The organism is Ensifer sp. Root31, from assembly GCF_001424825.1.
In the GTDB taxonomy this organism is placed as follows: domain Bacteria; phylum Pseudomonadota; class Alphaproteobacteria; order Rhizobiales; family Rhizobiaceae; genus Ensifer; species Ensifer canadensis.
Window position 1 is genome coordinate 1 of the sequence record NZ_LMCO01000010.1, and the last position, 55252, is coordinate 55252.

Sequence of the window (55252 nt, forward strand, 5' to 3'; positions counted from 1 at the left end):
AGTCGCTCCTCGCTCAGGCCATGCTCCGGTTCCTGCAGCGTCGCCGTCGTCGCCTCGATCGAAACGTCCGTGTTCAGCGCCGCCGCGATGGTGTTGTGCATCCCGTTCGGATAGATGCTCCTGACCACCTCATTGGTCTGCTCATGGATATTCTCGCCCCATACGACTGTTCTGATTGACATCGGCAAATTCCCGTTTATGCGCAGCTGTTAAAATTGAAAGCGGTTTCAATTTGTAAGGCTAGTGACACGCCGGCGCCTTTGCAAGAGCTTTTTGCCCTCTAGGCGTCAGTGGCCAGACATCAATGGAACGTGGATTTCGAGAAGACGTTGAGGACCACGACGCCGGCGATGATGAGCCCGAGCCCGAGCATGGCGGCAAGATCCAGCTTCTGGCCGAAGGCAAAGTATCCGACGAGCGAAATCCATACGATGCCGAGACCGCTCCAGACCGCATAGGCGATGCCGACCGGGATGTAGCGCAGCGTATAGGACAGAAAGAAGAAGGCGACAGCGTAGCAAACGACCATCGTCACGGTCGGCAACAGCCGGGTGAAATGCTGTGCCGCCTGCATCGCCGAGGTGCCAAGCACCTCGAAGACGATGGCAACGACCAGGACGGAATAGAGCATAGCGGGGTTCATCTGGGTCTCCATCCGGTCTATCGCGTCGAAAGCGCTTTGAGATTTTCAGCCAGGGCAACACGCGCCGCGGCATCGAGTTCATGGCTCTGCATCAGGTCGGCGAGCCAGAGACCGTCGGCGGCAAAACGGGCGAGCACGCAGTTGGGTGAAGAGTCGGTTTCCGCAAACTCCTGAGCCCGGCGGTTGACCCATTCGCGCCAGCGGATCTTCAGGTTCGGCTCGGCAATCAGCGCGATCGTCAGCATTCGCCAGCCCGGAACGTCGGTGTCGGGATCGAGCTTCGAGCAGACATCGACATAGGCGCGGGTAAAGCGTCCCTGCGCCTCCGGATCGCCAGCCATCGCCGCCTCGATCGCCGCATCGAAACGCGCGACGAGATCGTCGAACAAGCCATCGAGCAGCGCCGACTTGTTGGGGAAATGGTGCAGCAGCCCGCCCTTGCTGACGCCGGCCGCTTGCGACACCGCATCGAGCGTGATGCCCGCCACCCCCTGCTCGTGCGACAGGCGTGCGGCGACCTCCAGCAATTGTTGGCGGACCTGCTCGGGCTGCTTCTTGCGGCGATGGGCTTCTGTCATGCTTCCATAAAGATACCGTCTGGACGGTTTGTCAAGATCGATGTGTCGAACCGCGCGGAAACGCCGCAAAGGCGAGACTGGAAAGCCGTTGTCCACAAGACCTTGGCGGGCTAGGACTTCGGGGACGAAGGAAGCGGCAATGGCAGAACCGGAAACGACGACACTTTACGAAGCGATCGGCGGCGACCCGACGGTGCGCGCGCTGACCCGTCGTTTCTATGAACTGATGGATACGCTGCCCGAAGCGGCACGCTGCCGCGCGGTTCATCCACCTGACCTTTCCGGCAGCGAGGAAAAATTCTACGAATATCTGACCGGTTGGCTTGGCGGTCCGCCGATCTATGTGGAAAAGCGTGGCCATCCGATGCTGCGGCGCCGGCATTTCGTTGCCGAGATTGGGCCGGAGGAGCGCGACGAATGGCTGCTCTGCTTTACCCGCGCACTGGAAGAAACGGTGGCTCACCCAAAACTGCGGCAGATCATTCTCGATCCGATCACCCGCCTCGCCTTGCACATGCAGAACAAGGAATGACCTGACAATGCCGACCAGTGGATTGCGCGCAACGACGCTCTTCGTCGCGGGATTGATGGGGATTGCCGGGGTGGTCAGTGCTGCAGCCGCCTCGCATGGCACCGACCCCAGGCTGCTCGCCGAGATCTCGGCCATGTGCCTGGCGCACGCGCCGGCGCTCGTCGCGCTTTATGCGGCCTGGCCGAGCTTCCGCACGGCTCCGGTCGCAGCCTTGCTGATCGCTTTCGGCACGGCGCTGTTTTCCGCTGACCTTGCCATGCGTCACGTGACCGGACAGGGCCTGTTTCCGATGTCGGCACCGCTCGGCGGCACGACGATCATGGCCGGCTGGCTTGCCGTTTCAATCGGCGCCTTCCTTCCACGAAAGGCGCCGTGACGCTCAACGCGCCAGTTTGAAGCTCTTGAGATCAGGCGCCTTCGACGACGGAAAAACCTTCGAACTTCGGCGGGCCGAGATACATCGAGCGGTTTTCGCCGGCATTCTTGTGCGCGGCCCGGAAGTTCTCCGACTTCGTCCAGGCGGAAAAGGCATCCTTGTCCTTCCAGGTCGAGTTCGAGACGAAGAGCGTATAGCCCTCGTCCGGCACGTTTTCGCCCCTCAGAAGATGAAACGAGACAAAACCCGGCATGTCCGCAAGGCTTGAATCGCGGCTCTTCCAGACGGCTTCGAAAGCCTCTTCCTGGCCAATGGCGATACGAAAACGGTTCATTGCGAAGAACATGGCCTGCCTCCTATGCGCTGTCTTTCTTGCGAGCCGCGTCGTTCGCGGCTCTCGGGAAGGCCAGAATAGTGCCCTCCTGCGGCTCCGCAAGCCCGAAAGGGTCGCGGCCGGGCCGGCGCGTTTCCCAAGACGGGAACTCGGTGACATTGGGGTTTTCCTCGATCATGCGCGAACGCCGCGTCAGCAATTCGTAGAGTTCGGGCACCAGCCCGTCGCCATTCTGCGCTGCCAATTTGTGCAGGCCGATCATCATGCACTTGTCCGGGCGGTTTTCATTCATCTCGAAAAAAATCTCCATGCGCGCGGAAGGTCAATCACCTCCATCGCGCGTCATATGTTTGGCTATGCCAAGTCGTTGCGGCTGTTGGTCAGGTCCTGCAGCGCCCGCTCAAGGCTCGACTTCGAGCCGTTGCGCAACGGCACGAAAGCCTTGCCCCACTTCTTGCAGCCGGTCTTCACGCGAAGACACGCATCGTGGCTGATGCAATCGATCGGGCAGAAAACACAGTCGACGGAAGGAAGGACACGGTCGATGCGCGATACCGCCTCGCGCAGGCCGCCATCGTGGTGAAGCAGCTCGGCACCGAAGGAGCTGACAATCTCGCGCAGATGCGCAACCTGGCAATCGCGTCCGCCGACATAGAGGAAACTGCGGCCTTCGAGTGTCGCCTTGGCGGCCTCTTCGCAGACCTCGACCCGTTCGGAACCGGAACGAACCTTGCCGTTCTTGGCCGCATTATGGTGACGCTTGCCGCGCATGCAATCTTCTCCGCCTCTTTGCTGCGTCGACGGCCCTCATGGCAACCGATCGCACCGGGATCGACACACACCGTTCGGTTGCGTCACGGCGGCAACTTATTAAACTTGATTATCAGAGTAAAGTATAAACATGAGTTTTATAATCATATTTTTCCCATCAGTTTTGAAGGGCTTCGGCTTCTGCCGCGGATCACACCGTGGCCGGCGGCAGAAGCCTAGCGAACACTTGCCTGAATAGGCAAAGTGAACGGTATTGCACTTTTTCCGGCCCCCTCTGGAATGGCCGGAAATGGAGCCGCACGGCGCACGGCATCAAGAGCAGCCGTGTCCAGAACGGGTGAGCCTGAACTCCCGGCAACGCTGACGCGGGAAACACCGCCGTCCGCCAACACCGTAAAACTCACCGTCGTCGTGCCCGACAGCCCCTGTCGGCGCGCTTCGGATGGAAGCTTGTATCGCCGGTTTATCTTCGCGCGAACTTTGCCATTGTAGTTCGACATATCGGCGTTGCCGACCGCGGTAGAGCGGTTCTTGCCGGTTGCCGCCGCAGAATTGCCGTTTACGTCCCCATCCAGCTTACCCTTGACCTGGCTCTGTGCCTGTTCCCCCTTGTCGCCCGTTTTCTTGCGGGTGACTTTCTTTTTCCTGACGGGATCCTTCTTGGGTTCAGGCTTTTCAACCTTCTCCTTCTTCGGCTCCTGGATCTCCGGCTTTTCCTCGGGCACGACCGTCTCGATCGGCGCGACGCTGGCAGTAACCACAGCCTCGGCGACCTGCAGGGTGGGAACCTGCTCGGCAGGCAGGATGACATCGGCTTCCGTGGCGATCAAATCATGCGGTTGCTCCGCCGTGATCTCCTGCGTGGTCGACGTGACGTCTTCGACCGGGGTAATCTCCTCGGGCTTGACTTCGTCGGGAACGTCTTCGGTCGGCTCGACGACTTCCGTCGGATCGCCGGACTGCAAGGTTTCTTCGAAGGCATCACCGAGGATCGCAACTTCGACCTCGGCACCGCCGGCGATCAGGTCTTGCGGCTGTTCCGGCGTAGAGGAGGCAAGGTACATGGCAACGCTGGTATGCGCCACGAGCGAGAAGGCAATTGCGCCGATCCGTTTCACGGTATGCTTCATCTTGGCCTAACCTTCGCCGCGAGCCGCGACGCAAACGCAGTACTCAATGCGAAAAATCAACCTCAGCCCTTGAGTTCGACCGGCGACTTCGAACCGGTCTTGAGGCCCTTCATGCAGGCATCGCCCTCTACACCATCGCCGACGCAGGCGGGCGCGTCATTGATCAGCAGGCTCTTCACCGCTTCGCAATTCGTGCCGGGAAGATCGAACTGCCGAACCTTGGTCTTGCCAGCAGGCAGATCGCGGAAGTCGAGCACCGCCATGCGCTCGACCAGACCCTTCTGGTCGAAGATCACGAACTCAAAGGAAACCTTGCTCAAATTCTGCACGAAGGCGTTGCCGGCGACGAAGGTGAGCTTGCAGCCCTTCTGCGACGGCGTGACCTCGTTGAGTTCGATGTTGAGCGCGCCAGCGGACGACGCCTCCTGGGCGACTGCACCGCCTGCCGCAAGAACAAACGCGAATGCCACGGGAACAACCATACGGGAAAGGTGCATCATTCTAATACCACTCACGATCGGCGCTCCGAACCCTGGGAGCGTTGAAGTCGTCGCCATCTATCCACAAGCGCGGACATCTTAACTTGAGTGTGGCGATCCGGTATTGCGTCCATAAAGAAATATGAGTAATGAAGTCAAGATAGTAAACGAATTGCACGGCAGGAAATGCGGGAAAAACACCGCCTCCCGCCATCTAGAGACGACCGAACCGTGGCAGCCGACGACACCGATTATGCGCGATTTTCACAACCTGTAGCCTCCGCGCAGCGGGCCCAGCGGATCGTCGAGAGCCGCGACCTCTTTCGCGGCGAAAGCGAGATCCTCATTTCCCACGACGGGGCGATCTACCGCATGAAGATCACCCGCCAAGGCAAACTGATCCTGAACAAATAGGCAAATAACAATGACCGAGAGCCTCCGTCCCACCCCGTCCGAAATCCGTGCCTACCGCGCTGAGAACCCGAAAATGCGCGAGCGCGACATCGCGGCCCAGCTCGGAGTTTCGGAAGCAGCCCTCGTGGCGGCCGAATGTGGCTTGACCGCCGTGCGCATCGACGCGGATGCCAACCGCTTCCTGCTGCGCGCCGAGGAACTGGGTGAGGTCATGGCTTTGACCCGCAACGAAAGCGCAGTTCACGAAAAGATCGGCGTCTACGAAAAGATCACAACCGGCGAGATGGCCAGCATCGTGCTTGGCGAGCAGATCGACCTGCGCGTCTTCCCGAGCGCCTGGGCGCATGCCTTTGCCGTAACCAAGACCGATGACAGCGGCGAAGCCCGCAAGAGCCTGCAGTTCTTCGACAAATGGGGCAATGCGGTGCACAAGCTGCACCTGCGCCCGGCGTCAAATGTCGCCGCCTACGACAAGATCGTTGAAGACTTCCGTCTCGACGACCAGTCGCAGACCTTCGTTGCGGACGCCAGCGCACCGGCTGCCGATGACAAGCAGGAGAACGTCGTCGACGTCACCGAGCTGCGCGACCGCTGGTCCAAGATGACCGACACGCATCAATTCCACGGCCTGCTGCGCAAGCTGAAGATCGGCCGCCGCCAGGCGCTGCAGCATATCGGCGACGACTTCGCCTGGCGTCTCGACCCGTCGAGCATCGAAACGATGATGCGTGCCAGCGCCGAGATCGAACTGCCGATCATGTGCTTCGTCGGCAATCGCGGCGTGATCCAGATCCATTCCGGCCCGATCGCCAAGATCGCCCCGATGGGTCCGTGGCTGAACGTCATGGACCCGACCTTCCATCTTCACCTGCGCACCGATCACATCGCCGAGCTTTGGGCCGTGCGCAAGCCGACTGCCGATGGTCACGTCACCTCGATCGAGGCGCTCGACGCCAAGGGCGAGATGATCATCCAGTTCTTCGGCAAGCGTAAGGAAGGTTTTGCCGAGCGTCCCGAGTGGCGCGATATCGCCGAGGGCCTCGCACGCCTTGACACCACCGTCGCAGCTTAAGGACAGCGTGATGATCAACGGTCTCGACTTCCGCCGCCTTCGCCTCTGGGAGCTGGCTCTGGCCGCGTTTGCGGTTTCGGCTCCCTTCCTGTTGCCCGCCGTGGCGCCAGGGGCGCCGTCGTTCATCCGCCCGGCGATGGCACAGAGCATTGAGCAGCCGGACGTCTCGCGCGTCGTTTCGGTTGGCGGTGCGGTTACCGAGATCATCTACGCACTCGGCGAGGAAGGCCGGCTGGTCGGCCGCGATTCGACCAGCACCTATCCGGAAGCTGCAACCAAGCTGCCTGATGTCGGCTACATGCGCGCGCTCGCCCCGGAAGGCATCATCGCGGTCAATCCGACCGCGATCGTCGCCGTCGAAGGCAGCGGCCCGCCGGAGGCGCTCGCCATCCTGAAGGATGCCAACATCGCCTTCACCAGCGTGCCGGAAACCTTCGACAAGGACAGCATCCCGGCAAAGATCCGCTCGGTCGGCACCTTCCTCAATGTGCCCGACAAGGCCGATGCGCTCGCAAAGTCGGTGGAAGCCGACCTTGCTGCAGCGGTTGCCGGTGGTGCCAAGCGCCCGGAAGGCGAGCGCAAGCGCGTTCTTTTCGTGCTCAGCACCCAGGGCGGCAAGATCATGGCGTCGGGCACCGGCACGGCTGCCAACGGCATCATCGAGCTTTCCGGCGCGATCAACGCCGCCGGAAAATTCCCGGGCTACAAGGCCCTGACCGACGAGGCGATCATTGAAGCCAAGCCCGACGTCATCCTGATGATGGACCGCGGCGGTGAACACAGCGCCAAGGCGGACGAACTCTTCGCCCTGCCTTCGCTGAGCCTGACGCCTGCCGCCAAGACCAAGACGCTGATCCGCATGGACGGCCTGCACCTGCTCGGATTCGGCCCGCGCACCGCAAGCGCCATTCGCGAACTCAACGCCGCAATCTACGGAAAGAAGGCCAATGCCTCGCAGTGAGGCTTTGGACCTCGGCAGGCGCGTGACCGCCCTCGCCGCCGATATCCGGGCCGAATGGCGGTCGGGCAATCGTGCGCGGCTGGCCCGCGTCGTCATTGTTCTACTCGTCATCTTCGCGGCAGCCACCTTCATCGGCTCGATCATGACCGGTGCCGCCGACGCTTCGCTGTCCAACGTCGTGCGCTGGCTGCTCGGCGCGAGCGATGCGGATCAGGTCCTGAGCGTTCGCGACCGCATCATCATTCTCGACATCAGGTTGCCACGAGCGGTGCTCGGAATGCTCGTCGGCGCATCGCTTGCTGTCTCCGGCGTTGTCATGCAGGGGCTATTCCGCAACCCGCTGGCCGATCCCGGCCTTGTCGGCGTCTCCTCCGGTGCAAGCCTCGGCGCCGTTCTGCTGATCGTGCTCGGCTCGGCCGTGTTCGGCCCGCTGTTTGCGCTGTTCGGTTTTTATGCGCTCCCGGTCGCAGCCTTCATCGGCGGCCTTGTCACCACGCTTCTGCTCTACCGGATCGCCACCCGCGGCGGCCAAACCTCGATTGCCACCCTGCTTCTCGCCGGCATTGCGCTTGGCGCGCTCACCGGCGCCTTCACCGGCGTGCTGATCTTCATCGCCGACGACAAGCAACTGCGCGACGTCACTTTCTGGGGTCTCGGCTCGCTTGCCGGCGCCAGCTGGACGAAGATCGCCGCGGCCGCGCCGATCATCCTGTTGTCGCTCGCGGTCACGCCCTTTCTGGCGCGCGGCCTCAACGCCATCACGCTCGGCGAAGCAGCCGCGTTCCACATGGGCATTCCGGTGCAGCGCATGAAGAACATTGCCATCGTCAGCGTCGCCGCAGCAACCGGTGCGTCCGTTGCCGTCAGCGGTGGCATCGGCTTCGTCGGCATCGTCGTACCGCATCTGCTGCGCCTCGTCATCGGCCCGGATCACCGCTATCTCGTGCCGGCATCGGCGCTTCTCGGCGGAACATTGCTGATCCTGGCCGACATGATCGCCCGCACCATTGCCTCGCCTGCAGAGTTGCCGATCGGTATCGTCACCGCCTTCATAGGCGCGCCGTTCTTCCTCTGGATCCTGCTGCGCGGTCGCACGACCATGGGACTGTGAGCCGAAACCATGATCAAGGTATCCAACCTCTCCGTCCGGCTTGGCGGCCGCCAGGTCATCCACGGCATCTCGCTTGAGGCAGAGCCGGGCGCGCTGACCGCGATCGTCGGGCCGAACGGCTGCGGCAAGACAACGACGTTGAAGGCGATCTCCGGCGAGTTGCCGCCGGAAAGCGGATCAGTCAGCATCAATGGCCGCAATCTCAAGGGCCTGAAACCCTGGGAGCTCGCGCTGAAACGCGGGGTGCTTCCACAATCGACGGTGATCTCGTTTCCCTTCACGGTCCGCGAAGTGGTGCGGCTCGGCCTGACCGCAGGCGCGACATCAGATGCCAGGGCCAATGACCGCATTGCCGCCGAAGCGCTCGAGGCCGTCGATCTCGGCGGCTTTGCCGGGCGCTTCTATCAGGAGCTTTCGGGCGGCGAACAGCAGCGCGTGCAGCTGGCGCGCGTCCTCTGCCAGATTTCCAACCCGGTCGGCGATGGCGAACCGCGCTATCTGCTGCTCGACGAACCGGTCTCGAGCCTCGATATCCGCCACCAGTTGACCATCATGCAACTGGCGCGCCGGTTCTGCGAGCGCGGCGGTGGCGTCATCGCCGTCATGCACGATCTCAACCTGACGGCGATGTTCGCCGACCGGATGATCATGATGAAGGCCGGGAAGATCCGCGCAGGCGGCGCGCCGCGAGAGGTGTTGACCGACGAGACGATGGAGGTGGTGTTCGGCTGCCGCATGCAGGTCAGCGCCATGCCGGCAGCCGACGTGCCCTTCGTGTTGCCGCAGACGGCGACGCTCTAGCCGGCAAATCGCGCCAACTTCAAGATTTATCGAAACAATTTGCGCACTCGTGCGTTGTTCTCCCCGAAGTACCGGTCGTGGCAATGCGCTTGCCATGTCGGTGCCAACGGATCACGCCGGTCGTCCTTGGCCGGCGTTGCAGCGAAAGGGAGACCAATCATGGCTTCAGGCCTCTTCTCAGGTTCAAGTTCACGGTCGAGCAAGCGCAACGGCGCGCTCGCTGACATTTCCATCGAAGACCAGCTCAGCGAACTGCGTAGCGACATGGCGGCGCTCGTTGCCCTGCTTGCCGATCGCGGTGCCGACGCTTCGAAACAGGCGCGTAGCAAGGCGCACGATGCCCGCGAGCACGCGGAAGCCGGCCTTCAGGATTTGCTCGCAAGCGGCGAGGAACTGCTCGGCGATCTGCGCGACCGCTATGCCGGCACGGAAAAGCAGCTTCGCCATGCGGTACGCGAGCACCCGTTCGCAACGCTTGGCACGGCAGCCCTCATCGGTCTGATCGCCGCCGCACTGCTGCGGCGCTAGGTTCGATGCAGATCTTGGAACGGGGTGGGATCGCCAGACGCATCCCACCCGTTTTGACGTGTTACCAGGAGTAAATGCGCATGGGACCACTCGGGGCCGCTCTGTCCGCCTTGCTGGCTGCCGACATCGGCGCCACCGCATCACGTTTCAAGCGCAACGCCGCCTTGTGCGCCGTCGTCGCCGTGCTGCTTGTCACCGCCTACATCTTCGCACTGATCGCCATCGCGCTTTATCTCAGCGCCGCCTATTCGCCTGTGGTCGCCGCCGCGTCGATAGCCGCAGCCCTCATCCTGACGGCCTTGATCCTGATCATCGTGATGATTGCCCTGCAAGGACGGGATAGGCGGCTCGCCGAAGAGCGCCGCCGTCGGTCGATGATGCAAACCAATCTGACGATGCTGGCCGCAGCAAGCATCCTGCGCAAACAGCCGCTGCTCGCCGTGGGCACGGCCCTTGCCATCGGCGCCTTGCTCGGCACCGGCAGGAAGCGCAGGCCGCGACGGGAAACCTAAAGCGGCAAGCGGATCAGCGCGGTCACGCCGGCCGCCATATATTCGACCTTCACCGAACTGCCGAGAACCTTGTCGAGGCTGCGCTCTATCAGGATGGAGCCAAAGCCTCGACGTTTCGGTTCGCGCACGGGCGGTCCGCCGACCTCCGTCCAGGTCAGGTGCAATACCGCTTCGCCTTCTTCGACGACGTTGCGCGCCGTCAGCACCACCTTGCCGGTCGGCACCGAAAGGGAGCCGTATTTCACCGCATTGGTCGCAAGTTCATGCAGCACGAGCCCCAGGCCGACGGCCTGGTCGGGGCCGAGCAGCACCTCGTCCTTGTGCAGTTCGATCTGGTCCGCATAGACGCTGACATGCGGCATCAATTGCTTGGAGATCAGGTCCGCAAGCCGGATCGTGCCCCACTCATGGTCCGAGAGAAGTCCATGCGCCTCGGAGATCGCTTGCAGTCGTCCGGCAAAGGCGGTCATGAATTCGGCCGGGTCGCTGGTCTGGCGCAGGGTCTGGCGGGCGAGCGACTGCAGCATCGCCAGGGTATTCTTGACCCGGTGGTTGAGTTCCTTGAGCAACAGCCGCGTTCGCTGCACCGATGCCTGCTGGTCGGTGACATCGATGGTGACACCGATGAAGGTCAGCGGATTTCCCTTGGCATCCCGATCGTGCACCCGCCCGCGGCCGAGCAGCCAACGGCCGGTGTTTCCGACCCGGAACATCCCGTCATATTCCTCGTCCGCCTTCATCGCCTGGCGAAGCTTGGCGAAGGTTGCGCCGCGGTCATCGGCATGGATGGCGCCGAACACTTCCCTGGCGCCGAACGACCGATCGGCCGGCAAGCCGAACATGCGCATAAAGGCGCTGTTGCCGACGATCACGCCGGAGCGAACGTTCCAGAGCCAGCTGCCGATATTGGCCGCCTCAAGCGCCATCGCGTGGCGCTGTTCCTCGCGGGAGAGCGCTGCCTCCTTGATGGCGCGCCGTCGCGCCTCGTCCTTGAGCTTGAGAAGCGAGGCGGCAAGATCGGCAAGCCGGCGCAGCTGCTCCATCAGATGCGGTGCGACCTCGCTGCGCGCGGCAACGTCGAGCACGCAGACCGTGCCGACCGGCTGGCCATCGAGAACGATCGGCGCGCCGGCGTAAAAGCGCAGGAATGGCGCGCCGGCGACCAGCGGCCGATTGCGAAAACGCAGATCGACTGAGGCGTCGAGTACAACTAGGCCGTTGCCTCCCGCATCGGCTGCCGCGTGCACGCAGAACGAATCCTCCGATGACGCCCGCGTCTCCGTGGTACCGACCGCCGCCTTGAACCATTGCCACTCGCGGTCAAGCAGGCTGACGAGCGCGATCGGCGCATCGAAGAGGCGGACAGCGATCTCGGCAATGCCGTCGAAATCCGCATCGGGTACCGCCATGTCCGGCACCGTCGCATGCAGCACGCTCAACCGCTCGGGCGCGTCGAGCAGCGATGTCTCCGGCGGGGCGGTCTTTTCTTCTCTTTTTTCGCGCATCCGGCCTCAACTCCAAACTGCCGCACCCGTCAGCCGGCGCCGATTGCCATTGACACACGGCGCTCTTCTGCGGAGGCGTTCAGGCCGCCAGTGAAAGCAGGGCTGCTCTCGATTTGCAACGCTCTGGCGGCCAAAAAGAGCTGTCGGATCAGGAAACGAATGCCCGTGAGGTAATGGGAGCGGACGTTTCGTCCGGACCGTAGTCGTTTTCGCCCTGCACCTTGAGGATATCCTGAAGGCGCTGGCGGGCGCGGTTCACCCGGCTCTTGATCGTGCCCAGGGCGCAGCCGCAGATCGTCGCCGCTTCCTCATAGGAAAAACCCGACGCGCCGACGAGGATGATCGCCTCGCGCTGGTCCGGGGGCAGCGTCTCGAGGGCCCGGCGGAAATCCTGCAGGTCGAGCGAACCATATTGTTCCGGATGATGGGCAAGCGATTCGGTGAAATGGCCGTCGCTGTCCTGCACCTCGCGTCCGCGCTTGCGCATCTGGCTGTAGAGCTCGTTGCGCAGGATCGTGAACAGCCAGGCCTTCATGTTCGTGCCCATCTGGAAGTGGTCCTGCTTGGCCCAGGCTTTCATGATCGTGTCCTGAACAAGATCGTCGGCCCGGTCATGACGACCTATGAGAGACATGGCAAAGGCGCGAAGGCTCGGCAGGGCGGCGAGCATCTCTCGCTTGAACTCATTCTTTTCAGACGACATTCTGGCGCTCACTCCCTTCCCTGCAGAACCGACTGCCGCTCGGCTGCGTCGAGTTTTTCCAGAAGATCGAGAAAGCGCGAAGGTATCGCTTCTTCCTGAACGGACTGATAGAGCGCCTTTAACTTGGCCGCGATCTGCGTGTTTGGGTCTTCGGACCATGAGGTCGTACCGGAAGTGCGCCCCGCCCCTGTTTTATACTTCATTGTCAATCTGTCGCCTTGTGGTGTTCATTACCGCCTTAACGCGTCTGAAAAATGAAATGTTCCCTCCCGGAACTTTTTTTTGCGTGAAACGTTTTGGAGCATCACTGCAAGATTATATTCTCGAGGGAGTACTCCATGACATTGTCCACACGGATCGCGCCGCTGCTGCCCTATCTGCGCCGCTACTCGCGCGCATTGACCGGGTCGCAGACATCAGGCGACGCCTATGTGGCCGCGGTACTCGAAGCCCTGATTGCCGATACCTCCATTTTCCCGGAGGCCAGCAATGACCGGGTCGCGCTGTTCCGCCTCTACACGTCGCTCTTCGGCTCCTCGTCGGTGCTGGTTCCCGAGCCGGTTTCGCCCTTTGCCTGGGAGCAGCGCGCCTCGGTCAATCTGGCAAACGTTTCGCCGCTTGCCCGCCAGGCTTTCCTTCTCGTCTCGGTCGAAGGTTTCCGGCCCGAGGAAGCAAGCGAAATCCTTGCCGTCACCGACGACAAGATCGGTTCCCTTCTCGACCGCGCTTCGCAGGAAATCTCGCGACAGGTCGCAACCGATATCATGATCATCGAGGACGAGCCTCTGATCGCCATCGATATCGAAAACATGGTCGAGAGCCTTGGCCACCGAGTGACCGGCATTGCCCGCACCCGCGACGAAGCAATCGCGCTCTATAAGAAGACCCGTCCGAGCATGGTGCTTGCCGATATCCAGCTCGCCGACGGCAGCTCCGGTATCGATGCGGTCAACGATATCCTGAAGGCCAGCGCCATCCCGGTGATCTTCATCACCGCCTTCCCTGAGAGGCTGCTGACCGGCGAACGCCCTGAGCCGACCTTCCTGGTCACGAAGCCTTTCAATCCTGACATGGTGAAGGCGCTGATCAGCCAGGCGCTGTTCTTCAACGAATCGACGAAGGCCGCAGCCTGATCATCGACACAGCATCTATCGCCGGCGGCCTCGGTCGCCGGCTTTTGTTTGTCCACTTGTTGCTGTCGCCCGCCCTTGCCTTTCGTCGCTGGTGTCCTGATTGGCATGCCCGTTGATGGCAAGCGCTGGAAACAAAACAGCCAGTGCCGAGGGAAGGCACTGGCTGACATTGTTCAACTCACCGGGGGAGTGTGAGTTGTAAACCGGCGGATTACCTCCGGCGCCACATTGGGGGCGATGCGCGCCACCGTCCGGTCTGAAAATAAAATGCGTGACGCAAACAAAGGTTCCCGGAGTTGCGCGTTTGCCGATCATTTTTTTATTGCAGCGCGTCCAGTTCGTCGCGATGGCGGTAGAGCGCAAGGAAGCGGCGGTAGTCGCGATCGTAGATGTCACGCATGGCGTCGTTCGGCCGCCGCTCGCGCCCGCCGGACGCCATCGCCGCACCGGCCACGGCGAGATCGACGTGAACCTGACCGGCAACGGCTGCCGCCATCGCCGTTCCGAGAAGAACGGCGTCAGGCGCATCGGGTGCTACGACCCGGCAACCCGTGACGTCGCAATAAAGCTCCATCAGAAGCGCATTGCGCACGTGGCCGCCGGTGACGTGAAGTGTGTCGAGTTCGTAGCCGACCTCACGCATCATCTCGAGGATATGGCGGATGCCGAGCGCGATCGCCACGCAGGTGCGCCAATAGAGCCGGCACAGCGCATCGAACGACGAATCGAACGGCAGGCCGCTGATGACGCCGAGCCCGTGTGGATCGGCAAGCGGTGAGCGGTTGCCGTGGAAATCCGGCAGTACATGCAGCCGTTCGGCAAACTGCGTTCCGTGCAGGACGCGCAGTTCCTGGACGCGCGCGATGATCCGGCCGTGGGTCTCGGTCGTTGGCTCCAGGCCGCCGCCATGAATGCGCACGATGTGATCGAGCAGGGCGCCGGTCGCCGACTGGCCGCCTTCGATCAGCCAGGCGCCGGGCAGCACCGCTTCGAAATAGGGTCCCCACATGCCGAAGCCGGGCTTCATATCCTTGGAGAAGGCAACGATGCAGCTCGAGGTGCCCGCGATCAGCGCCAGTTGCCGCTCGAGCTTTTCCGGCTCGCCGGCAAAACCGCCGAGCACGCCGAGCGCCCCGGCATAGGCGTCGATCAGACCCGGTGCCACCTGGCAGCCGATATCAAGACCGAGCTCGGCGGCAGCCTCCACCGACAAGCCCCCGACCGAGCTTCCGACCGGCTGCGTTTCCTCCGGCAATCCGCCCCGCGCAAGCAGATCCTCGAGGCCGATCCGCGCGAGATAGTCCGCCTGCCAACCGCGCTGTTCATGGGCGAGATAGTTCCATTTCGCCGTCAAGGTGCAGCGCGAGCGCGCCGCACTGCCGGTCGCCCGCCAGGAGAGATAGTCGGCGAGATCGAAGAAAAAGCCTGCCTTCTCCCATTGGCTAGGCAGATTCCGCTTCAGCCACATCAGCTTCGGCATTTCCATCTCCGGCGACATGACGCGGCCGGAGAAATCGAGGACCGGGTGTCCGGTGGCGGTACAGAAATCGGCCTCCGTCAGCGCCCGATGATCGAGCCAGACGATTGTGTCCCAGCGCGCCTCGCCCTTTCGGTTGACGGAAAGCGGCGCGCCGCTCCGGTCGCGCACCACGAGCGAACACGTTGCATCGAAACCGATGGCGGCAATGCTCTCCGGCGCGATGCCGGCCTTGTCTCTGGCAGCTTTCACCGAGCCGCAGACAGCTCTCCAGATATCTTCCGAATCGTGTTCGGCATGATTTTCTTCCGGCCGGTTCATGGCGATCGGCAGGTCGGCACGCGCCAGAAGCCTGCCATTCCGGTCGAAAATTCCGGCACGGGCACTGCCGGTACCGACATCGACCGCAACGACGAATTCACGCATCAATGGAGATCCCCGTCCCCGTTACAGCACGCTGCAACATCTTGAAACTGCCGCATAATTTTCCCATCAAATCGATTTCGACTTGAGGAATTATGCACTATTGGCGGACAAACTGTAACAATTCGCCCATGTCGTCAAACAGCACGTCGGGGTCGAGCTTGGCGAGTGTCTGTCGATGACGGTCGCTGCGCGCATGTCCGCCACCGGCGAAGGCAAAGGCCCGCATGCCAGCGGCGTGCGCGGCTTCGATGCCGGCCGGACTGTCTTCGACGACGATACAATCCTTGGGTGCATAGCCCATCTCCCGGCTCGCCAGCAGAAACAGGTCGGGCGCCGGTTTGCCATGTTTGACCATCGTTGCAGAGAAGATGTTCGGCTCGAAAAGATCGATCAGACCGGTGACGGTCAGCGACAGCCGGATGCGTTCCGGCTGGCTGGACGAGGCGACGCAACAGGCGACGCCAAGGTCTTCGACCGCCCGGCGAATACCGGCGATCGGCTGCAACTCCGTACGGAAACGCTGATAGAGCCGCGTGCGCATTTCTTCGAGAAAGGCGTCGTCTGTCGCCAGGCCATATTCGTCGTGAAGTATGGCAGACATGCTTTTCAGGCTGCGCCCGAGAAACCGTTCGGTCGCCTCCTCCGTGGTCATCGACACGCCTGCCGCCGCCAGCACGTCGACCAGGACTTCGAGCGAGATCGGCTCGCTGTCAACCAGCACGCCGTCGCAATCGAAGATCACCAACCTGGACGCGCCGTCGGCCATAACACCCTACCCCTTACAGCGCCGCGCATCTTTTAAGACGCGCCAACGTCGCTGTAACTCTTTGAATTGCTGCGTAATTTCATCCTTAAATCGGGCCCCGTTCTAAGGAATTATGCAGTAAGCTTGCCGTCCAGATAAAGCTGGAGCGTAGCGCGCGTACCTTTTTCCCAGAGGGTTTTCAATGCGTGGGTGAAGCGCTTGCGGAAGAGATCGGATTGGGCGACCTCGCCGAAAATGTCCGACAGCGCCAGAAAAGCCGTCGGATCCTGCCTTGCGGCACGGGCTGCCGCCTGAAGCCGTTCGGCGTTCTGGTCGTTGAAGACAATCTGCTTGCCGCTATCGGTCGTGCCGTCGAAGTAGCGGCACCAGAGCGCTGACACCAGCGCCAGGCCGACGACGTCTTCGCCCCGCGCCAGCCGGTCGGCCGTCGAGGGCAGGATGAATTTCGGCTGCCGGTTGGAGCCGTCCTGTGCAAGCCGCGGGATCGTGTCGCCGATCTTCGGGTTGGAAAAGCGCATCTCGATCAGCTTGTAATAATCGCCGAGATCGGTGTTCGGCACCGGCGGAATGACCGGAATGATCTCGTCATGCTCAAGCTTGGCGAGAAAATCACGGATCAGCGGCTCCTCCATCGCCTCGTGGACGAAATGAATGTCGAGCAGGGCTGCGGGATAGGCGATTGCCGCGTGGCCGCCGTTGAGGATGCGGATCTTCATGTGCTCATAGGGCGCAACATCGGGCACGAACTGCACGCCGACCTTTTCGAGCGCCGGGCGTCCCTGCGGAAAATGATCCTCCAGCACCCATTGCTTGAACTCTTCGCAAAACACCGGCCAGCCATCCTCGATCTCGTAATCGGTTGCGACGATGCCGATTTCGCGTGCGCCCGTGGCCGGCGTTATGCGGTCCACCATGCCGTTCGGAAAGGCGATATTGGCGTCGATCCAGTCGGCGAAATCAGGATCGAACAGCCGGGCAAGGCCTGAAACCGCAGCGTGGGTCACCTCGCCATTGCCCGGAATGTTGTCGCATGACATCACCGTGAACGGCGGAATTTGTCCGTCGCGGCGTGCCTTCAGACCGGCAACGATCAAACCGAAGACCGTCTTCGGCGCGGCGGGATTTTGCGCATCGTCAACGATGGCCGGGTGGGTCGGATTAAAAACGCCGGAGGCTGGATCGATGAAATAGCCGCCCTCGGTGATCGTCAGCGAAACAATGCGGATCGCCGGGTCTGCAAGCCTGGCGACGATGCCAGCGACGTCGCCGGGCCTGAGATAGTCGATCATCGCGCCAGTCACATGCGCGCCGGTGCGGTTGTTGTCCTGCTCGACCACCGTCGTCAGGAAATCCTGCGCCGCGAGCTTTGCCCGCATTTGTTCATCGGAGGGAAGGACCCCGGCACCGACGATCGCCCAGTCATGGTCGTGCCCGGCATTGAAGAGATCGTCGAGATAGACGGCCTGATGGGCACGGTGAAAATTGCCGACACCGAAATGCACGATACCGGCTTTCAGATCGGCGCGATCGTAGCTCGGCACGCCGGCCTTGGCCTTCACTGCGTCGAGCGCGGCAAGAGAAAGTTTGGTCGTCATGGTCTCGTTTCCTTATCGAGGCATCGTCCGGAGACGGGCCTCAGCTCATCCAGTTGCCGCCATCGACGTTGTAGGTCTGCGAAACGACGTAATCGCTCTCGGCAGAAGCGAGGAAGATCGCCATGCCCGTGAGATCCTCGGCCGTTCCCATGCGCCCATAGGGGACTTCCGCTCCCGCGAGCCTCTTCTTCTCGCCGCGCGGGCGGTTCTCGTATTTGGCAAACAGTGCGTCGACGCCGTCCCAGTGCTCGCCATCGACGACGCCGGGCGCAATGGCGTTGACGTTGATGCCGTGCTTGATCAGGTTCAGCCCCGCCGACTGGGTCAGGCTGATGACCGCTGCCTTGGTGGCGCAATAGACGGCGACCAGCGCCTCGCCGCGCCGGCCTGCCTGGCTCGCCATATTGATGATCTTGCCGCCCCTGCCCTGGGCGATCATCTGTTTGGCAGCCGCCTGCATCGTGAACAGCGTCCCCGAAACATTGATCGAAAACAGCCGGTCATAGCTTTCACGCGTGATCTCGACGATCGGCGCGAGATCGAAGAGCGCGGCGTTGTTGACGAGGATATCGAGACCACCGGCCTCGGTGACAACCGATGCGATCGCCGCGTCGATGGAGTTCTGCTGCGTCACATCCATCTCGACGGCATAGGCGCTCGGGCCGATTTCCGATGCGGTCTCACGCGCCCGCGCCAGATTGATGTCGGCAATCGCCACTGTGGCGCCTTCTCGCACATAGGCTTCGGCGAAGGCACGACCGATACCCCGCGCGGATCCGGTGATCAGCGCGCTTTTCCCGTGAAGACGTTTCATCGAACTGCCAGTCCCTTGTCGTCGAACCTGTGGACGCGCTGGGCGTCGGGCGTCAGGAACACCCGGTCCCCGTGGGCGACGGCGAAATCGCCGCTGACACGCGCGGTCATCGTTCCGATATTGTCGACGTTGACGTGCAGGAAGGTGTCCGAGCCCAGGTGCTCGGCAACGCCGACCGTGCCGGCCCAGGTGCCGTTTTCCGTTGAAAGCACCAGATGCTCGGGCCGGATGCCCATAGTGTGCGCCTGGTAGGCGGTAGCCGGCGCACCGGAAACGAAGTTCATCCGCGGCGACCCGATGAAGCCCGCCACGAAGAGATTGTCCGGCTTGTGATAGAGGTCGAGCGGCGAGCCGACCTGCTCGATGCGCCCCCGGTTGAGAACCACGATCTTGTCGGCCATGGTCATGGCTTCCACCTGATCGTGGGTGACGTAGACCATGGTCGTCTTCAGATCCTGGTGCAACTGGCTGATTTCGAGCCGCATGTTGACGCGCAGTGCTGCGTCGAGGTTCGACAAAGGCTCGTCGAACAAAAAAGCTTTCGGCTGGCGCACGATCGCGCGGCCGATGGCGACACGCTGGCGCTGGCCGCCGGAAAGCTGGCGAGGCTTGCGGTCGAGATAGTCGGTCAGGTTGAGCACACGCGCTGCGTCGGCCACCTTCTTGTCGATGACAGCCTTGTCCTCGTTCGCCATCTTCAACGGGAAGCCTATGTTCGAGCGCACACTCATATGCGGATAGAGCGCATAGGACTGGAACACCATCGAAAGTCCACGTTGCGCTGGCGGCAGCTCGGTGGCGTTCTTGCCGTCGATGACGATCTCACCATCGCTGACATCCTCTAGCCCGGCGATGAGCCTGAGCAGCGTCGATTTTCCGCAGCCCGACGGGCCGACGAAGACGACGAACTCGCCATCGTCAATATTGAGGTCGATCGACGGGATGACGGCATGGGCGCCGAAGACCTTCGAGACGTTTCTGAGTGTAATGTTTCCCATTGTCGTATCCCTTATTTGACCGCGCCGAAGGTGAGGCCGCGCACGAGCTGTTTCTGCGAGAACCAGCCGAGTATGAGGATGGGGGCAATCGCCATGGTCGAGGCCGCCGAGAGCTTGGCGTAGAACAGGCCTTCGGGGCTCGAATAGGAGGCGATGAAGGCCGTGAGCGGCGCCGCCTTCGCGGCGCTGAGGTTCAGCGTCCAGAACGCCTCGTTCCAGGCAAGGATGATGTTGAGGAGCAGCGTCGAGGCGATGCCCGGGATCGCCATCGGCGTCAGCACATAGATGATCTCCTTGGACAGCGATGCTCCGTCCATGCGTGCCGCCTCGAGGATCTCGCCGGGGATTTCCTTGAAGTAGGTGTAGAGCATCCAGATGATGATCGGCAGGTTGATCAGCGTCAGCACGATGACGAGGCCGGTGCGGGTATCGAGCAGGCCGGTGTTGCGGAACAACAGGTACATCGGCACGAGCACACCGACCGACGGCATCATCTTGGTGGAGAGCATCCACATCAGCACGTCCTTGGTGCGCTTGGTCGGCGAGAACGCCATCGCCCAGGCAGACGGGATGGCGATGATCAGGCCGATCAGCGTCGAGCCGAAGGAGATGACGACCGAGTTCATGAAGTGCAGGAAGTAGTTCGATCGGCTCTGGACCTCATGATAGTTCTCCGTCGTCCAGTCGAAGAAGAACAGGGACGGCGGCGAGGCGATCGCCTCTGCCTCGGTCTTGAAGCTCGTCAGGAACGTCCACAGGATCGGGAAGAAGATCAGGATGCCGATCGTCCAGGCGACGACCGTGACGACGATCTTTCTTTGGGTGGAGACAGTGCGTGCCATCGGTATCAAGCCTCCAGCGTCTTGCCGATCATGCGCATCAGGAAGAATGCGACGATGTTGGCGAGCATGACGGCGATGATGCCGCCGGCGGATGCGCCGCCCACGTCGAACTGCAGCAGGGCCTGCGCATAGACGAGGAAGGTGAGGTTCGTGCTCTGCGTGCCCGGACCGCCATTGGTCGTCACCAGGATTTCCGCAAAGACCGAGAGCAGGAAGATCGTCTGGATCAGGATCACCACGGTGATCGCACGAGAAAGATGTGGCAGCACGAGATAGATGAAGCGGCTCCAGGCGCTGGCGCCGTCCATCTGGGCTGCTTCCTTCTGCTCTTCATCGAGCGACTGCAGCGCCGTCAAAAGGATCAGCGTCGCAAAGGGCAGCCATTGCCAGGCGACGATGAGGATCACCGACATCAGGGGTGCATTGGCGAGAAAGTCGAAGGGCTGCAGTCCGAAGAGCTTGGCCAGCCAGGCGAACAGCCCGTTGACCGGGTTCATGAACATGTTCTTCCACACCAGCGCGGCGACGGTCGGCATGATCAGGAACGGCGCGATCACCAGGATGCGCACGATCCCCTGACCGAACATCGGCTGATCGAGAAGAAGCGCCAGCGCAATGCCGCCGACGACGGTGATGAAGAGCACGCCCAGCACGATGGCGAGCGTGTTGAAGATCGCCTGGAAGAAGGCGGGATCGGTGAGGAAGTAGCTGTAGTTCGAAAAGCCCGCGAACTCCTCCATTCCCGGCATCAAGAGATTGTAGCGCAGGAACGAGAAGTAGATTGTCATGGCCAGCGGAACGATCATCCAGGCCAGAAGCAGAAGCACCGAGGGCGCGATCATCAAACGCGCGGCGGAGCGGGTGTGCAAGGTCGCCATGGCGTCCCCCCAAATGACGGAATTCAACGCTGTTTCGAGATCGGGTCGGGCCAGCGCGTTTACCCGCGCGGGCCCCTTGGCTGCCTCCAGGAATTACCGGGGCGCCAACCATTTGCGGCCGGCACCCCGGGCCCTTGGGAGCCTTATTTGATGTAGCCGGCCTTGGTCATCTCACGCTCGGTCAGTTGCTGGGCGCTGGCAAGCGCCTGGTCGACGGTCATCTGACCGGCAAGAGCCGCCGCGAACTGCTGCCCGACTGCTGTGCCGAGCCCCTGGAATTCAGGGATCGCCACGAACTGCACGCCGACATAGGGCACCGGCTTGACGGCCGGGTTCTTGGGGTCGGCTGCATTGATCGAGTCGAGCGTCATCTTCGCGAAGGGCGCTGCCTTCTGGTACTCAGGGTTGGCGTAGAGCGATGTGCGCGTGCCCGGAGGAACGTTGGCCCAGCCTTCCTTGTCGGCAACGAGCTTCAGATAGTCCTTGCCGGTTGCCCAAGCGATGAACTTCTCGGCCGCCGCCACCTTCTGCGAACCGGCGGGGATGGCAAGATTCCAGGCCCAGAGCCAGTTTCCGCGTTTGCCGAGGCCAGTGTCAGGTGCAAGCGCGAAGCCCACCTTGTCGGCAACCGTCGATTCCTTCGGGTTGGTCACGAACGAGGCCGCAACCGTCGCGTCGATCCACATGCCGCATTTGCCGGTCTGGAACAGCGACAGGTTTTCGTTGAAGCCGTTCGAGGATGCACCGGGCGGTCCGGCGTCATTCATCAGCTTGACGTAGAAGTCGAGCGCGTTCTTCCATTCCGGCTGGTCGAACTGCGGCTTCCAGTTCTCGTCGAACCAGCGGGCGCCGAAGGCGTTCGCGGTTGCGGTCAGGAAGGCCATGTTCTCGCCCCAGCCCGCCTTGCCGCGCAGGCAGATGCCGTAGACTTCGTTGCCCTTGTCGGTGATCTTGCGCGCCGCGTCGGCGATGAAGTCCCAGGTCGGCGCGTCGGGCATGGTCAGCCCGGCCTTTTCGAACAGGTCCTTGCGGTACATCACCATCGAGCTTTCGCCGTAGAACGGTGCGGCATAGAGCTTGTCGTCTATGGTCAGGCCCGAGCGGATCGCCGGCAGCAGGTCGTCGACGTCGTAGTCGGCGCCGAGATTGTCGAGCGGCATAAGCCAGCCCTGCTTGGCCCAGATCGGCACTTCGTAGGTGCCGATGGTCATGATGTCGTACTGGCCACCCTTGGTGGCGATATCCGTCGTCACGCGCTGGCGCAGCACGTTTTCCTCGAGTGTCACCCACTCGAGCGTAATGTCCGGATTCTTGGACGTGAATTCATCCGCCAGCTTCTGCATTCGGATCATGTCGCCGTTGTTCACGGTCGCAATGGTCAGCGTTTCTGCTTGGGCCAGACCTGCCAGAGCGACTGCCGAGCACGTGCTCAGCAGGAAAGTTCTCAAATTCATCGACTTCCTCCCAGAAGAAATTGAGCATTTGCCTTGCTCATGAGCAATTACTCACTTCTTGTGAAAAAATGTCAATCCGCTTTCGTTGCTGCGCTGCAACCAGAGCCGTTATGAATCTGTTTTGATTGCGGATTTTTTATCAGCAGGTGGTGATATGAACGCCAAAGGGCCGGCGCATGGCCGGCCCTTCCCAAGCAGAAACGCTGCGATCAGGCGTTGAGCAGATAGGCGGCGGTCGCCTCATCGGTGATAATGCCGTTGATGATCCGCCCCTTGAGCGCGGCCTTCAGCGCCTCATATTTGCGCCGCCCCTTGGCAAGCCCGATCACCGACGCATTGTCGCGCGATGGCAGAGGAACGGAGGCGACACGGTCGTTGAAACTGCCCGCCAGCAATGCGCCGTCGTGGTCAAACATCCAGCCGCAGATTTCCCCTGCGGCGCCGGACTTCGTCAGCTGCCCCATCTCGTCCTGCGACAGAAATCCGTCCTGGCAAAGCGGCGCCTCGGGGCCGAGTTCGCCGACACCGACAAAGGCGACATTCGCCTCCGCGCCCAGCTTCAACGCCACCTGGACGAGGCTCTGGCTGTGCAGCACCGCGCGCTCCTCCGGCGAGGAGGCGAGAACCGGCAAAGGCATCGGGAAATGCCGCGCCTTGACGGCATCGGCCATGCTAAAGATGACGTTGTAATAGGCGGCCGAGCCGTCGAGCCTGATATTGCCAGTCAAGGACACGATGCGATGCTGCGGACATTCCATCGCCGGCAATTGGTCGATCGCCGCCTTCAGGGTCCGGCCCGTACCGATCGCCAGAACCTGGGGCTCGGTTAATTTGAGCCAGCGCTCGATCTCGGCGGCCCCTGCCTCGGCGATGCCGACCGTGGTCGAACTCGATCCGGGATCGCTCGGAACCACGTCCACATGCTTTAGCTCGTATTTTTCCCGAAGCCGTTCGGCAGCCTCCAGGCATGCGGCAATCGGATGATCGAGCCTGACCTTGATCAGGCGCTCCGCCATGGCAAGCGAAACCAGCCGCTGGGCCGATTGGCGCGAAATGCCCATGACCGTGGCGATCTCGTCCTGGGTACGGCCGGCGACATAGTATAACCAGCCCGCGCGGGCAGCATCATCAAGCCTGTTGTTCGCCTCAGCCCGTCGCGCCATGCCACTTCTCCATTCCCCCGCGATCGCGATGTTTTGGGTCGAATCAACTCAAAACATCGCGATCGCTTCCCCTAAGTTAGAGCGGGATGCGGGCGGAAAACCGCACACACTTTTCCTCATCCCGCTCTGATTTGCTGCCACTATTTGCCCTGCCCTGTCAAACAGCAGTCAAGAACAATGGCTTGGCAGGTCTGCAGCAAATCCCCGGATCGCAAGGCTTTCCCAGCATTTCGATGCCAAACTTTTACCGTTTGATAAAAAAATAAAGCGTGTTACCGTTCCATCATCCTGAGAAAACATTGGGAGCCAAAAATGGGAACGACGCAATCTGGGATCCTCGGCGGCCGCCTGCCGCTCGCGGACTACGAAACCAATTTCTCCGACCTCCATCCAGCCCTCGACAGGCACGAGGCATTGGTCGCCTCCGACCGCTGTTATTTCTGTCATGACGCGCCCTGCATGACGGCCTGTCCCACCTCCATCGATATCCCGCTGTTCATTCGGCAGATATCGACGGGCAACCCCATCGGCTCGGCAAAGACGATCTTCGACCAGAACATCCTGGGCGGCATGTGCGCCCGCGTCTGTCCCACCGAAACGCTCTGCGAGCAGGCCTGCGTGCGCAACACGGCTGAGGAGCGTCCGGTCGAGATCGGCCGCCTCCAGCGCTATGCGACCGATATCGCGATGAAGGAGAACAAGCAGTTCTACACCCGCGCTGCGACCTCCGGCAAAAAGGTTGCCGTCGTCGGCGCAGGGCCAGCGGGGCTTGCCTGCGCCCACCGCCTTGCGGTCAAGGGCCACGAGGTCGTCATCTACGATGCCCGTGAGAAATCCGGCGGCCTCAACGAATACGGCATCGCCGCCTACAAGTCCGTCGACGATTTCGCCCAGAGCGAGGTCGACTACGTGCTGTCGATCGGCGGCATCGAAGTCCGCCACGGCCAGGCGCTCGGCCGCGATTTTTCGCTTGGCGATTTGACCGAACAATATGACGCCGTCTTCCTCGGTCTCGGCCTTGCCGGCGTCAACGCGCTGCGCCTCGAAGGCGAAACCGCCGAGGGCGTAGACGACGCCGTCGATTTCATCGCCGCCCTTCGCCAGTCGAAGACCAAGGCCGACATTCCGGTCGGTCGCCGGGTCGTGGTTCTCGGTGGCGGCATGACCGCCATCGACGCCGCCGTCCAGGCCAAGCTGCTCGGCGCCGAGGAAGTGACGATCTGTTATCGCCGCGGCAAGGAGCACATGAACGCGTCCGAGTTCGAGCAGGACCTGGCCACCTCCAAGGGCGTCACCATCCGCCACTGGCTGCAGCCCAAGCGCATCGCGCTCAAGGACGACAAGGTCGCCGGGATCGAACTCGAATACACTACGCTCGTCGATGGAAAGCTGACGACGACGGGCGAAACGGGTATCATTGCCGCAGACCAGATCTTCAAGGCGATCGGTCAGTCCTTCGAGGCGTCCGGCCTCGGATCGCTCACGTTCGAAGCCGGCCGCATCGTCACCGATGCCGAAGGCAAGACCTCGCTCGCCAATGTCTGGGCCGGCGGCGACTGCGTGCTGGGTGGCGAGGACCTGACGGTCTCCGCCGTCGCCATGGGCCGCGATGCCGCTGAAGCGATCAACCGGGCTTTCGCCGCGGCCATGCCGCGCGCGAGCGCCGTTGCATAACGGATCGGGAGAACGGAACAATGGCTGATCTTCGCAACAATTTTGTCGGCATCAAATCCCCGAACCCGTTCTGGCTGGCGTCCGCGCCGCCGACGGACAAGGCCTATAACGTCGAGCGTGCCTTCAAGGCAGGCTGGGGCGGCGTCGTCTGGAAGACGCTCGGCGAGGAAGGACCGCCTGTCGTCAACGTCAACGGCCCGCGCTACGGCGCGATCTGGGGCGCCGACCGCCGGTTGTTGGGCTTCAACAACATCGAGCTCATCACCGACCGCGACCTTTATGTGAACCTGCGGGAAATGAAGCAGGTCAAGATGAACTGGCCGGACCGGGCCCTGATCGCATCGATCATGGTGCCCTGCGAGGAAGAGGCCTGGAAGGCGATCCTACCGCTGGTCGAAGAAACCGGCGCCGACGGCATCGAGCTCAATTTCGGCTGTCCGCACGGCATGTCCGAACGCGGCATGGGCGCCGCTGTCGGACAGGTGCCGGAATATATCGAAATGGTCGTTCGCTGGTGCAAGCAGTACACGCGCATGCCCGTCATCACCAAGCTGACGCCCAATATCACCGACGTCCGCAAGCCGGCCCGCGCCGCCAAGGCCGGCGGCACCGACGCAGTGTCGCTGATCAACACGATCAACTCGATCGTCTCCGTCGATCTCGACAACTTCGCCCCGAACCCGACGGTCGGCGGCAAGGGTACCCACGGCGGCTATTGCGGCCCGGCGGTCAAGCCGATCGCGCTCAACATGGTCGCCGAAATCGCCCGCGATCCGGAAACCTACGGCCTGCCGATATCAGGCATCGGTGGCATCACCACCTGGCGCGATGCGGCCGAGTTCCTGGTGCTTGGCGCCGGCAACGTGCAGGTCTGCACCGCGGCAATGACCTACGGCTTCAAGATCGTCCAGGAAATGATCTCCGGCTTGTCCGACTGGATGGATGCCAAGGGTCACCGCAACCTCGACGACATCACCGGCCGCGCCGTGCCGAATGTCACCGACTGGCAGTACCTCAACCTCAACTACATCGCCAAGGCCAAGATCGATCAGGATTCCTGCATCAAATGCGGTCGCTGTCACATCGTCTGCGAGGACACCTCGCACCAGGCGATCACCCAGTTCGTCAACGGCGTGCGCCACTTCGAGGTGATGGACGACGAGTGCGTCGGCTGCAACCTCTGCGTCAGCGTCTGTCCCGTCGAGAACTGCATCACCATGGAAGAACTGCCGGCAGGCGCCATGGACCAACGCACCGGCAAGCCGGTCGATCCGAACTATGCCAACTGGACGACGCATCCGAACAATCCGATGGCCCGCCAGGCAGCGGAATGACCAAAACCGACGCCGCCGGATTCTTGTCCGGCGGCGTCGGGAATTGGTGTTCGATCAGACCGCGACCACCACCTTGCCGAAGGCGCCGCGATCGAGATGCGCCAGTGCCTCGCGGAAATCCGCAAACCGATAGCGCGCATCGACCACAGGCTTCAGACCGGTTTGATCGACAGCCGCGACGAGGTCCTCAAGCGCCCGGCGATGGCCGACGCCGATGCCCTGGATGACAGGCGATTTCAACAGCACCAGCGGCGCCGGCGCCGAGATCTCGGCGCCTTCGAGCACCCCGATGACCGAGATCCGTCCCTGCACCGCCACCGCATGCAGCGACCGGCCGAGATTGGCGCCACCGGCAAGCTCCAGGATATGATCGGCGCCGTGATCGCCGGTGATCTCAAGCACACGCTCCACCCAGTCTTCCGACAGGCGGTCGATGCCATGGTCGGCACCGAGCTCGAGGGCGCGATCGAGCTTGTCCCGGCTTGCCGACGTGACGATGACTTCGGCCCCATGCGCCTTGGCGATCTGCAACCCGAACAGCGCGACACCACCCGTCCCCTGCACGACGACGCGGTCGCCGGCCTTCGGCCGCCCCTTCTCGACCAGCGCGTACCAGGCCGTTACACCGGCGCAGGGCAAGGTGCTTGCCTCGCCATCGTCAAGGCTCTTTGGCGCATGGACGAACCAGTCTTGCGGGAACGTGACATATTCCGAAGCAACGCCCGGATTGAGACCGCCGAGCGCAAACGACGTCGGTTGACGGGCCGTTCCCGGCTTTTGACCGTCGATCCAGCTGGGGTCGAAGACGGAAATGACCCGATCGCCGGCCTGAAAGCGCGTCACGTCGCTGCCGACCGCCTCGACGACGCCGGCCATGTCGGAGCCCGGCACGAAGGGGAAGACGAGCGGCATGCCCATGCCGTTTTCGAGCACCAGCTTGTCGCGAAAGTTGAGCGAAAAGGCGGTCGTGCGAACCAGCACCTCGCCCGGCCCCGCCTGTGGGATCGGCCGCTCCGTGAGCTTCAGGTTCTGAGGGCCGAACGCATCGATGGTCCATTCCTTCATCAGTCTCGCCATGGTCTTTCCTTTCATCGGATTTGATCTGATGGAGAAAGCATAGCGTTGAAATTATCTCTCCAGTTGCGATATGATTTCGTCATATTGGTTCCATGAGGGATACAAGATGAGCTACCTGAACGGCGTTTCGGTGTTCGTGGAGGCGGCCGACGCGGGCGGATTTTCCGCCGCCGCCGAAAGGCTCAACCTGTCGCGTTCAGCCGTCGGCAAGACCGTCGCCAAGCTGGAGCAAAGGCTGGGCGTGCGCCTGTTTCATCGCACCACCCGCACCCAGAGCCTGACCGACGAGGGTCAGCTGTTCTACGAAAACTGCCAGAGGGCGCTCAGCGAAATCAGAGCCGGCGAGGCGCTGCTGGAATCCGGCAAACAGGAGATACAGGGACGGCTGCGCCTGTCGATGCCGGTGCATTTCGGCCGCCAATGCATCATGCCGTTGCTGTCGGAACTGCTGCAGCAACATCCACGGCTGGAGTTCGACCTCAACTTCAGCGATCGCAACGTCGACCTTGTCGAGGACGGCTTCGATCTCGCCATCCGCACCGGCCCGCAACGGGATGAGCCCGAACTGATGATGCGCAAGATCGCCGACCAGCGCATGACCGTGTGCGCCTCCCCGGCCTATATCGAAGCGAATGGCGCACCGGAGACGATCGAAGACCTGACGGCGCACCAGGCGATCCTCTATCGGCGCAGCGGACAACCTCTCGCCTGGTCCTTTCCAGTGAAGGCCGGCCAGACGCAGACCGTCACGCCGCCGGCGCGTCTGCGGCTCGACGACCTGACGTCGATCGCCGACGCGGCGGCCGACGGCTTCGGCATCGCCTGGCTGCCTTGCTGGCTGGTGGGCAACCGCATCGCTTCCGGCTCGCTCGTGCAGATACTCGCCGATGTGCCCGCTCTGTCCTACGGCACCTATGTCGTCTGGCCGAAAACCCAATATATGCCGCCAAAGCTGCGGCTGCTCATCGATACCCTTGCCGCGCGGCTGCCGCCCATGATGGAATGACGCCAACGGCTATCCCTGTTGCGAGCGGAGGCGTCGGAAGCCAAGCAAGGAGGCAACGCGCCGGCAGCACCGTCTTCGCCCCGTTCAAGCGCGACACCGACTGTTTCGGCCAAAGCCAACAGATGTGGATGCTGAACTTCCGCGTCGACGCCATGACGGAGCAGCTTCGTACTGCGGGCATCGAGGTGACAGCCGACCCGCAAACCTATCCGAACGGCCGCTCCGCCAGGCTCTACGACCCCGAAGGCAACCCGATCGAGCTTTGGCAGCCGAACCCCGCCGAATAGCGCCAGTGGCCAATGACGCGCAAGACACGATAACGAAACAGATTGTGTAGAAAAGGTAAGTTGTCGGCGTATGCGATCTGGATAATAAAGGGGGAAATAACCGAAGCCGGTGTTTCGCCGGCAGAGCTGGGCTCGCTATTTGACGATCATTTCCGCCAATAGACGCAAGCGCATTCACCTCGTTTCCGGGGCAGTGCTTGGTACGTTCATCCTTGCCCATTTTCTCAACCATTCGCTCGGACTGATCTCCATCGATGCCATGGAGTCCGGCCGCAAGGTCTTCAACGTCGTCTGGCACAGCGTGCCCGGCACGGTGCTGCTCTATGGTGCGCTGCTTGCGCATTTCATGATGGCACTCGATAGCCTGTATCGCCGCCAGACGCTGCGCATGCCGATGCGCGAAGCGCTCAAGATCGTCTTCGGCCTCAGCCTGCCCTTCCTGCTGCTGGGCCACGTGACCGCCGCACGGGTCGAACCGCTTTTGACCGGAGTGGAGGCCGATTATCCCGGCATGCTGCGGGCGCTCTGGTCCAGCTGGACCAATGCCACTCGCCAATCTCTCGCCCTTTTGCTCGCCTGGAGCCACGGCTGCCTCGGCGCCTGGTTCTGGATGCGCGGACGGACCTGGTTTCCGCGCTACGAGGTCCTGCTCTACACGATCGCGATCCTCGTGCCGATCTTCGCGCTTCTCGGCTTCTTCAGCGGCGCCCGCTCGGTCGAGCGCGTCTATGCGGAGCATGGCGGCTATGGCGACAGCGCTGAAGCCAAGCCGGCCTTCGATGTCGACCTGCTCGAGAATATCCGGCTCGGTCTCTATCTCGGCTTTGCCGGGCTGATCGTCGGCACGTTTGCCCTGCGCGTCCTGCCCAAGGGTGGGCGCATCCGCGTGCGCTACCCCGATGGCCGTGTCGCCACCGTCAATCTCGGCTTCAGCGTGCTGGAGGCAAGCCGCGCCGCCGGCATCCCGCATGTCTCGGTCTGCGGCGGTCGCGGCCGCTGCTCTACCTGCCGCGTGCGCGTGATTCAGGGTCTCGAAGGCCAGCCGGGGCCGGAAGATGCCGAGCTGACGACGCTGACACGGATCGGCGCACCCGACAATGTCCGCCTTGCCTGCCAGTTCCGTCCGATCCACAACGTCACCGTCGTGCCTATCCTCGATACCGACAGCATCGGCATCAAGAAGCAGCTGGTGCGCCAGGATGGCGAGGGGCGCGAGCGGCGTATCGCCGTGCTCTTCTGCGACCTGCGCGGCTTCACCAGCATCGCCGAGCATAAGCTGCCCTTCGATACGGTCTTCCTCCTCAACCGCTATTTCGAGATGGTCGGCGAGGCGGTGGAGGATTCCGGTGGGGTCATCGACAAGTTCATCGGCGATGGCGCGCTGGCAATCTTCGGCCTGAAGAACTCGTTTACCGAGGCCTGCCAGCAATCGCTTGCAGCCGCGGTGCGCATTTCCAAGGGCATCGATGCTCTCAACCAGACCTTCCAGGGCGAGCTCGACGAGCCGCTGCGGATCGCGATCGGTATGCATGCCGGCCCAGCCATCATCGGCGAGATCGGCTATGGACAGGCGACGTCTCTGACTGCCGTCGGCGATACCATCAATACGGCAAGCCGGCTCGAAGGCCTTGCCAAGGAACACGACGCCCAACTCGCCGTTTCGGCCGAGCTCGTCAATCGCGCCGGTGTGGTGATGGAGGCGCACAAGCGGCTCGACATCAGCCTTCGCGGACGCCAGGCGACCCTCGAAACCTGGATCGTCGAAGATGCCGGCGATATCGCCAAGGCCTTGCAACCCTCACCCGCTCCGGCTTAGGTGTATGGGCGCTCGCTCGAGTCTTCAGCACCGGATCCGGAAGCCAGCATGAAACAGGATGTCTCGCCGAAAACGGCGCACCAGAGCCACGCCAAGGGCGTCGAAAAGCTCAAGGCGCATCTGGCGATGCTGACCTTTTCGGCGCTCATCGCCGGTTCCTTCTCCTTCGGCGGATTGGCGGCACAGCACATGGGCGCCGGCCCGCTGACGCTCTGGCGCTATCTCTTGACCGTCGTGGTGCTTGGCGTGCTCACCTTCGGTTACGCCAGGGTGCCGTTTCGGATCCCCAGGCAGTTGTGGCGCTTCCTCATCCTCGGCGGGCTGATCGCCGTCTACATGCTGACGATGTTCAAGGCGCTGGAATTCACCGACCCGGTGTCGACGGGCGCCGTCTTCACGCTGATGCCGCTCTTGAGCGCGGGCTTTGCCTTTCTACTGCTCAGCCAGCACACCCGTCCGGGCGTGCTCGCAGGCCTGATCATCGCAGCACTTGGCGCCGTCTGGGTGATCTTTCGCGCCAACATCCAGGCAATCCTCGCCTTCGACATCGGCCAGGGCGAGCTGATCTTCTTCGTCGGCGTCATCTGCCACGCGATCTACGTGCCGCTGATCCGCAAGTTCGACCGCAAGGAAAACCCCTTCGCCTTCGGCTTCTGGGTTGCCGCCTGCACCGTGCCGTGGCTGCTTGTACCCGGCGCCGCAGGCCTTGCCAGCACCGACTTTCCAAGCCTGCCGGCCATCGTCTGGATCGCCGTCGCATATTTGGCCGTCGTCACCACCGCGATCACCTTCCTCCTGCTGCAATACGCATCCCTGCGCCTGCCATCGTCGAAAGTGCTCGGCTACGGCTATCTGACGCCCAGCTTCATCATTCTGCTTGAGGGCATTCTCGGTCACGGCTGGGTCAGCCTGCCGGTTCTCGCCGGGGCACTGACGACGGCCTGCGGGCTGGCGTTGATGGCATTGCTGCCGGATTGATCCCAACGGCGCTCAGGCGGCAGGCTGTTCGCTCACCTGCAGCCCGTCGACGAACAGGCGCTCGAGAAACCGCGCCGCATCCTCGAACCGACCCTCGCCGGAATTGCCCTGCCCGAGCACGGCGCGCACCTGCACGTCGAAGTCGGCATAATGCTGCGTCGTCGACCAGATCGCGAAGATCAGGTGGTAGGGGTCGCATTTGGCGATCTTGCCGGCTTTGGTCCAGGCGCGGATGACCTCCGCCTTCTCGTCGACAAGCTCCTTCAGCGGCCCCTTGAGTTCGTCTTCGATATGCGGCGCGCCTTGCAGGACCTCATTGGCGAAGAGCCGGCTTTCGCGCGGGAAATCGCGCGCCATCTCCAGCTTCCGCCGGATGTAGCTGCGGATCTCGGTAACCGGGTTTCCCTCGGCGTCGAAGGCACGCAACGGATCAAGCCAGGTATCGAGCACGCGATCGATCAGCGCGCGGTGCATCGCTTCCTTGGTGCGGAAATAATAGAGCAGGTTCGGCTTCGACATGCCGGCCACATCGGCGATCTGATCGACGGTCGCGCCGCGAAAGCCGTTCGCCGAAAACACCTCCAGCGCTGCCTCCAGAATGCGCTCTTCCTTCTCCTCCTGGATGCGTGTACGCCTCTGGGTCTTGGCCGCTCTCGGAAGTACCATTTCGCCCCCTGCAGGTGCCTGCGCGTTCATCCGCACAGGTCGTATCTGCCCAAATTTCGGCGCCGCCATCTTTTCGGGCAACAACTTCGTTTTTTTGTTTTTCCGACTTGAGTGCCGCAACGGAAGTTGTAATGTTTTACCAACCGGTCAAATTATCAGCCAGTTCGCCAGCAAAGGCAACGACTGATCGAAGGGCACCAGAAAAAACCAAGCCTGGATTTGACCAAGGGAACGTGAGGGGCATGCACCACCCAAGGTGCCGCCCAAAAAAATGAGGAGACCGCCGTGGCAGCACCTGGCGAGAACATGCGCGTCAATGCCGACCGCCTGTGGGATACGTTAATGGACATGGCCAAGATCGGCCCGGGCATCGCCGGCGGCAACAACCGCCAGACGCTGACCGACGAGGATGGCGAGGGCCGCAAGCTCTTCCAGTCCTGGTGCGATCAGGCCGGCCTGACCATGGGCGTCGACACCATGGGCAACATGTTTTTCACCCGGCCCGGCACCGACCCGGATGCCCTTCCTGTGTATGTCGGCTCTCATCTCGATACCCAGCCGACCGGCGGCAAGTTCGACGGCGTGCTCGGCGTGCTCTCGGGCCTCGAGGTCGTGCGCTCGATGAACGATCTCGGCATCAAGACCAGGCACCCCATTGTCGTCACCAACTGGACCAACGAGGAAGGCGCGCGCTTTGCGCCGGCGATGCTCGCCTCCGGCGTTTTTGCCGGCGTGCACAGCCAGGAATTTGCCTACGCCCGCAAGGACCCGGAAGGAAAGGCCTTCGGCGACGAACTGAAGCGCATCGGCTGGGTCGGCGACGAAGAGGTCGGCGCCCGCAAGATGCACGCTTATTTCGAATATCACATCGAGCAAGGCCCTATCCTCGAGGCCGAAAACAAGGATATCGGCGTCGTCACCCATTGTCAGGGCCTGTGGTGGCTGGAGTTCACACTGACCGGGCGCGAGGCGCATACCGGCTCGACCCCGATGAACATGCGCGTCAATGCCGGCCTGGCCATGTCGCGGATCATCGAGATGGTTCAGGGCGTGGCGATGGAAAACCAGCCGGGCGCCGTCGGCGGCGTCGGTCAGGTGGTCTTCTCGCCCAACTCGCGCAACGTGCTGCCCGGCAAGGTCGTCTTCACCGTCGATATCCGCTCGCCCGACAAGGCCAAGCTCGACCGCATGCGCGCCAAGATCGAGGCGGAAGCGCCTGAGATCGCCGATGCGCTCGGCGTCGGCTGCTCCGTCGAGGCCATCGGCCACTTCGAACCGGTGACCTTCGATCCGAAACTCGTCACTGCCGTGCGCAACGCCGCCGAAAGGCTCGGCTACAGCCACATGAACCTGATCTCAGGTGCCGGACACGATGCCTGCTGGGCAGCCAAGGTCGCGCCCGCGACCATGGTCATGTGCCCCTGCGTCGGAGGCCTCAGCCACAACGAGGCGGAGGACATCTCAAAGGAGTGGGCCGGCGCCGGCGCCGACGTCCTCTTCCACGCCGTCGTTGAAACGGCCGAAATCGTCGAATGAGTTTGCGGGCGGGACGAAAGTTCCGCCCTTTTTCGTGGCGGCCCAAGGGCCACCGGAAGCACAATCGCGAGGATGAAAATCAATGAGCACTGTCATCAAGGGTGGAACCATCGTCACCGCCGATCTGACCTACAAGGCGGACGTGAAGATTGAAGACGGCAGGATCATCGAGATCGGCCCGGACCTCAAAGGCGACGAAACGCTCGACGCCAGCGGCTGTTTCGTCATGCCCGGCGGCATCGACCCGCACACCCACCTCGAAATGCCCTTCATGGGTACCTACTCTTCCGACGATTTCGAAAGTGGCACCCGGGCAGCACTCGCCGGCGGCACGACCATGGTCGTGGATTTCGCCCTGCCCTCGCCCAACCAGTCGCTGCTCGAAGCGCTGGATATGTGGCACAACAAGTCGACCCGCGCCAACTGCGACTATTCCTTCCACATGGCGATCACCTGGTGGAGCGAGCAGGTCTTCAACGAGATGGAGACCATCGTCAGGGACAAAGGCATCAACACCTTCAAGCACTTCATGGCCTATAAGGGCGCGTTGATGGTCGACGACGACGAGATGTTCTCGTCCTTCCAGCGCTGTGCCGGCCTGGGTGCGCTGCCGCTCGTCCACGCGGAAAACGGCGACGTGGTTGCCCAATTGCAGGCGAAGCTGCTGGCGGAAGGCAACAACGGCCCGGAGGCGCATGCCTATTCGCGGCCGGCCGAAGTCGAGGGCGAGGCAACCAACCGGGCGATCATGATCGCCGACATGGCGGGCAGCCCGGTCTACATCGTCCACACCTCCTGCGAACAGGCGCATGAAGCAATCCGCCGAGCCCGCGCCAAGGGCATGCGCGTCTTCGGCGAACCGCTGATCCAGCACCTGACGCTCGACGAAACCGAATATTTCAACAAGGACTGGGACCACGCCGCCCGCCGCGTGATGTCGCCGCCGTTCCGCAACAAGCTGCACCAGGATAGTCTCTGGGCCGGCCTCGCATCCGGTTCGCTGCAGGTGGTCGCGACCGACCATTGCGCCTTTACCTCAGAGCAGAAGCGCTCCGGCGTCGGCGATTTCACCAAGATCCCCAATGGCACCGGCGGGCTTGAAGATCGCATGCCGATGCTGTGGACCCACGGCGTCAACACCGGCCGCATCACCATGAACGAGTTCGTGGCCGTCACGTCGACGAACATCGCCAAGATCCTCAACATCTACCCGAAGAAGGGCGCTGTTCTCGTCGGCGCCGACGCCGACCTGGTGGTCTGGGATCCGAAGCGGTCGAAGACGATCTCGGCCAAGAACCAGCAGTCGGCGATCGACTACAACGTCTTCGAGGGCAAGGAAGTAAAGGGCCTGCCGCGTTACACGCTGACGCGCGGCGTCGTCGCCATCGAGGAAAACACGGTCAAGACGCGCGAGGGCCATGGCGAATTCGTCCGCCGCGATCCGTTCCCGGCCGTCAGCACCGCGCTCACCACCTGGAAGGAAGTCACCGCCCCCCGCGCCGTCCAGCGCAGCGGCATCCCGGCAACAGGCGTGTGATCCCCGTGCTTCACGGCCTGCACGTCTTCCCACCACTCTGTCCCACCGGACATGTTCCGCCGCACCGGCGGGACGCTTCGGCGCGTTTGCTGGTCGCGTCACCCGGGCACGAGAGCGTCAAGCTCCGGCAAGAGGACGACGCTTTCCTGCCCATTGGGGTCGGTGCGGGCGATCACGGCCGAACAGGGTGCATCGGAGAGGTTTGCCGGCAGGTGCGGCACGCCGGCCGGAATGTAGAACATCTCGCCGGCGCGAACGACGGCATGCTCCTCGAGCCGCTCGCCGAACCAAGTGTGCGCCTCGCCCGACAGCACGTAGATCGCCGTCTCATGGTCCTCGTGCAGATGCGCCTTGGCACGGGCGCCGGGCGGGATTGTCAGGAGGTGCATGCAGATGCCGGTCGCCCCAACGGTTTCCGCCGCGATGCCCTCGAAATAGCTGAGCCCCTGCTTTCCGGCATGTCCGCTGCCGGGGCGAACCACGCGACAGCCAGGATTGGATGATCGAGACATGACTGTTCTCCAGAATTCCCTGAAAAACCAGCAGCAAACGGCTCCGCTTACAAATCCGCGATTGCATGTTGCCGGTCCGGATAGCAGTCTGACACAGCCAAGCCAGAATGAGTATTCGCCGATGACGTCCAATACCGCATCCGTGGTTTCGGCCCGGGACCTCTGTCTGACCTTCGAGACCGCCGACGGCCCGGTGAACGCCCTGACCGGCGTCAATCTGGATGTGACCAAGGGGGATTTCGTTTCCTTCATCGGCCCCTCCGGCTGCGGCAAGACGACGTTCCTGCGCGTCATCGCCGATCTGGAAAAGGCGACCTCCGGTACGATCACCGTCAATGGCATGACGCCCGAGGAAGCGCGGCGGCAACGCGCCTACGGCTATGTCTTTCAGGCGGCCGCCCTCTATCCCTGGCGCACCATCGAGAAGAACATCGCCCTGCCGCTCGAAATCATGGGCTACAACAGGCAGGAGCAGAAGGCGCGCATCGACCGCACGCTGGATCTCGTCAACCTCGCCGGTTTCGGCAAGAAATACCCATGGCAACTGTCGGGCGGCATGCAGCAGCGCGCGTCGATCGCCCGCGCGCTTGCCTTCGACGCCGATCTTCTCCTGATGGACGAGCCCTTCGGCGCGCTTGACGAGATTGTTCGTGATCATCTGAACGAGCAGCTGTTGAAGCTCTGGGCCCGTACCAACAAGACCATCTGTTTCGTCACGCATTCCATTCCCGAAGCGGTCTATCTCTCCACCAGGATCGTGGTGATGAGCCCTCGCCCCGGCCGCGTCACCGACATCATCGAATCGCCCTTGCCGCGAGAGCGCCCGCTCGGCATTCGCGAAACGCCTGAGTTTCTCGAGGTCGCCCATCGCGTGCGCGAGGGCCTGAGAGCGGGGCACAGCTATGAGGAATAGCGGGGCGTCTTCGACCATTTGCCGTCCTGCAACACGGGCCGACATGAGTGCCTGCGCCGACATTCTCAACCGCTGGATCGACGCGACGCCGTGGATGCCGCGGATACACCAGCATGCCGACGTCGAGCGATATTATCTCGAGACGGTCTTTCCCGAGCGGACCGTGATCGTTGCCGAGCGCAACGACCGGGTCGCAGGCTTCATGGCGCTCTCAAGTGATCATTATGTAACGGCGCTTTATGTCGACGACGTCCACCGCGGCGTGGGCGTCGGCAGCAATCTGCTCAAGACCGCGAGGTCGCTGTCCGCAACAGAGTTGAACCTCTGGACCTTCGAGGCAAACGGCAACGCCCAGCGCTTCTACGAACGCCAGGGCTTCTCTGCCGTAAGCCGCACCGATGGCGACAACGAGGAAGGCCTGCCTGACATTCTCTACCATTGGCGTGGAGCGGGGGTACGGCCATGAACCTTGCCTATGTCCTCTGGCTGCTGCTTGCCACGACCATTTTTCTCGGCGGCGCGACGGCTTCGCGCGCCTATGTCTCCAACAGCCATGTCGGCGTGCTGGTTCTGGCCCTCGGGCTCTACATGGTCGGCAACATCATCATGGTGAAGCTGATGCGCGACGGCGGGCTTGGCCTTGCAATCTCGTTGTCAGCCATCGTGCAATTGGTTCTCGTCAACATCATTGCCTTTGCCGTCTTCGGCGAAAAGCTGAGCCTCACCCAGGCGGCCGGCGTCATGCTCGGCATCGCCGCCATGGGCCTGATTTTGCTGCCGGCAAGCGGAAAGGCATGACGATGAGAGAAGAAAGCTTCCTCAGGCACAAGCTCTTGCCAGTCGGCACCGTCGTCGCGCTGTTGATCGTGGTCTGGTACATTGCAGTCGTGTTCCTGAACGCGCCGTTCGAGCGCGACACCGCTGCCCGCGCCGGCACCGAGATCAGTTTCTCGCAGATCGTTCACAACACCATGGCGCAGGAGCGCCCCGTTCTGCCGGCACCGCACCAGGTTATCGCCGAGATCTGGGATACGACCGTCAACAAGCCGATCACCTCGAAACGCAGCCTGGTCTATCACGCCTGGATCACGCTTTCGGCCACTCTGCTCGGTTTCGGCATCGGCGCTGTACTCGGCATTCTCCTGGCCATCGGCATCGTGCACAACCGCGCCATGGACCGGTCGCTGATGCCCTGGGTGATCGCCAGCCAGACGATCCCGATCCTCGCCATCGCGCCGATGATCATCGTCGTCCTCAACGCGATCGGCATCTCCGGGCTTTTGCCGAAGGCGCTGATCTCGACCTATCTCTCGTTCTTCCCCGTGGTCGTCGGTATGGTGAAGGGCCTGCGCAGCCCCGAGGCGATCCAACTCGATCTGATGCACACATACAATGCCTCGCAAGCGCAGGCCTTCTGGAAGCTGCGCTGGCCGTCATCGATGCCCTATCTCTTCACCTCGCTGAAGGTTGCCGTCGCAATTTCGCTCGTCGGCGCCATCGTCGGCGAACTGCCGACAGGTGCCGTAGCCGGCCTCGGCGCGCGCCTGCTCGCCGGTTCCTATTATGGCCAGACGGTGCAGATCTGGTCGGCGCTGTTCATGGCGGCAGCGCTTGCGGCGGTGCTGGTCATGATCGTCGGCTTTGCACACACCGCCGTCCTGAAGCGCATGGGGGCCAAGCCATGAATCTTCCGATCCTGATTGGTGCCGTCGTCTTCTGGCTTGCGGCCTGGGCCTTCAACGAATGGCTGGTGCGCCAGCGGTTTCAAAGCGAAGCCGCCAACCGGGCCGCACATTTCGCCGTACCGCTCCTCTTCGGCATCACCCTGCTGGTGCTCTGGGAAGGCATCGTGCGCGGCTTTTCCGTACCCTCCGTCCTGCTGCCGGCACCGTCGATGATCTGGCAGCGCCTGATCAACTCGCTGCCAACACTGGCGGCAGACTTCCGCCAGACATTCCTGAAGGCGGTGCTAACAGGCTATGCCCTCGGTTGCGGCCTTGGTTTCGTCGTCGCCATCCTCATCGATCGCTCGCCATTCCTGCAAAAGGGGCTGCTGCCGCTCGGCAACTTCGTCTCGGCGCTGCCGGTCATCGGCGTTGCGCCGATCATGGTCATGTGGTTCGGCTTCGACTGGCAGTCCAAGGTCGCCGTCGTCGTCATCATGACGTTCTTCCCGATGCTGGTGAACACCATCGCCGGACTGGCAGCGTCCAGCCACATGGAGCGCGACCTGATGCGCACCTATGCCGCCTCCTGGTGGCAGACGCTCGTCAAGCTGCGCCTGCCGGCCGCCTGGCCGTTCATCTTCAACGCGCTCAAGATCAACTCCACCCTGGCGCTGATCGGCGCCATCGTCGCCGAATTCTTCGGGACACCCATTGTCGGCATGGGGTTCCGGATCTCCACGGAAGTGGGCCGCATGAACGTCGACATGGTCTGGGCCGAAATCGCCGTCGCGGCGGTGGCAGGTTCGGCCTTCTACGGGGTGGTGGCGCTCATCGAGCGCGCCGTCACCTTCTGGCATCCTTCCATTCGCGGAGGGCGCGCCTGAGAACACCGTGGAGCAATTCCAGGAAAAGTGTGAAACGGTTTTCCGTCCCGAATTGCCTACTTCAAACACAATGAAACAAAAACAAGAGGGAACTGACATGAACAAGAGACTTGCATCGCTTCTCGCCGCAGGCGTCTTTTCGCTCGCAGCATTCCATGCCGAAGCCGCCGACAAGGTGACACTGCAGCTGAAATGGGTCACGCAGGCGCAGTTTGCCGGCTACTACGTCGCCAAGGACAAGGGCTTCTACGAAGAAGAAGGGCTCGACGTCGATATCAAGCCCGGCGGCCCGGATATCGCGCCCGCGCAGGTGATTGCCGGCGGAGGCGCCGACGTCGTCGTCGACTGGATGCCGTCAGCCCTTGCCACCCGCGAAAAGGGCGTGCCGCTCGTCAACATCGCTCAGCCGTTCAAGAAGTCGGGCATGATGCTGACCTGCCTCAAGGAGAGCGGCGTCACCAGCCCGGACAAGTTCAAGGGACACACGCTTGGCGTCTGGTTCTTCGGCAACGAGTATCCGTTCCTGTCGTGGATGTCGCATCTGAAGATCCCGACGGACGGCGGCCCGGAAGGCGTGACCGTCCTGAAGCAGGGCTTCAACGTCGATCCGCTGATCCAGAAGCAGGCGGCCTGCATCTCGACCATGACCTACAACGAGTACTGGCAGGTCATCGATGCCGGCATCAAGCCGGACGATCTCGTGACATTCCAGTATGAAGACCAGGGCGTGGCGACACTCGAAGATGGCCTCTACGTGCTCGAAGACAAGCTCAAGGATGCGGCCTTCAAGGAAAAGATAGTCAAGTTCGTGCGCGCCTCGATGAAGGGCTGGAAGTATGCCGAACAGAACCCGGATGAAGCAGCCGACATCGTTCTCGAGAATGACTCAACCGGTGCCCAGACCGAAAAGCACCAGAAGCGCATGATGGGCGAAGTGGCCAAGCTGACCGCCGGTTCGAACGGCGCCCTGGATGAAGCCGACTACAAGCGCACCGTGCAGTCGCTGCTTTCGGGCGGTTCCGATCCGGTCATCTCCAAGGAGCCGGAAGGCGCCTGGACGCACGAGATCACCGACGCCGCGTTGAAGTAGGAAGAAAACAAACCGAATGACAGAAGAGGGTCGCGCGACAGCCATCGCGCGGCCCTCTTCCGTTTGCGTGCAGGCCTTTCATGGCCCGCTAAGGTTGCCTCGAATTTCCGGGCGTGGGGGTGGCAATTCGGGGCCAACGGGCCGTTGATGCGCCTCGATTGTCAAGATCGTGTCGAGATTGCAACCAAGATTGCAGAACGGAAGAAATATTGAGGAACCATCACTTCACCGCACTTGTAAGCAGATGATGTGAAGATTACATAGGCGCGGATGTTTGTTGGAGGCAAGCAACACGGAGGAGTTGATTTTTCCGAATAGTTTGCCTGCGGGAGCCTCTCCCCGTCCTGCCCGCGCTCACGGTCTGATACCGTGCGAGTGGCGCATGAATGAAAATGGCCGTGCGCCTATGCCTTGTTTCGCTTAATCCGCGAAGACAAGCGTCGGCGAAACTGAAAATCGCTTGATTGCATTGGGATCCGGCCTGCGAAGGCACAGTTCCTTTTTATGTCGTTTCCGTTGCCAGGATTGTAAAGCCGATGGCTCAGAAAGTATTACCTGCTCTCAGCGTTTGCGTTGCGATGATGATTGCTCCGTTTTCAAGTGCATTTGCCGAGGAACCAGCCAAGGCGCAGCCCGCGCAGAGCCTGCCGTCGATCGTCGTGACCGAGGCAGTCGATCAGTCGATCAGCGATCGCGTCGTTGCAACCGGGACGATACAGGCGGTTGAGCAGATCTATGTCGCGCCGCTGGTCGAGGGCTTGTCGATCCGCTCGCTCAATGTCGATATCGGCGACAAGGTCGAAGCAGGCAGCGTGCTGGTGGTTCTCAACGACGACGCGCTGCGGCTTGAAAAGAGCCAGCTCGAAGCGGCGCTCGCCAAGGCGGAAGCCGGGCTGGCGCAGCTCACCGCTCAACTTAGCGAAGCAAAGGCCAATTCCGAAGAAGCGACACGCGTCAGCGATCGCAACGCGGAGCTTGCCAAGAACGGCACCGTTTCGACGGCGGAAGCCGATCGCGTCCGCGCTCTTGCCGCGGCCACCCGTGCCCGGGTCCGCTCCGCCGAACAGGCCGCTGCGGTCTCCAAGGCCGATATCAAGGTGGCGCAGTCCCAGATCGACGACATCGATCTTCGCCTCACCCGCACCGAGGTCAAGGCCCCGGTCGCCGGCGTCATTTCCGCCAAGAACGCCAAGATCGGTGCGATCGCCAATGGCAGCGGCGAACCGCTGTTTGCGATGATCCGCGATGGCGCGATCGAGATGAAAGCGGATGTCGCCGAAGCCGACATCATCAAGCTTGCCGTCGGCCAGCCGGCGACGATCACGCTTGCCGGCGGGAACACCAAGGTCGAGGGCGCCATCCGCCTGATCGCCCCGACGGTCGATCCCGTTTCCCGGCTCGGCACCGTGTTCATCAGCCTCAAGGACACCGCCAAGGCACGCTCCGGCATGTATGCCAGCGCCATCATCACCGCCGAAGAGAAAACAGCTGTCGTTCTGCCGCAAACGGCGGTTACCAATGAGAACGGCAAGACCATCGTGCGCAAGGTCGACAACGGTGTGGTCAACATCATCCCGGTGACGACCGGCATCTCCGATGGCAAGTTCGTCGAGGTGGTCGAGGGGTTGAAGGCCGGCGAAGAGGTTGTCGCCAGGGCCGGCGCCTATGTGCGCGACGGCGACCGCATCAACCCCGTCAAACCAGCGCAACCAGCGACCAACTGACAGGAACCGTGACCATGAACTTCTCAGCCTGGTCCATCCGAAATCCGATCGCTCCGATCCTCGCCTTCTTCGTGCTGCTGGTGCTCGGCTATCAGTCGTTCTTCAGCCTGCCGATCACCCGCTTCCCCAACATCGACGTGCCGATCGTGTCGATCAGCGTGGCGCAGAGCGGTGCCTCGCCGGCCGAACTCGAAACCCAGGTCACCAAGGAAATCGAGGACGCGGTCGCCAGCGTCACCGGCGTCGACCATATCCAGTCGACGATCAACGACGGCACATCGACCACGGCCGTGATCTTCCGTATGGAAGTACCCACGACCCAGGCCGTCCAGGACGTCAAGGACGCCATCGACCGCATCCGCGGCGACCTGCCCACCTCGATCGAAGAGCCCATCGTCTCCAAGGTCGACGTCGAAGGCCAGGCGATCCAGAGCTTCTCCGTCTCTGCACCGGGCATGTCGCTGGAAGAACTCTCGTGGTTCGTTGACGACGTCATCAAGCGCGAAATTCAGGGCAAGAGCGGCATCGGCCGGGTCGATCGCTACGGCGGTGCCGACCGCGAGGTTCGCGTCGAGCTTAGCGAGGACAAGCTGAATTCGCTGGGGATCACCGCCGCCGACGTCAATGGCCAGCTTCGACGCATGAACATGGACCTGGGCTCCGGCCGCGGTCAGGTGGGCGGCAGCGAACAGGCGATCCGTACGCTCGGCGACGCCCGCAATGTCGACCAGCTTGCCAACACGATGATCTCGGTGCCAAGCGGTCGCTTCGTGCGTCTTTCCGAACTCGGCACCGTGACCGATACCTATGAGGAGCCCCGCTCCTTTTCGCGCTTCAACGGCAATCCCGGCGTCACCTTCGCGGTCTTCCGGGCCAAGGGTGCCAGTGAAGTCAGCGTTGCCGAAACCGTTGCCAAGTCGCTGGAAAAGATCCGCGCGGCCAACCCTGACGTCACCATCGAGATGGTCGACGATTCCGTCTACTTCACCTACGGCAACTATGAAGCGGCCCTGCATACGCTGATGGAAGGCGCACTGCTTGCCGTCATCGTCGTCATGCTGTTCCTGCGAAACTGGCGCGCCACGCTGATTTGCGCCGTCGCCCTGCCGCTCTCGGCGGTACCGACCTTCTGGGTCATGGAACTGCTCGGCTTCTCGCTCAATCTCGTCAGCTTCCTGGCGCTGACGCTGGCGACCGGCATTCTCGTCGATGACGCGATCGTCGAGATCGAGAACATCGAGCGGCATATCCATATGGGCAAGTCGCCCTATCGGGCGGCGATCGAAGCAGCAGACGAAATCGGCCTTGCGGTTATCGCGACCACGTTCACGATCATCGCGGTGTTCATACCGGTGTCGTTCATGCCGGGCATCGTTGGCCAGTACTTCATCCAGTTCGGCCTGACTGTCGCCGTCTCGGTGTTCTTCTCGCTGCTGGTTGCACGGCTGATCACGCCCGTCATGGCCGCCTATCTGATGCGTCCATCCAAACTTGATGGACATCATCTCGAAGACGGCTACCTGATGCGCAAGTATACGCGCCTGGTTCATGCAACCACGAAGCGCTGGTACATGCGCTACCTAACGGTGCTCATCGCCATCGGCGTCACCGTGGCCTCCATGGCCGCGCTGTTCCTGTTCGTGCCCGGCGGCTTCCTGCCCCCGGACGACACGTCGCGCGTCAGCCTCTCCGTCGAACTGGCCCCGGATGCCATGCTCGAAGACACGGACCGCACGACCGCGCAGATCTATGAGAGGGTCAAGGACCTCGAGGGCGTGGACAGCGTCTTCGTGCTCGGCGGTGCCTCACCCAAGGGCGACCTGGAACTGCGCCGGGCTACCGTGACGGTGCTGCTGGAAAAGCGCGACCACTCGCTTCTCAACAAGATCGTCAACGACGTCATTGGCGGCCTGCCGGTCATCGGCCAATACCTGCCGAAGCTTGAGCCAGATGGCCGCATCATTCCTCAGGCCCAGATCGAAAAGGAAATCTTTGCCCGCGTCCGGGATATTCCGGACGTCCGGGTCATCAAGCTCAACGACCGCGGTGAGCGAGAGCTGTCCTTCAACCTGCTCTCGAACAACGAGACGGATCTGGACCAGGCCGTTGCAATTCTCGAAGCCAAGCTGCGCAGCGATCCACTCCTGGCCAATGTCAGCCCTGACGGCGCCCTGCCCCGTCCAGAGTTGCAGATCCGTCCGCGTGACGAGCAGATGTCACGCCTTGGCATTACCACCGCGCAAATCTCGGAAGTCATCCGTGTTGCCACAATCGGCGATATCGACGCGGCGCTGACGAAGATTGCCCTCGATGGTCGGCTCATACCGATCCGCGTCCAGATCAACCGTGACTTCCGCACGGATATCGCCGCGATCCGCAACCTGAAGATCCAGACCGCTTCGGGCTTGACGGTGCCGCTGTCGAGCGTTGCCGATATCAACTATTCAGAAGGCCCGAGTTCGATCAAACGTTACGATCGCAACCGTGTCGTTGCACTTGGCGCCGATCTCCCGATCGGCGTGGCGCTGAACACCGCCTCTGCACGGTTCGAGCAGATTGCAAACGATGCCGAGATGCCGAGCACGGTTCAACTCCTCAAGAGCGGTGACGCCGAGGTCGAGGAGGAGATGCAGGAAAGCTTCGTCAATGCCATGCTGCTCGGCCTGATGCTGGTGCTGGTGGTGCTGATCCTGCTGTTCAAGGATGTGATCCAGCCCTTCACCATCCTGTTCTCGCTGCCGCTTGCCATGGGCGGTGTCGCTGCCGGCCTGATCCTGACGCAGAACTCGCTGTCGATGCCGGTTCTGATCGGTATCCTCATGCTGATGGGCATCGTCACCAAGAACGCGATCCTGCTGGTCGATTTCGGTATCGAGATGATGCACCACGGCATGGATCGCACGCAGGCAATGATCGAAGCGGGCCGCAAGCGCGCCCGCCCGATCATCATGACCTCGATCGCCATGTCGGCGGGCATGCTGCCCTCAGCACTCGGCGTCGGCGAAGGTGGTTCGTTCCGGGCGCCGATGGCGATCGCGGTCATCGGCGGCATCATCGTCTCGACGATCCTCAGCCTCGTCGTGGTACCGTCCTTCTTCCTGATCATGGATGATCTGTCGCGCCTGCTCGCCTGGATCTTCGGCCGCCTCGTCGGCAAGAAGGACGAGGAAAACCTGCCACTCGACCGCGAGGCGTTGACCGAATTCGTCAACGACCAGGGCAAGACGATCGAGGGCCTGGAAGAGCGCCTGAAAACGATTGAGGACGGGCAGTCGAAAGGCAAGCAAACGGGCAAGGTAATCAATCATCCGGCGCTCGCTGCCGAATAGTGGCCAAAAATCACCTGAAAATCGGGCCCGCACCCACCGGTGCGGGCTTTTTTGTGAGAATTGTTTGATCGAGGTCAATTGACGTTTCAAAAGCCCGGTTACCCTGACACCAGAGCATTTCCAGGAAAGTGCGAAGCAGCTTTTCGTCGGGAGATGCGTAAAAACGGGGAGCAAGAGCGTTTTCGTGCTCCTTCTAAGGCGGAAACGCTCTAGACTTTACCTCAGGGCCGGTGTGATGAAGACCTTGCGATTGAACTCGAATGACAGAGCGGTGCTGCTGGGCTCCCGCTTCTTCGAGAAGCTGTCACCGACAGCATCCGATGCCGTTCTCGAAGGCGCCGTCGTAACGAACCACGAAGAACACGACATTCTGTTTCATCAGGACGAACCCATTGACAGCGTCTTCTGCGTCCTGTCCGGCCTTGTGCGCGTCTACCGGCTCGGCAAGGATGGGCGCGAGGCCGACATCGCCGTCTTTCCAAAGGGTGAGCTCTTCGGTGAAAGCGCCATGTTCCTCGGGCACCGCGCCACCGCCAACGCACAGGCCATCGGGTCCTCGACCATCGCCCGCCTCGACAGCCGCAATCTGCGCAAGCTCGCCGAGCAGCATCCGGATATTGCCCAGGCGCTGATGGAGCTGCTCTGCCGTCATGGCCAGATGGCCGAGGACTGCCTGGCAGAGGATCGTCTTCTGACGGCGCCACAGCGGGTCGCGAGCTACATCCTCGGTCACTGCCCGGATGGCTCGACGACCTTCTCGTTCCGGCTGCCGTTCCAGAAGAATGTGCTGGCGGGCAAGCTGGGCCTGGCGCCAGAGGCGCTGTCGCGGGCCTTTTCGGCTCTTCGCCGCTCCGGCGTCACCGTTAAAGGACGCATGATCGAGATCCACGACCGTCAGGCGCTGGAACGGTTCTAGAGCATTTCCAGGAAAAGTGCGAAGCGGTTTTCCGTCCGGAAATGCGTAAAAACAAAGAGATAGAGCGTTTGTGCGGTTCCGTCTAAATCGGAAGCGCTCTAGCTACCGGTCGCAGCAGGCCACAACGCAAAAGCGGAATCTCGTCGCCCACGATCACGAAGGACGACCATTCCTCCCTGTGGCCCCGGCTCGACCCAGGCGCTACCTCGAGCTAAGCCCGCCGTGCAGCGTCAGGAAATCGACGATCCGGTTGACGCCGTCGCCGCGTTTCATGTCGGTGAAGACAAAGGGCTTTTCCGCCCGCATCCGGGTCGCGTCACGATCCATGACGTCGAGGTCGGCGCCGACATAGGGCGCCAGATCCCGCTTGTTGATGACAAGCAGGTCAGATTTGGTGATGCCCGGCCCGCCCTTGCGCGGGATTTCCTCGCCCTGGCAGACGGAGATGACATAGATCGTCAGGTCGGCCAGATCAGGCGAGAAGGTGGCGGCCAGATTGTCGCCGCCGGATTCGATGAAGACGATATCGAGATCGGGAAAGCGACGGTTGAGATCGGCGATTGCCTGCAAGTTGATTGTCGCATCCTCGCGGATAGCCGTGTGCGGGCATCCGCCGGTCTCGACGCCGACGATGCGGTCCGACGGCAGCGCCTGCATGCGCACCAGCGCTTCGGCATCTTCCTTGGTGTAGATGTCGTTGGTCACGACCGCGACCGAGTAATTCTCCCGCATCGCCTTGCAGAGCTTGTCCGTCAGCGCCGTCTTACCCGAACCGACAGGCCCGCCGATGCCGACACGCAGGGGACCATTCTTCGATGCCATGTGACGTTCCTTTCTAGAGCATTTCCAGGAAAAGCGTGAAACCTTCTCCGCTAGGAAACGCGTAAAAACAAAGAGATAGAGCGTTTCCACGTCTCCGTCCGAACTGGAAACGCTCTATGGCCGCGCACGCTTACGAGCGGAACAGCCGCGAATGCAGGGTCTCGTGTCTGAGAGATGAAATATCGGCTGCGATCGTGGCCGAGCCAAGGTCTTCCAGCGATGCGGCGCTCGCCTTTCGCGCCACTGCAGCGATGGTCGGCTCAAGGGCTGCGATCAGCCCGACGCCGTCACGTTGGCCGGTGACGCCGCAGCGAATGGCCACCGATACGGCATTGGATACGGACGCATGCAGATAGGCGGCAATCGCCGGCTCGAGGCCTGTGGCGTGGGCACCCGCAACCGCACCGACGGCGACCGGATAGGCGGTTCTTTCTCCCAGCCGATCGAGCACGGTGTGCGGCCAATGCCGCGCTGCCGCCAGAAAGGCTTCGCCCTGCAGCATGGTTTCCATGTGCCGTTCGCAACTTGCCGCCATCGCCTCGGCAAGCTCGATCACGGATTGAAGCTGCACCGGCTCGCCGAAACCGCGATAGGCTTCGCCAAGCAGCACCGCATCGTTCCAGCCGGATCCGTGGCAAAGAAGCGTCTCCAGCCACAGCCGCAGGCTCTCGATATCGCTGACATGGCCATCGTGAACTGCCTGCTCCAACCCGTTCGAATAGGAGAAGGCGCCGACCGGGAAAGCCGGCGACAGCCAGGTCACGAGGCGAAGCAGCGCCTGCGTGTCGACCCGTTCAGCCATGGTGATGGTGGTGGCCGTGATCGTGGCCTCCGGCCGCGTGATAAGCGCCGCGCAGCGGATGGAACGGCTCGGAGATTTCGACGACCGCCGCCCCCAGCCCCTCAAGCATCGCCCGAATGACCGGATCGCGGGAAATCAGGATGCGGCCTGTCTCGATCTGCGCCGGGAGGTGGCGATTGCCCAGATGCCAGGCCAGTTCGACGAGATGCAACGGGTCGCGCGGACGGATCTCGTAAAGCGCTTCGGATGCCGCAACGATGCGGATATGACCGCCACCCTCGAGCACCAGCAGGTCGCCGTCGGCCAGCATCACCGCTTCCTTCAGGTCAAGCATGACGACATCGTCGTTTTCGAGATGCAGCAGCTTGCGGCGCAGATGCCGCGCATCGTGGGCCAAGGTGATGCTGTGCAACGGCGCCTCGTCCCTGGGTCCGGGCGAAAGTACCTCGGTCGACCGATAGGGCATCTCAGAGCACCTCGACCTTTTCCGGGTGCACGAGCTCGATGCGCGCTTCGACCAGCAGATCCGCCGTCGCGACCTGGAACGCCTTCAGATGCGGCTCGGCAAAATGGGCGTCGACCGCGGCCTTGTCCTTCCAGGTTTCGACAAACACCAGCGCGTCGGGATCGGCAGGCTTTTGATAGAGCTCGTAGCTGATGCAGCCTGCCTCCCGCCGCGTTCCTTCGATCAGGGGCTCGGCCAGCGCCAGGATTTCCACGCCCTTGCCCGGGTGCGCCGTCAGATATGCAATAATGTAAACCATTGAACCCTCGACATCTTTTCTGCCTGGCACTGTAGCAAGAAAAAACCCCGGCGCTAGCACCGGGGTTTCAAAAATCGATCCGTCGTCAGCCGGATCAGGCTGCGAGCTTCTGCGACTTCAGCGTCTCGAGAATGTTCTGCGGCGAGGAAACGCCGTAGGGATCGCTGTCGCAATTGTCGGAGTAGCCTTCCTCTTCGAACCACTGTTCGACGACACCGTTGTTGACAACGGCAGCATAGCGCCAGGAGCGCATGCCGAAGCCGAGATTATCCTTGGCGACGAGCATGCCCATCTTGCGGGTGAACTCGCCCGAGCCATCGGGGATCAGCTTGACGTTCTCGAGGCTCTGCGACTTGCCCCAGGCGTTCATCACGAAGGCGTCGTTGACCGAGATGCAGTAGATTTCGTCAACGCCTTCGGAGCGGAACTCGGCCGTCAGCTTTTCGAAGTCGGGCAGCTGGAAGGTCGAGCAGGTGGGCGTGAAGGCGCCCGGCAGCGAAAACAACACGACACGCTTGCCGGCGAAGTAATCGTCGGAGGAAACGTCGTGCCAACGGAACGGGTTGGAGCCGCCGACGGCTTCATCGCGAACGCGGGTGCGGAACGTTACGGAGGGTACTTTTCTGCCGAGCATGGTCATCTCCTTCAGTGCAGGCACTCGATTGCGAGCGGCCTTGGGAGAACAGTCGCGATCGAGGAAAATATCAGCTCGTTTCCTACCGGAAATTCCGCTGCGGTGCAGCACGAAAGGCGTCGATTCACACCCGCGCATGGCAGACATGCGACAAGCGCATGCCTGTGGCGATCCCGAACCGGCGCGGACAATGTCTCAGTTGTGTAGCCGCAGGGACAGGCCAAGAGTGGAAGGCAAGGGATTCCAGAACCCCGTCTGCAGTCCGGCTTCTCTCAATGCCCGCGCCGTCCAGGTGTTGCATCCAAACAGTGCATTGAAGCTGCCCTCCGCCTCAAAGAAGCGGTCGGCATAACCATAGGAAAAGCCCTCGATCGGAAAGACGGCGCCGCCGTTCCTGGCAAAGCTTCCGGAGATGAACGTCATCAGCTTCTCGAACTCGGCGCGCTTGAGGTCAACGCTCGTAACCGACGGCTGGGGTTCGACGATCGCCCCGGCAATATCGACATGCATAACGGAACGGTCGAGCGCCAGCGCCCTCAAGACCGGCATTGGCTTCAGCTCCGACCATGTCGGCGTTTCCAGGTAGAACGAGCGGCCACCCCAGCCGAAGATCAGCCATCGCGCCTCCGGGTGATCCAGAGGCACGCCTGCCTCGCCGGCGAAGGCAAACCGCGTCCGCGTCTCGTCATTGAGGGGAATGGCGATATCGGTGTGGATCGGACTGGCGAGGATCAGGACGCGTTCGCCGGTAACAGCCGGCTCAACCGCAGCGGCCGTGGCCGTCTTCGGCAACAGCGGTCGCGGCACGACCATCCCGAGGACGACTGCCAGGACAAGACCCGACACCCCGTAGGCGGTCCACTTGAAGGCCCGCCAGCTACCGCTTTTTCGAGACAAAATCGTTTGCCGCTCAGAACAGGAAATAACGCTGCGCCATCGGCAGAACCGTCGCCGGCTCGCAGGTGAGGAGCTCGCCATCGGCCCGCACTTCGTAGGTCTCCGGATCGACCTCGACATGCGGCGTCAGGTTGTTGTGGATCATCGATGCCTTGCCGATGCCGCCGCGGGTGTTCTTGACGGCGACGAGCTGTTTGGCAACGCCGAGCCTGGCCGCCAACCCGCCATCGAGCGAGGCCTGCGAGACGAAGGTGACGGAGGAGTTCGTGCGGCTCTTGCCATAGGCGCCGAACATCGGCCGGTAGTGCACCGGCTGCGGCGTCGGGATCGAGGCGTTGGGGTCGCCCATCGGTGCTGCGGCGATCGTTCCGCCGATCAGCACCATGTCGGGCTTGACGCCGAAGAAGGCCGGTTTCCAGAGGACGAGGTCGGCGCGCTTGCCGACTTCGAGCGAACCGATCTCATGGCTGAGGCCATGGGCGATCGCCGGGTTGATGGTGTATTTGGCGATATAGCGTTTGACCCGGAAATTGTCGTTGTCGCCGGTTTCCTGCGGCAGCGCGCCGCGCTGGCGCTTCATCTTGTCGGCCGTCTGCCAGGTGCGGATCGCCACCTCGCCGACGCGGCCCATCGCCTGGCTATCGGACGAGATGATCGAGAACGCACCGATATCGTGCAGGATGTCTTCGGCGGCGATCGTCTCCTTACGGATCCGGCTTTCGGCAAAGGCGATATCCTCGGGGATCGACGGCGACAGGTGATGGCAGACCATCAGCATATCCAGGTGCTCGGCCAGCGTGTTCTTGGTGTAGGGTCGGGTCGGGTTGGTCGACGACGGAATGACGTTCGGCTGGCCGCAGATCTTGATGATATCCGGCGCATGGCCGCCACCCGCCCCTTCCGTGTGGAAGGCATGGATCGTGCGGCCCTTGATCGCCGCGATCGTGTCCTCGACGAAACCGCTCTCGTTCAACGTGTCGGTGTGGATCATCACCTGCACATCGTACTCGTCGGCAACACCAAGGCAGCAGTCGACGGCAGCCGGCGTCGAGCCCCAATCCTCGTGCAGCTTCAGCGAGGTCGCGCCCGCAAGCACCATCTCGACCAGCGCGGCGGGCAGCGAGGCATTGCCCTTGCCGGCAAAGGCAAGGTTCATCGGGAAGGCGTCCGCAGCCTCGATCATGCGGGCGAGATGCCAGGGCCCGGGCGTGCAGGTGGTCGCGAGCGTGCCATGCGCCGGCCCCGTGCCGCCGCCGAGCATGCAGGTGAGCCCGCTCATCAGCGCTTCCTCGATCTGCTGCGGGCAGATGAAGTGGATATGGCTGTCCATGCCGCCGGCGGTGACGATCTTGCCCTCGCCGGCGATCACCTCGGTGCCCGGACCGACGATGATCGTCACGCCAGGCTGCATATCGGGATTGCCGGCCTTGCCGATCGCCGCGATGCGCCCGTCCTTCAGCCCGATATCCGCCTTGACGATGCCCCAGTGGTCGACGATCAGCGCGTTGGTGATCACGGTGTCGACCGCACCCGCCGCTCGCGTCACCTGGCTTTGGCCCATGCCGTCGCGGATCACCTTGCCGCCGCCGAACTTCACTTCTTCGCCATAGGTGGTGAAATCCTTCTCCACCTCGATGAACAGTTCCGTGTCGGCCAGCCGAACCTTGTCGCCGACCGTCGGGCCGAACATGTTGGCATAGGCCGCGCGCGACATTTTGTAGGGCATGGGTTCAGGCTCCTTGGGACAAGTCTGAAGAAGAAGGGGAAAGACGGCGAAGACGGCCCTCGGCCGCAAGTGCGTCGACGTACCGGCGCTCGGCGGCAAAGGGATGCCACTCCCAACCGACATGGCCGAAGCCAGCCAGAACGACCAGATCGTCGGCCGATGCAAAACCGGAAAGCACGTCGGCAATCACGACCATGCCGCTCGACGGCACGACATAAGGCGTGGGCGCGAACCGCGACAGATCCCGGTCCAGCTGCTCGTGCGCTGCGAGGGGGACGACCCGATGCACCCGGCCGGTCGCCGTTGTAAAACTCTCGAAACCGCAAGTGTAGTCGTCGCAGAAGTCGTCGAGATCCGGATGCGTTTCGGCCAGTGCCGCGCGCATGCCGGCAAACTTTTCAGCCGACCGAACGCTCCAGATCTCGCGTGCCTGCCGCACGGCGGCGCTGTTCTTCCAGCGCCCGCCACCAAGCATGGCAAGCGCCGGCCGGCCAGTATTGCAGACGGCGACGATATCGGTCCTCGCCCCGCCGGTGCCGACAGAACGGCAATCGTTGAAACGAATGACGACATCGGCCGTATCGATCGTTGCCGCAGCGCCTTCCGGCACTTCTCCATTCCCCACGATCATGATGGTGCGGCCAGACATCAGCGCTAGTTTTCCGTGGGCTCGAGCAGCTCTTTGAGTTCCGTGGTGCGGGCCGCAGTCAGCTGCGCCAGGCAGCCGGATACCAGCATCGGCTCCATCGATCCGCCGCGCGCTTCGAAGCCGGCAAGCTCGCACTGGCCGTCGCGGTAGCCGATCCAGGCGCGCTGCGCCTTCTTCAACGCCTCCTCCGCGCCGACATAGTCGGCGCTGATGTCACCCAGTTCCTTGTCCTTGGCCCGCATCGCCGCAACGGTCTGCTTGTAGACCGTGTTGAGTTCAGCGTCGGCCGCCTCATAATCCTTGTTGGAGCAGATGTTCATATCCGCCTGCGTCATTGCATTGGCGCAATCGACATCATCCTCCTGCGCCAGCGCGGGCATGGCCGCCAGCAGCAAGGCGCTCGCGATAAGCGTCGTTCGCATCATCATGCTCAAAGCTTTCCCATGACCTGCTGGCGGAAACCAAAAACCTCGCGCTTGCCCGAAAGCGGGATGAGCGTGACCTGTCTTTTCTGTCCCGGCTCGAAGCGGACGGCGGTGCCTGCGGGAATGTCCAGTCGTTTGCCATGGGCGGCACTGCGATCGAAGTCGAGCCCGGCATTGGTCTCGGCAAAGTGATAGTGGCTGCCGACCTGCACCGGCCGGTCGCCGGTATTGGAGACCTCGATCGTCACCGTCTCAAGCCCGTGGTTGAGTTCGATATCGCCGCTTGCGGCAATGATTTCCCCTGGGATCATCTGAGTTCCCTCTCCCTTGTCAGGCCGCGTCGACGTCGGCGCAGCCGAGCGGCTTCAGCACCCGTTCGGTCGATGCCGGATATTTCACAAGCAGCGCGGCCGGGCGTACCGGGCGCCGGGTAAACTCGCCGCCGCAGTTCGGGCAGGTGCCACCGAGCGTGCCTTCGACACAATCGACGCAAAAGGTGCACTCGAAGGTGCAGATCATCGCGTCGCGGCTCTCTGGCGGCAGATCCTTGTCGCAGCATTCGCAGTTCGGACGCAGTGCCAACATGTCTCAGCCTCCTCAGCGGATCGGTTCGTGCACAGTGACGAGCTTGGTACCGTCAGGGAAGGTCGCCTCCACCTGGATGTCGTGGATCATCTCCGCGATCCCCTCCATCACCTGTGCACGGGTGATCACATGGGCGCCCGCCTCCATCAGCTCCGCGACCGATCGGCCGTCACGCGCACCTTCGACAACGAAGTCGGTAATCAGCGCGATCGCCTCTGGATGATTAAGCTTGACTCCGCGCTCCAGGCGGCGGCGGGCAACCATCGCAGCCATGGAAATCAACAGCTTGTCCTTTTCGCGCGGGGTAAGATTCATGCGTCGCCACCGGTTTGATTGTGGATTAGAGGACCCAGACTTTCGGCACTGTCTCTTGCTTGCGCAAGTGCGAAATGACCGGGATGAGGATTTTTCTGAGCGAGAAGCCGTCCGCGGCAGCAAAGCGCGCAACCAGCTTGTCGCGACCACCGAGCTTGATGTGGCTGACGCCCGCCCCCACTTGCGTTTCGAGGAGTGCGCGCAGCCGCGGCAGCAGCAATTCACAATCCGGTCCGGTGTAGAACAGCGTCGCAAATGCCACGCTGCCGCCGAGCACTGCAGTCCGGGCGACAAGAGCGGCGATATCATCGGCAAAGGTCAGGTTTTCGGCATGCAACAGCCGGCCGCCGACGCGAATGCGCCAGCGATCTCGCAAGAGGCCTGTCTGCATCGCTTCGCCCATCGCCTTGCGGCCGAGCAGCACGGCCTCGACGGCAAGGAACGTCGCGCCGTCCTCGAGCTCGACATCGAGCGAGCGTGTCAGCGATGCGCGGTCGAACAGGATCGTCTCCTGCGGCAGCCAATCGACGCGTGCGCCAGCCGCCACGTCGATGCGTGTCGTGACATCGACCGTGCCGGCACTCGCCTTGTAGATCTTCTCGCAGGCCTGCGTGGTGACGGTGAGCTCGGTCGCCGCACCGGCCTCGATCTCCCAGAGCATGCGGTCGCCGCCGGTGAGCCCACCCGACGA

The 55252-nt window shown here is 62.3% G+C and carries 62 protein-coding genes and 1 pseudogene (1 of these 63 cut by a window edge); 27 read left to right on the forward strand and 36 right to left on the reverse strand.

The window, feature by feature from the left end; all coding sequences use genetic code 11:
* The 3 genes and pseudogenes from ASD00_RS10755 to ASD00_RS10765 all read right to left on the reverse strand — a co-directional run.
* A pseudogene (locus tag ASD00_RS10755) lies at positions 1-182 on the reverse strand (trehalose utilization protein ThuA); the annotation flags it as partial.
* Positions 183-301: 119 nt separating this feature from the next.
* Positions 302-643 carry an SMR family transporter gene (locus ASD00_RS10760; RefSeq protein ID WP_057206551.1) on the reverse strand — a complete coding sequence of 114 codons (342 nt, stop codon included), beginning with the start codon at positions 641-643 and terminating at the stop codon, positions 302-304.
* 17 nt (positions 644-660) lie between these two features.
* A complete protein-coding gene (locus ASD00_RS10765; protein ID WP_025428081.1) occupies positions 661-1221 on the reverse strand; it encodes a TetR/AcrR family transcriptional regulator in 561 nt (186 codons plus the stop codon).
* Positions 1222-1360: 139 nt separating this feature from the next.
* Between ASD00_RS10765 and ASD00_RS10770 the strand changes: the two genes are divergently transcribed.
* Together ASD00_RS10770 and ASD00_RS10775 are read left to right on the forward strand one after the other, a co-directional pair.
* A complete protein-coding gene (locus ASD00_RS10770) occupies positions 1361-1753 on the forward strand; it encodes a group II truncated hemoglobin (protein ID WP_057206508.1) in 393 nt (130 codons plus the stop codon).
* A gap of 7 nt (positions 1754-1760) precedes the next feature.
* Positions 1761-2129: a DUF423 domain-containing protein gene (locus tag ASD00_RS10775; RefSeq protein WP_025428082.1), complete on the forward strand. Its 369-nt coding sequence runs from the start codon at positions 1761-1763 to the stop codon at positions 2127-2129.
* A gap of 31 nt (positions 2130-2160) precedes the next feature.
* On the opposite strand, the gene ASD00_RS10780 is transcribed toward ASD00_RS10775, so the two are convergent.
* The 5 genes from ASD00_RS10780 to ASD00_RS10800 all read right to left on the reverse strand — a co-directional run bounded on the left by ASD00_RS10780 (position 2161) and on the right by ASD00_RS10800 (position 4861).
* On the reverse strand, positions 2161-2475 hold the full coding sequence (locus tag ASD00_RS10780; RefSeq protein ID WP_025428083.1) for an antibiotic biosynthesis monooxygenase: 315 nt from the start codon (positions 2473-2475) through the stop codon (positions 2161-2163).
* A 10-nt stretch (positions 2476-2485) separates the two neighbouring features.
* The gene (locus ASD00_RS10785) at positions 2486-2755 is read right to left on the reverse strand and encodes a hypothetical protein (protein ID WP_025428084.1); all 270 of its coding nucleotides are present in this window, start codon (positions 2753-2755) and stop codon (positions 2486-2488) included.
* Between the two features lie 62 nt (positions 2756-2817).
* Positions 2818-3234 carry a DUF2325 domain-containing protein gene (locus ASD00_RS10790; protein ID WP_057206510.1) on the reverse strand — a complete coding sequence of 139 codons (417 nt, stop codon included), beginning with the start codon at positions 3232-3234 and terminating at the stop codon, positions 2818-2820.
* Between the two features lie 215 nt (positions 3235-3449).
* A complete protein-coding gene (locus ASD00_RS10795; RefSeq protein WP_057206512.1) occupies positions 3450-4364 on the reverse strand; it encodes an energy transducer TonB in 915 nt (304 codons plus the stop codon).
* A gap of 62 nt (positions 4365-4426) precedes the next feature.
* On the reverse strand, positions 4427-4861 hold the full coding sequence (locus ASD00_RS10800) for a hypothetical protein (RefSeq protein ID WP_107028056.1): 435 nt from the start codon (positions 4859-4861) through the stop codon (positions 4427-4429).
* A 213-nt stretch (positions 4862-5074) separates the two neighbouring features.
* Between ASD00_RS10800 and hemP the strand changes: the two genes are divergently transcribed.
* From hemP to ASD00_RS10835, 7 genes are all read left to right on the forward strand, one after another.
* The gene (gene hemP, locus ASD00_RS42470; RefSeq protein WP_025428088.1) at positions 5075-5257 is read left to right on the forward strand and encodes a hemin uptake protein HemP; all 183 of its coding nucleotides are present in this window, start codon (positions 5075-5077) and stop codon (positions 5255-5257) included.
* Positions 5258-5267: 10 nt separating this feature from the next.
* The gene (locus ASD00_RS10810; protein ID WP_025428089.1) at positions 5268-6329 is read left to right on the forward strand and encodes a hemin-degrading factor; all 1062 of its coding nucleotides are present in this window, start codon (positions 5268-5270) and stop codon (positions 6327-6329) included.
* Positions 6330-6339: 10 nt separating this feature from the next.
* Positions 6340-7290, forward strand: a complete 951-nt coding sequence (locus ASD00_RS10815; protein WP_025428090.1) for a hemin ABC transporter substrate-binding protein — start codon at positions 6340-6342, stop codon at positions 7288-7290.
* Positions 7277-8401, forward strand: coding sequence for an iron ABC transporter permease (locus tag ASD00_RS10820; RefSeq protein ID WP_025428091.1), 1125 nt, complete (start codon positions 7277-7279; stop codon positions 8399-8401). The genes ASD00_RS10815 and ASD00_RS10820 overlap by 14 nt, the downstream gene beginning before the upstream one ends.
* A 9-nt stretch (positions 8402-8410) precedes the next feature.
* A complete protein-coding gene (locus ASD00_RS10825; protein ID WP_025428092.1) occupies positions 8411-9202 on the forward strand; it encodes a heme ABC transporter ATP-binding protein in 792 nt (263 codons plus the stop codon).
* A gap of 159 nt (positions 9203-9361) precedes the next feature.
* Positions 9362-9730, forward strand: a complete 369-nt coding sequence (locus tag ASD00_RS10830) for a DUF883 family protein (protein WP_025428093.1) — start codon at positions 9362-9364, stop codon at positions 9728-9730.
* An 80-nt stretch (positions 9731-9810) separates the two neighbouring features.
* Positions 9811-10242: a hypothetical protein gene (locus tag ASD00_RS10835; RefSeq protein ID WP_025428094.1), complete on the forward strand. Its 432-nt coding sequence runs from the start codon at positions 9811-9813 to the stop codon at positions 10240-10242.
* Here ASD00_RS10835 and ASD00_RS10840 read toward each other — a convergent pair.
* The 3 genes from ASD00_RS10840 to ASD00_RS10850 all read right to left on the reverse strand — a co-directional run bounded on the left by ASD00_RS10840 (position 10239) and on the right by ASD00_RS10850 (position 12653).
* Positions 10239-11747, reverse strand: coding sequence for an HWE histidine kinase domain-containing protein (locus ASD00_RS10840; protein ID WP_025428095.1), 1509 nt, complete (start codon positions 11745-11747; stop codon positions 10239-10241). The two genes, ASD00_RS10835 and ASD00_RS10840, sit on opposite strands and share 4 nt — an antisense overlap.
* A gap of 148 nt (positions 11748-11895) precedes the next feature.
* A complete protein-coding gene (locus tag ASD00_RS10845) occupies positions 11896-12450 on the reverse strand; it encodes an RNA polymerase sigma factor (protein ID WP_025428096.1) in 555 nt (184 codons plus the stop codon).
* 8 nt (positions 12451-12458) lie between these two features.
* Entirely contained in the window at positions 12459-12653 is a 195-nt protein-coding gene (locus ASD00_RS10850) for a NepR family anti-sigma factor (RefSeq protein ID WP_025428097.1), read from the reverse strand.
* A gap of 135 nt (positions 12654-12788) precedes the next feature.
* Here ASD00_RS10850 and ASD00_RS10855 point away from each other — a divergent pair, with 135 nt between their 5' ends.
* Complete coding sequence (locus ASD00_RS10855) at positions 12789-13583, forward strand: response regulator (RefSeq protein WP_025428098.1); 795 nt, start codon at positions 12789-12791, stop codon at positions 13581-13583.
* 319 nt (positions 13584-13902) lie between these two features.
* Here the strand turns inward: ASD00_RS10855 and ASD00_RS10860 are convergent, their stop codons facing one another.
* The 9 genes from ASD00_RS10860 to ASD00_RS10900 form a co-directional block, all read right to left on the reverse strand.
* The gene (locus ASD00_RS10860; RefSeq protein WP_057206516.1) at positions 13903-15486 is read right to left on the reverse strand and encodes an FGGY-family carbohydrate kinase; all 1584 of its coding nucleotides are present in this window, start codon (positions 15484-15486) and stop codon (positions 13903-13905) included.
* A gap of 97 nt (positions 15487-15583) precedes the next feature.
* Positions 15584-16252, reverse strand: a complete 669-nt coding sequence (locus ASD00_RS10865; RefSeq protein WP_025428100.1) for an HAD family hydrolase — start codon at positions 16250-16252, stop codon at positions 15584-15586.
* Positions 16253-16362: 110 nt separating this feature from the next.
* On the reverse strand, positions 16363-17847 hold the full coding sequence (locus ASD00_RS10870) for a mannitol dehydrogenase family protein (protein ID WP_025428101.1): 1485 nt from the start codon (positions 17845-17847) through the stop codon (positions 16363-16365).
* A 40-nt stretch (positions 17848-17887) separates the two neighbouring features.
* Positions 17888-18661 (reverse strand): L-iditol 2-dehydrogenase, encoded by a 774-nt coding sequence (locus ASD00_RS10875; protein ID WP_025428102.1) that lies wholly within the window; start codon positions 18659-18661, stop codon positions 17888-17890.
* On the reverse strand, positions 18658-19659 hold the full coding sequence (locus tag ASD00_RS10880) for an ABC transporter ATP-binding protein (RefSeq protein ID WP_025428103.1): 1002 nt from the start codon (positions 19657-19659) through the stop codon (positions 18658-18660). The genes ASD00_RS10875 and ASD00_RS10880 overlap by 4 nt, the downstream gene beginning before the upstream one ends.
* Positions 19660-19670: 11 nt before the next feature.
* Entirely contained in the window at positions 19671-20501 is an 831-nt protein-coding gene (locus tag ASD00_RS10885) for a carbohydrate ABC transporter permease (protein ID WP_025428104.1), read from the reverse strand.
* Between the two features lie 5 nt (positions 20502-20506).
* On the reverse strand, positions 20507-21379 hold the full coding sequence (locus ASD00_RS10890; protein ID WP_057206518.1) for a sugar ABC transporter permease: 873 nt from the start codon (positions 21377-21379) through the stop codon (positions 20507-20509).
* Positions 21380-21522: 143 nt separating this feature from the next.
* The gene (locus ASD00_RS10895; protein WP_025428106.1) at positions 21523-22833 is read right to left on the reverse strand and encodes a sugar ABC transporter substrate-binding protein; all 1311 of its coding nucleotides are present in this window, start codon (positions 22831-22833) and stop codon (positions 21523-21525) included.
* Between the two features lie 209 nt (positions 22834-23042).
* Positions 23043-23996, reverse strand: a complete 954-nt coding sequence (locus tag ASD00_RS10900; RefSeq protein WP_025428107.1) for a sugar-binding transcriptional regulator — start codon at positions 23994-23996, stop codon at positions 23043-23045.
* A gap of 312 nt (positions 23997-24308) precedes the next feature.
* Between ASD00_RS10900 and ASD00_RS10905 the strand changes: the two genes are divergently transcribed.
* Both ASD00_RS10905 and preA read left to right on the forward strand, forming a co-directional pair.
* Positions 24309-25670: an NAD(P)-dependent oxidoreductase gene (locus tag ASD00_RS10905; protein WP_057206520.1), complete on the forward strand. Its 1362-nt coding sequence runs from the start codon at positions 24309-24311 to the stop codon at positions 25668-25670.
* Positions 25671-25690: 20 nt separating this feature from the next.
* On the forward strand, positions 25691-27004 hold the full coding sequence (gene preA, locus ASD00_RS10910) for an NAD-dependent dihydropyrimidine dehydrogenase subunit PreA (RefSeq protein ID WP_025428109.1): 1314 nt from the start codon (positions 25691-25693) through the stop codon (positions 27002-27004).
* A gap of 54 nt (positions 27005-27058) precedes the next feature.
* Here the strand turns inward: preA and ASD00_RS10915 are convergent, their stop codons facing one another.
* The gene (locus ASD00_RS10915) at positions 27059-28081 is read right to left on the reverse strand and encodes an NAD(P)-dependent alcohol dehydrogenase (RefSeq protein ID WP_025428110.1); all 1023 of its coding nucleotides are present in this window, start codon (positions 28079-28081) and stop codon (positions 27059-27061) included.
* A gap of 106 nt (positions 28082-28187) precedes the next feature.
* On the opposite strand from ASD00_RS10915, the gene ASD00_RS10920 reads away from it, so the two are divergent.
* The 4 genes from ASD00_RS10920 (at position 28188) to ASD00_RS10935 (ending at position 32168) form a co-directional block, all read left to right on the forward strand.
* A complete protein-coding gene (locus ASD00_RS10920) occupies positions 28188-29087 on the forward strand; it encodes a LysR family transcriptional regulator (protein WP_057206553.1) in 900 nt (299 codons plus the stop codon).
* Positions 29084-29374, forward strand: a complete 291-nt coding sequence (locus tag ASD00_RS41160; protein ID WP_025428112.1) for a VOC family protein — start codon at positions 29084-29086, stop codon at positions 29372-29374. Before ASD00_RS10920 ends, ASD00_RS41160 begins: the two co-directional genes overlap by 4 nt.
* A gap of 139 nt (positions 29375-29513) precedes the next feature.
* Positions 29514-31190, forward strand: a complete 1677-nt coding sequence (locus tag ASD00_RS10930; protein WP_057206555.1) for an adenylate/guanylate cyclase domain-containing protein — start codon at positions 29514-29516, stop codon at positions 31188-31190.
* A 48-nt stretch (positions 31191-31238) separates the two neighbouring features.
* A complete protein-coding gene (locus ASD00_RS10935) occupies positions 31239-32168 on the forward strand; it encodes a DMT family transporter (RefSeq protein WP_051509177.1) in 930 nt (309 codons plus the stop codon).
* Between the two features lie 12 nt (positions 32169-32180).
* Here the strand turns inward: ASD00_RS10935 and ASD00_RS10940 are convergent, their stop codons facing one another.
* Positions 32181-32834 (reverse strand): TetR family transcriptional regulator C-terminal domain-containing protein, encoded by a 654-nt coding sequence (locus tag ASD00_RS10940; RefSeq protein ID WP_025428115.1) that lies wholly within the window; start codon positions 32832-32834, stop codon positions 32181-32183.
* A 285-nt stretch (positions 32835-33119) separates the two neighbouring features.
* Between ASD00_RS10940 and ASD00_RS10945 the strand changes: the two genes are divergently transcribed.
* Entirely contained in the window at positions 33120-34370 is a 1251-nt protein-coding gene (locus ASD00_RS10945; RefSeq protein WP_025428116.1) for a Zn-dependent hydrolase, read from the forward strand.
* Between the two features lie 82 nt (positions 34371-34452).
* Positions 34453-35907 carry a dihydropyrimidinase gene (gene hydA, locus ASD00_RS10950; RefSeq protein WP_025428117.1) on the forward strand — a complete coding sequence of 485 codons (1455 nt, stop codon included), beginning with the start codon at positions 34453-34455 and terminating at the stop codon, positions 35905-35907.
* 98 nt (positions 35908-36005) lie between these two features.
* On the opposite strand, the gene ASD00_RS10955 is transcribed toward hydA, so the two are convergent.
* Positions 36006-36419 carry a cupin domain-containing protein gene (locus ASD00_RS10955; protein WP_025428118.1) on the reverse strand — a complete coding sequence of 138 codons (414 nt, stop codon included), beginning with the start codon at positions 36417-36419 and terminating at the stop codon, positions 36006-36008.
* A 121-nt stretch (positions 36420-36540) separates the two neighbouring features.
* Between ASD00_RS10955 and ASD00_RS10960 the strand changes: the two genes are divergently transcribed.
* From ASD00_RS10960 to ASD00_RS11000, 9 genes are all read left to right on the forward strand, one after another.
* A complete protein-coding gene (locus ASD00_RS10960) occupies positions 36541-37332 on the forward strand; it encodes an ABC transporter ATP-binding protein (RefSeq protein WP_025428119.1) in 792 nt (263 codons plus the stop codon).
* Between the two features lie 43 nt (positions 37333-37375).
* On the forward strand, positions 37376-37798 hold the full coding sequence (locus ASD00_RS10965; protein ID WP_225906277.1) for a GNAT family N-acetyltransferase: 423 nt from the start codon (positions 37376-37378) through the stop codon (positions 37796-37798).
* Positions 37795-38130, forward strand: coding sequence for a hypothetical protein (locus ASD00_RS10970; RefSeq protein WP_025428121.1), 336 nt, complete (start codon positions 37795-37797; stop codon positions 38128-38130). Before ASD00_RS10965 ends, ASD00_RS10970 begins: the two co-directional genes overlap by 4 nt.
* Before the next feature lie 2 nt (positions 38131-38132).
* Positions 38133-39017 (forward strand): ABC transporter permease, encoded by an 885-nt coding sequence (locus ASD00_RS10975; RefSeq protein WP_057206522.1) that lies wholly within the window; start codon positions 38133-38135, stop codon positions 39015-39017.
* Positions 39014-39883, forward strand: coding sequence for an ABC transporter permease (locus ASD00_RS10980; RefSeq protein ID WP_025428123.1), 870 nt, complete (start codon positions 39014-39016; stop codon positions 39881-39883). The genes ASD00_RS10975 and ASD00_RS10980 overlap by 4 nt, the downstream gene beginning before the upstream one ends.
* 97 nt (positions 39884-39980) lie before the next feature.
* The gene (locus tag ASD00_RS10985) at positions 39981-40973 is read left to right on the forward strand and encodes an ABC transporter substrate-binding protein (protein ID WP_057206524.1); all 993 of its coding nucleotides are present in this window, start codon (positions 39981-39983) and stop codon (positions 40971-40973) included.
* 536 nt (positions 40974-41509) lie between these two features.
* Positions 41510-42697 (forward strand): efflux RND transporter periplasmic adaptor subunit, encoded by a 1188-nt coding sequence (locus ASD00_RS10990; RefSeq protein WP_025428125.1) that lies wholly within the window; start codon positions 41510-41512, stop codon positions 42695-42697.
* 14 nt (positions 42698-42711) lie between these two features.
* Positions 42712-46026, forward strand: coding sequence for an efflux RND transporter permease subunit (locus tag ASD00_RS10995; RefSeq protein WP_025428126.1), 3315 nt, complete (start codon positions 42712-42714; stop codon positions 46024-46026).
* 235 nt (positions 46027-46261) lie between these two features.
* Positions 46262-46942 (forward strand): Crp/Fnr family transcriptional regulator, encoded by a 681-nt coding sequence (locus ASD00_RS11000; RefSeq protein WP_025428127.1) that lies wholly within the window; start codon positions 46262-46264, stop codon positions 46940-46942.
* 201 nt (positions 46943-47143) lie between these two features.
* On the opposite strand, the gene ureG is transcribed toward ASD00_RS11000, so the two are convergent.
* From ureG to ASD00_RS11065, 13 genes are all read right to left on the reverse strand, one after another.
* A complete protein-coding gene (gene ureG / locus ASD00_RS11005) occupies positions 47144-47764 on the reverse strand; it encodes an urease accessory protein UreG (protein ID WP_025428128.1) in 621 nt (206 codons plus the stop codon).
* Positions 47765-47894: 130 nt separating this feature from the next.
* Positions 47895-48566, reverse strand: a complete 672-nt coding sequence (locus tag ASD00_RS11010; RefSeq protein WP_025428129.1) for an urease accessory protein UreF — start codon at positions 48564-48566, stop codon at positions 47895-47897.
* Positions 48559-49032: an urease accessory protein UreE gene (gene ureE / locus ASD00_RS11015; RefSeq protein ID WP_025428130.1), complete on the reverse strand. Its 474-nt coding sequence runs from the start codon at positions 49030-49032 to the stop codon at positions 48559-48561. Before ureE ends, ASD00_RS11010 begins: the two co-directional genes overlap by 8 nt.
* A 1-nt stretch (position 49033) precedes the next feature.
* Positions 49034-49330, reverse strand: coding sequence for a putative quinol monooxygenase (locus ASD00_RS11020; protein ID WP_057206526.1), 297 nt, complete (start codon positions 49328-49330; stop codon positions 49034-49036).
* A gap of 94 nt (positions 49331-49424) precedes the next feature.
* A complete protein-coding gene (locus ASD00_RS11025; RefSeq protein WP_025428132.1) occupies positions 49425-49964 on the reverse strand; it encodes a peroxiredoxin in 540 nt (179 codons plus the stop codon).
* Between the two features lie 195 nt (positions 49965-50159).
* Positions 50160-50810, reverse strand: coding sequence for a TIGR02117 family protein (locus tag ASD00_RS11030; protein WP_057206556.1), 651 nt, complete (start codon positions 50808-50810; stop codon positions 50160-50162).
* Positions 50811-50874: 64 nt separating this feature from the next.
* Entirely contained in the window at positions 50875-52587 is a 1713-nt protein-coding gene (ureC, locus tag ASD00_RS11035; RefSeq protein ID WP_057206528.1) for an urease subunit alpha, read from the reverse strand.
* Between the two features lie 4 nt (positions 52588-52591).
* Positions 52592-53239 carry a hypothetical protein gene (locus tag ASD00_RS11040; protein WP_025428135.1) on the reverse strand — a complete coding sequence of 216 codons (648 nt, stop codon included), beginning with the start codon at positions 53237-53239 and terminating at the stop codon, positions 52592-52594.
* 2 nt (positions 53240-53241) lie between these two features.
* On the reverse strand, positions 53242-53658 hold the full coding sequence (locus ASD00_RS11045; RefSeq protein ID WP_025428136.1) for a lysozyme inhibitor LprI family protein: 417 nt from the start codon (positions 53656-53658) through the stop codon (positions 53242-53244).
* A gap of 8 nt (positions 53659-53666) precedes the next feature.
* Positions 53667-53972 carry an urease subunit beta gene (locus tag ASD00_RS11050; RefSeq protein WP_025428137.1) on the reverse strand — a complete coding sequence of 102 codons (306 nt, stop codon included), beginning with the start codon at positions 53970-53972 and terminating at the stop codon, positions 53667-53669.
* Positions 53973-53991: 19 nt separating this feature from the next.
* Positions 53992-54246 carry a DUF1272 domain-containing protein gene (locus ASD00_RS11055; protein ID WP_025428138.1) on the reverse strand — a complete coding sequence of 85 codons (255 nt, stop codon included), beginning with the start codon at positions 54244-54246 and terminating at the stop codon, positions 53992-53994.
* A gap of 12 nt (positions 54247-54258) precedes the next feature.
* Positions 54259-54561, reverse strand: coding sequence for an urease subunit gamma (locus ASD00_RS11060; RefSeq protein ID WP_025428139.1), 303 nt, complete (start codon positions 54559-54561; stop codon positions 54259-54261).
* A 25-nt stretch (positions 54562-54586) separates the two neighbouring features.
* Positions 54587-55252: the 3' portion of an urease accessory protein UreD gene (locus ASD00_RS11065; protein ID WP_025428140.1), read on the reverse strand. The gene runs 168 nt beyond the window's last position; only the last 666 of its 834 coding nucleotides appear in the window; the start codon falls outside the window, past its right edge; its stop codon occupies positions 54587-54589.

Coding starts and splice junctions, on each gene's coding strand:
- ASD00_RS10760 (WP_057206551.1), bottom strand. CDS start 643: ATGAACCCCGCTATGCTCTATTCCGTCCTGGTCGTTGCCATCGTCTTC.
- ASD00_RS10765 (WP_025428081.1), bottom strand. CDS start 1,221: ATGACAGAAGCCCATCGCCGCAAGAAGCAGCCCGAGCAGGTCCGCCAA.
- ASD00_RS10770 (WP_057206508.1), top strand. CDS start 1,361: ATGGCAGAACCGGAAACGACGACACTTTACGAAGCGATCGGCGGCGAC.
- ASD00_RS10775 (WP_025428082.1), top strand. CDS start 1,761: ATGCCGACCAGTGGATTGCGCGCAACGACGCTCTTCGTCGCGGGATTG.
- ASD00_RS10780 (WP_025428083.1), bottom strand. CDS start 2,475: ATGTTCTTCGCAATGAACCGTTTTCGTATCGCCATTGGCCAGGAAGAG.
- ASD00_RS10785 (WP_025428084.1), bottom strand. CDS start 2,755: ATGAATGAAAACCGCCCGGACAAGTGCATGATGATCGGCCTGCACAAA.
- ASD00_RS10790 (WP_057206510.1), bottom strand. CDS start 3,234: ATGCGCGGCAAGCGTCACCATAATGCGGCCAAGAACGGCAAGGTTCGT.
- ASD00_RS10795 (WP_057206512.1), bottom strand. CDS start 4,364: ATGAAGCATACCGTGAAACGGATCGGCGCAATTGCCTTCTCGCTCGTG.
- ASD00_RS10800 (WP_107028056.1), bottom strand. CDS start 4,861: ATGCACCTTTCCCGTATGGTTGTTCCCGTGGCATTCGCGTTTGTTCTT.
- ASD00_RS10810 (WP_025428089.1), top strand. CDS start 5,268: ATGACCGAGAGCCTCCGTCCCACCCCGTCCGAAATCCGTGCCTACCGC.
- ASD00_RS10815 (WP_025428090.1), top strand. CDS start 6,340: ATGATCAACGGTCTCGACTTCCGCCGCCTTCGCCTCTGGGAGCTGGCT.
- ASD00_RS10820 (WP_025428091.1), top strand. CDS start 7,277: ATGCCTCGCAGTGAGGCTTTGGACCTCGGCAGGCGCGTGACCGCCCTC.
- ASD00_RS10825 (WP_025428092.1), top strand. CDS start 8,411: ATGATCAAGGTATCCAACCTCTCCGTCCGGCTTGGCGGCCGCCAGGTC.
- ASD00_RS10830 (WP_025428093.1), top strand. CDS start 9,362: ATGGCTTCAGGCCTCTTCTCAGGTTCAAGTTCACGGTCGAGCAAGCGC.
- ASD00_RS10835 (WP_025428094.1), top strand. CDS start 9,811: ATGGGACCACTCGGGGCCGCTCTGTCCGCCTTGCTGGCTGCCGACATC.
- ASD00_RS10840 (WP_025428095.1), bottom strand. CDS start 11,747: ATGCGCGAAAAAAGAGAAGAAAAGACCGCCCCGCCGGAGACATCGCTG.
- ASD00_RS10845 (WP_025428096.1), bottom strand. CDS start 12,450: ATGTCGTCTGAAAAGAATGAGTTCAAGCGAGAGATGCTCGCCGCCCTG.
- ASD00_RS10850 (WP_025428097.1), bottom strand. CDS start 12,653: ATGAAGTATAAAACAGGGGCGGGGCGCACTTCCGGTACGACCTCATGG.
- ASD00_RS10855 (WP_025428098.1), top strand. CDS start 12,789: ATGACATTGTCCACACGGATCGCGCCGCTGCTGCCCTATCTGCGCCGC.
- ASD00_RS10860 (WP_057206516.1), bottom strand. CDS start 15,486: ATGCGTGAATTCGTCGTTGCGGTCGATGTCGGTACCGGCAGTGCCCGT.
- ASD00_RS10865 (WP_025428100.1), bottom strand. CDS start 16,252: ATGGCCGACGGCGCGTCCAGGTTGGTGATCTTCGATTGCGACGGCGTG.
- ASD00_RS10870 (WP_025428101.1), bottom strand. CDS start 17,847: ATGACGACCAAACTTTCTCTTGCCGCGCTCGACGCAGTGAAGGCCAAG.
- ASD00_RS10875 (WP_025428102.1), bottom strand. CDS start 18,661: ATGAAACGTCTTCACGGGAAAAGCGCGCTGATCACCGGATCCGCGCGG.
- ASD00_RS10880 (WP_025428103.1), bottom strand. CDS start 19,659: ATGGGAAACATTACACTCAGAAACGTCTCGAAGGTCTTCGGCGCCCAT.
- ASD00_RS10885 (WP_025428104.1), bottom strand. CDS start 20,501: ATGGCACGCACTGTCTCCACCCAAAGAAAGATCGTCGTCACGGTCGTC.
- ASD00_RS10890 (WP_057206518.1), bottom strand. CDS start 21,379: ATGGCGACCTTGCACACCCGCTCCGCCGCGCGTTTGATGATCGCGCCC.
- ASD00_RS10895 (WP_025428106.1), bottom strand. CDS start 22,833: ATGAATTTGAGAACTTTCCTGCTGAGCACGTGCTCGGCAGTCGCTCTG.
- ASD00_RS10900 (WP_025428107.1), bottom strand. CDS start 23,996: ATGGCGCGACGGGCTGAGGCGAACAACAGGCTTGATGATGCTGCCCGC.
- ASD00_RS10905 (WP_057206520.1), top strand. CDS start 24,309: ATGGGAACGACGCAATCTGGGATCCTCGGCGGCCGCCTGCCGCTCGCG.
- preA (WP_025428109.1), top strand. CDS start 25,691: ATGGCTGATCTTCGCAACAATTTTGTCGGCATCAAATCCCCGAACCCG.
- ASD00_RS10915 (WP_025428110.1), bottom strand. CDS start 28,081: ATGGCGAGACTGATGAAGGAATGGACCATCGATGCGTTCGGCCCTCAG.
- ASD00_RS10920 (WP_057206553.1), top strand. CDS start 28,188: ATGAGCTACCTGAACGGCGTTTCGGTGTTCGTGGAGGCGGCCGACGCG.
- ASD00_RS41160 (WP_025428112.1), top strand. CDS start 29,084: ATGACGCCAACGGCTATCCCTGTTGCGAGCGGAGGCGTCGGAAGCCAA.
- ASD00_RS10935 (WP_051509177.1), top strand. CDS start 31,239: ATGAAACAGGATGTCTCGCCGAAAACGGCGCACCAGAGCCACGCCAAG.
- ASD00_RS10940 (WP_025428115.1), bottom strand. CDS start 32,834: ATGGTACTTCCGAGAGCGGCCAAGACCCAGAGGCGTACACGCATCCAG.
- hydA (WP_025428117.1), top strand. CDS start 34,453: ATGAGCACTGTCATCAAGGGTGGAACCATCGTCACCGCCGATCTGACC.
- ASD00_RS10955 (WP_025428118.1), bottom strand. CDS start 36,419: ATGTCTCGATCATCCAATCCTGGCTGTCGCGTGGTTCGCCCCGGCAGC.
- ASD00_RS10960 (WP_025428119.1), top strand. CDS start 36,541: ATGACGTCCAATACCGCATCCGTGGTTTCGGCCCGGGACCTCTGTCTG.
- ASD00_RS10965 (WP_225906277.1), top strand. CDS start 37,376: ATGAGTGCCTGCGCCGACATTCTCAACCGCTGGATCGACGCGACGCCG.
- ASD00_RS10970 (WP_025428121.1), top strand. CDS start 37,795: ATGAACCTTGCCTATGTCCTCTGGCTGCTGCTTGCCACGACCATTTTT.
- ASD00_RS10975 (WP_057206522.1), top strand. CDS start 38,133: ATGAGAGAAGAAAGCTTCCTCAGGCACAAGCTCTTGCCAGTCGGCACC.
- ASD00_RS10980 (WP_025428123.1), top strand. CDS start 39,014: ATGAATCTTCCGATCCTGATTGGTGCCGTCGTCTTCTGGCTTGCGGCC.
- ASD00_RS10985 (WP_057206524.1), top strand. CDS start 39,981: ATGAACAAGAGACTTGCATCGCTTCTCGCCGCAGGCGTCTTTTCGCTC.
- ASD00_RS10990 (WP_025428125.1), top strand. CDS start 41,510: ATGGCTCAGAAAGTATTACCTGCTCTCAGCGTTTGCGTTGCGATGATG.
- ASD00_RS10995 (WP_025428126.1), top strand. CDS start 42,712: ATGAACTTCTCAGCCTGGTCCATCCGAAATCCGATCGCTCCGATCCTC.
- ASD00_RS11000 (WP_025428127.1), top strand. CDS start 46,262: ATGAAGACCTTGCGATTGAACTCGAATGACAGAGCGGTGCTGCTGGGC.
- ureG (WP_025428128.1), bottom strand. CDS start 47,764: ATGGCATCGAAGAATGGTCCCCTGCGTGTCGGCATCGGCGGGCCTGTC.
- ASD00_RS11010 (WP_025428129.1), bottom strand. CDS start 48,566: ATGGCTGAACGGGTCGACACGCAGGCGCTGCTTCGCCTCGTGACCTGG.
- ureE (WP_025428130.1), bottom strand. CDS start 49,032: ATGCCCTATCGGTCGACCGAGGTACTTTCGCCCGGACCCAGGGACGAG.
- ASD00_RS11020 (WP_057206526.1), bottom strand. CDS start 49,330: ATGGTTTACATTATTGCATATCTGACGGCGCACCCGGGCAAGGGCGTG.
- ASD00_RS11025 (WP_025428132.1), bottom strand. CDS start 49,964: ATGCTCGGCAGAAAAGTACCCTCCGTAACGTTCCGCACCCGCGTTCGC.
- ureC (WP_057206528.1), bottom strand. CDS start 52,587: ATGCCCTACAAAATGTCGCGCGCGGCCTATGCCAACATGTTCGGCCCG.
- ASD00_RS11045 (WP_025428136.1), bottom strand. CDS start 53,658: ATGCGAACGACGCTTATCGCGAGCGCCTTGCTGCTGGCGGCCATGCCC.
- ASD00_RS11050 (WP_025428137.1), bottom strand. CDS start 53,972: ATGATCCCAGGGGAAATCATTGCCGCAAGCGGCGATATCGAACTCAAC.
- ASD00_RS11055 (WP_025428138.1), bottom strand. CDS start 54,246: ATGTTGGCACTGCGTCCGAACTGCGAATGCTGCGACAAGGATCTGCCG.
- ASD00_RS11060 (WP_025428139.1), bottom strand. CDS start 54,561: ATGAATCTTACCCCGCGCGAAAAGGACAAGCTGTTGATTTCCATGGCT.